Below are 54,652 nucleotides of genomic sequence, written 5' to 3'. Positions count from 1 at the left end.
GGCCTGCATGAACTGGCACCAGCCATTCGAGAACTGCGAGACACCCTGACCGCGTTGAAGGCAATCTCCCGGCGCCTGGAAGCCAACCCCAGTGGCTATCTGTTGGGCCGTGACAAAAACAAGGAGTTCGAGCCATGAAGCGTAACCGCCTGGTACTGGCATTAGCGCTAAGCCTGAGCAGTGCCTGCTCGATTCTGCCCCAGGCCGACCCATCAGATGTCTACCGCCTGCCGACCCACCAGGTCCAGCACGGCACCAGCGACGTTGCGCCACTAGACTGGTCGCTGCGTCTGAACAAACCGCTCACCAGTGAAGTGCTGAACAGCCCGCGTATTGCCGTGGTGCCTCAAGGTGATCTGATCAGCAGCTACAAGGGCGCCCGCTGGAGTGACCCGGCGCCCACGTTGCTGCGCAACCGCATGCTCGATGCCTTCCAGCGCGATGGTCGGGTACAGCGGCTCAGCGCCGACGATAGCAACCTGCAAGCCGACTACGAGCTGGCTGGCGAGCTGCAATCGTTCCAGAGCGAGTATGGCGCGCAGGGGCTCAACGTGGTGATCCGCTTTGATGCGCGCCTGGTACAAGGGCGCACCCAGCGAATTTTGGCCAGCCAACGCTTCGAGGTGCGTCAACCGCTAAGCGATAAACAGATACCCGCTGTCGTCGAAGGCTTTGGCCAGGCCAGCGACCGACTGATGGCGCAACTGGTTGATTGGACCGTGCGCCAAGCCGCACAAGCTCAGGCAAAGAACCAGTAGCAGACGCCAATGGCCGCCAGCACGCCGGCCAATTCGGCGAGCAGCGCACAGCCCACAGCATGTCGGGCCCGCTGGATACCCACTGCGCCAAAATACACGGCCAGTACATAGAATGTGGTTTCGGTGCTGCCCTGAACCGTGGCAGCCACCAACGCAGGGAAACTGTCTACCCCATGGCTTTGCATGGTCTCGATCAACATCGCGCGGGCAGCACTGCCAGAGAATGGCTTAACCAGCGCGGTCGGCAACGCATCGACAAAGCGGGTATCCCAGCCAAACCAGTCAACCGCATAGCGAATACCGTCCAGACCGAACTCAAGGGCTCCAGAGGCACGCAACACGCCAACGGCGCAGAGCATTGCCACCAGATAGGGCAACAGGCTCTTGGCGACGTCAAACCCTTCTTTGGCGCCCTCAACGAAGGTTTCATACACCTTGACCCGCTTGAACGCGCCAATCAGCAAAAAGAGCATGATCAGTCCGAACAGGGTCAAGTTGCCCATGATTGACGAGAGGGTCGCCAGGGCTGTAGCCGAAAGCCCAGCCAGCAGCGCCATGAACCCTCCGAGCAGCAGCGCGCCAGGCACCAGGTAGGCCAGGACCACCGGGTCCCATAGCCGCAGGCGTTGCATGACCGCCACAGAAAGCAGGCCGACCAGCGTTGATGCACTGGTCGCCAGCAGGATCGGCAGGAACACCAGCGTCGGGTCCAGCGCCCCCTGCTGTGCGCGGTACATGAAGATGGTGACGGGCAACAACGTCAGCGAAGAGGCGTTGAGTACCAAAAAGAGAATCTGCGCATTACTGGCGGTAGTTGAGCTGGGATTGAGCTCCTGTAGCGCCCGCATGGCCTTGAGCCCGATCGGCGTGGCTGCGTTATCCAGGCCCAAGCCGTTGGCGGCAAAGTTCAGGGTGATCAAACCCAATGCCGGGTGGCCGGGGGGAACCTCCGGCATCAGGCGCTGGAACAATGGGCCTAGTACTTTGGCCAGCCATTCGACCACACCGGCTTTCTCGGCAATTTTCAGAAAGCCCAGCCAGAGGGTGAGGGTACCAAACAGCAACACCATGACCTCGACCGACAATTTGGCCATGGCAAAGATGCTCTCGACCATGGCGGCAAAGATCCCGGCGTTGCCGCCCACTAACCATTGCGCCAGCGCCGACACGGCAGCGACCACGAAAAATCCAAGCCAGAGGCCGTTGAGCATCAGTTATTCCCCCACACAGTGGGCCGAATGATAGCGGGCCAGGCTGGGGGCACGCCAGAAAAGCAAAAGCCCCGACACGTCGGGGCTTTTAATCAGATCATGCAGCGGCTTACTTGGTCGCCACTTTACCGGCAGGTACTGCTTCCTTGCTGCGCCAGTGCGGCAGCGAGTTCCAGTAGCGCTGGCCTTTGGCATCGTCGTACATGCCTTCCCAGCGAGCGATAACCAGTACTGCCAGAGCGTTGCCGATCACGTTCAGCGCGGTACGGGCCATGTCCATGATGCGGTCTACACCGGCGATGAAAGCCAAGCCTTCCAGCGGAATACCGACACTGCCCAAGGTGGCCAGCAGTACCACGAAAGATACGCCCGGAACGCCAGCAATACCTTTGGAGGTGACCATCAAGGTCAGTACCAGCAGCAGCTGCTGGCTGATCGAAAGGTCGATGCCGTAGAGCTGAGCGATGAAAATCGCAGCAATGCTCTGGTACAAGGTCGAACCGTCGAGGTTGAACGAGTAGCCAGTCGGGACGACAAAGCTGCAGATGGCCTTCGGTGCACCGTAGGCTTCCATCTTCTCGATTACGCGTGGCAATACCGTTTCAGAGCTGGCAGTGGAGTACGCCAGAACCAGCTCATCCTTGAAAATGCGCATCAGCTTCAGGATCGAAAAGCCGAACAAGCGGGCGATCAGGCCCAGCACCATGAAGCCGAAGAAGGCAATCGCGAAGTAAACCAGCAGTACCAGCTTGGCCAGCGGCAGCAGCGAAGCAAAGCCGAAGTTCGCAACAGTGACCGCGATCAGCGCGAACACACCGATTGGCGCGTAGTTCATGATCATGTGAGTGACCTTGAACATGGCTTCGGACACGCCCTGGAAGGTTTTTACCAACGGGTCGCGGATATCCGCCTGCAAGCTCGAAAGGCCCAGGCCGAAGAGCACGGAGAAGAAAATGATCGGCAGCATTTCACCGCGCATCAGCGCTGCGAAAATGTTCGACGGAATCAGGTTGAGGATCGTCTCGATGAACGCGTGCTCATGCTGCACTTCAGCAGCGGTTGCCTGGTACTTGGAGATATCCACCGTACCCAGCGTGCTCATGTCGATGCCGGCGCCAGGGTGGAACAGGTTGGCCAACAGCAGGCCGACCACGATCGCGATGGTGGTGACCACCTCGAAGTAGATGATGGTTTTCAGGCCGATACTGCCCAGTTTTTTCGCATCGCCAACCCCGGCGATACCCACGACCAGTGAAGAGATCACGATCGGGATAACGATCATCTTGATCAGGCGAATGAAGATGTCACCAGCTGGCTGCAGAACGTTACTGATCCACCATGCCTTTTCTGCACTGAAATGATTCAGTACTGCACCGATTGCAATCCCGAGAATCAAACCGATGAGGATCTGCCAAGCGAGGCTTAGTTTTGCCTTCTTCATGTCGTTACCCTTTCTTCAAGTGGTCACGGGCATTGCGCTGAAAACCCCGACCTAGAGCTATTGAAAGCCTTCAAGAGTCGATTGTTCGCAGCAGGCAATAGCGCCGTAGAAGGTCACCGCAGGCGAGCGAAAGAACGCTCGGGTCAGCGAAAAAAGGCGCAACTATTCCGACGCGAGAGGGTAACGTCTAATGCCGTAAACGACTACCCTATGCCGATTCGGCATGATGATTAAGGCTAAAAACGAACGTCTGAAAGGGTTGAAATAGAGCCGTTCGGAATTCCGAAGATGGCCAAAGCGCCATATTTAGGCCAATTCAGCCATATCCGCCTGGATGATAAATGCCGTTGTTCGACAATCCGAATGCGTGAAACGCCCCAAATTTGTCGGAGGGGTCAGCTAAAAAAATATCGATGTACGGTCAACAAGACGCACACTTCGACATCCGCTGTAGGAAACAACCCAAAACAGCCGGCGTGATGCCCATTACCTCTACAGGCATTTCGGATATCCGCTCAGTACCCGGGCCAACACTGAAACGTCCAGTACCCTAAACAGAGCGCCTGACCGGCTTCGTCATCCACGTCGACCGAAAAACAGGGACGCCGCGAACAGCACAAGGAAAATGATGAAGAGGATCTTCGCGATGCCAGTCGCTGCGCCCGCGATACCACCGAAGCCCAGCACAGCAGCGACGATGGCGATAATCAGGAAAGTAATAGCCCAACTCAACATGATGATTCTCCGTCGTATATTGGAGTAGGTTCAGGCCTCATCATCGATCCGTCGCGGCCCCCTGCGCCGACCTCGGGTCACCAACTCGGCAAATTGCCTGGCGCTGAGGGGATGCGCAAACAACCAACCCTGTCCGTAGTTCACACCTTCGCTGTTCAGCAACAGCGCCTGATCCTCATACTCGATACCTTCGGCGATAACCCGCAACTGCAAGGCATGCGCCATGCGAATGATATGCGGCGCAACCCCGCTACTGGCGGCATCGTGGCCCAGAGCATCGATGAACGCCTTGTCGATCTTCAGGCAGTCGACCGGCAGTGTCTGCAGGTAGGCCAGGCTGCAGTAGCCCGTACCAAAGTCATCGATCAACACTTGGTGACCAACCGAGCGCAGTGCTTGCAGGTTATCCCGTGCGACCACCACATCAATCAGCCCGCGCTCAGTCACCTCGAAAGCGATCTGGCTGGCCGCGACGCGGTGCAGTGCCAGTAAACGAGCAGCCACACGACCAATGCGTGGCACCATCACATCGCACGCAGCCAGGTTAATCGAGATGTACAACTGAGGGTTGGCACGCAGCAACTGCCCCAACTGCTCCAGAACGCGCTGCAACACAAAGTCGGTGATCTGGCGAATTTGGCCGGTGTTTTCCGCCAACGGAATGAACAGGTCCGGACTGGTCAATGTGCCATCGGGATGGCGCCAACGTACCAGCGCCTCGGCCCCCACGCATCGTCGGCTGTTGAGCTCGAGAATTGGCTGATAGAGCACCTGCAACTCACCTCGCCGCAACGCCCCCTGCAGTTCCGAACTCATTGATTGGCGTTGACGTACCAACTGCAGTACCAACCAGCCGATGCACCAGGCCAGCAGCAGGCTGCCTGGGAACAGCAACCAGATGACGCCATTCATTTTCAGCGGCAGGCTGGTTTTGGGGGTAATCAGCACCAGTTGATAGTCCGGAGACTTAGTCGGCATCCGATAGACCAGATGATCGGGCAACTCCAGCATGGCGTTTGCAACGTCGAGTGCCCCATCAGAGGAGGGTGGCCATGCCTGCGCCGGCCCCAACACGGGTACTGCACGCATACCGTTGTCGAGCACCACCAACAGGCTGCCGCCTGGTGGCAGATCAACAACATCGCTCAGGTGCCCACGAGAAGTCGAGATACGGAAATGCCCACGCCCCAGCATCAATGCCGCCAGGTTGTCGTTCGGTTCGGCACTGGTGTTCAACCAATAGCTGTAGGTCGGCCCCTGAATATCCGGGGGCCGTACAGGTTCTGTGCTGTGCTCACCCAAGCGATTGGAGCAGCGGGTGTCTCCATCTATATAGGCGGCTTCAAAGACAAAGCGATTGTTGAAGCCCACCTGCTGCAAGGCTGCCAACATCTGCGGAGTGCACCCTCGCAGCGGTTGAGCCTGAAGATGATCCACACCTTCACGCAGCTGACTGAAGATCTGCTCCAGCCGCTCCAGAAACCGCTCCCCCTTCGCATTCATCTGCTCGCTTTCACTTTGCTGAATCTGGTGCATGGCCACACCAAGGCTGGCACTCAGCAACAGGATCGCACTGGCCGAGGCCGCGAGAGCGGCCAGTAGCCAGGGGCGAAGGAAAAGGCTGCGCAGCGCGGCGAAGGCAGATGACATCAGGCGATATCCCATTGAATACCACAAGGTATAGCAACTGCCTGACGAATCAGCCTGCCCGTTGGGCGGCGCCCATCAGCGGGAGCGGTTGAGCACCTGCAAGATTGCCGCCGTCTGCGCATCGGGCACGCCATCAAAACGTTGCGGGCGGAAGCGCATCTGAAAAGCGGCCAACACGTGCCGGGTATTGACATCATTGACCCCGGTTTGCTCGATGGCATAGCCGAAACGTGCCAGTTGCTGCTGGTACCAGGCAATACTCGGCGGGCTCACATCGAAACGGGCACGCTGCTGTGCAACGGCAGCGGCATCAGGCCACACACCAACACCGGCATCGGCCAGGCGCTTCCAGGGAAACAGAGGGCCTGGGTCGAGTTTGCGTGATGGCGCTATATCGCTATGCCCAATGATATGCCGTGGGTCGATGTTATTGCGTTTGACGATGTCCTTGAGCAACAGGATCAGCGCCTGTATTTGCGCCTCGGAGTAGGGGTGCCAGACACGTCCAGACGGTGTATCGGTAAAACCTGGGTTTACGATCTCAATGCCAATAGAGCTCGAGTTGAGCCAGGTACGCCCCTGCCATTGGCTGTCACCGGCGTGCCAGGCACGGCGGTTCTCGTCTACCAGTTGGTAGATGGTCGCTGGCTGATCACCAATCAGGTAGTGGCTGCTGACTTCACCATGGGTCAACAACGCCAGTGAACGCTCCAGCGAAGCGTTGGTGTAGTGCAGGACAACAAACTGGATACGACTGTCCTGGTTGACGGATGGGTGGCTTCGGTCAATCTGGAGGGTGTTCGCACAACCGGCCAGAGACAGAAGCAGCAGGGCGCAGAAGAAGGCTTTCATGGCAAGAGGGCACATCTATGGATATCAGTAATGCAATAGCATAACGTACCCTCTCTAGCGATGGCGCAAACGGTGATAACTATATAGTGCTCATCCTTGTTCGACGCGGTTACGGCCTTGGTGCTTGGCGCGATACAACGCCTCGTCGGCGCGCTTGAGGGCGATGTCGCTGCGCTCCCCATCACGTAGCGCAGTGACACCTATCGAGAGGGTGATCGTTACCCGCTCGCCCTTGAAGTGGAATGGGCAGGCCTCGACCGCCGCCCGCAGGATTTCGGCCTGCTGGCATCCACTGACCAGATTGCTCTGCGGCATCAACAACACAAACTCCTCACCACCAAACCGGGCGATAAAGTCACGGCCTCGCAAGCGCTTGCGCAGTTCGTTGGCAACGATCTTTAGCACCTTGTCGCCAGCGAGGTGCCCGTAGTTGTCATTGATCCTTTTGAAATGGTCCAGATCAAGCATCGCGACCAACAGGTGGCCACCCTGTGCCTGCCAAGCCTGCATCTCACGCTCCAGATGCTCGGACCAGGCCGCACGGTTTGGCAGGCCGGTCAGTGGGTCGATCAAGGCCTTCTGCCGCTGCTCTTCCAGATGCTCACGATAACCTTGGGCTTCCTGCTCCATATGCGTAACCCGCTCAGCCAAGCCACGCAAACGCTCGGCCATTTCCTGCTCACGCTGATCACGCTGCTGCTGGTGTATGTCAATCGTTCCCAGCAATCCTTCCAGGCGGTTATCCAGAATGTGTTTGAGGCTTTCCAGATCCGCAGCCCCCTGCACGCTGCTTTGCAGGCCATCAACCTGTTCACGCAACTGGCTATCCAGATCGCGGGCAGCTGTCCGGCTATCGGCATGCCCTTCACTGGCTTCCTGCAGATGACTCTGGAAAGACTCAAGGCGTTCATTGACCTGCTGCAGATAGGCTTCAAACTCATGCTGGCCGCTGCTGGTGATAGCCAGCATGAGCACGACCAGATCGTCCAGGACCGGCAACAGCTCATACCAGTTCAGGCCATGCTGCAGGCGCTCGCGCATGGATTGCGCCTGGGCCTTGTGCCGCTCGGGAAGCGTCAGATCATCCAGCAAGCCCAGCAGGGTCTCTTCAATATGACTGGCGACCGAACTGTAGCTAGGCTCGGTGTTTTCGGGCAGTGCGTACGCCTCTTCGGCGGGCGTGGCCTGATCCTCCGGGATATCGGCAGCGAGCGGTGGAACATCGGCCCCGGTCTCCGGTGCTTCAGGACGCTCAGGTTCAGATGCTGGCTCCGCTGCCAATGCCTCAAGCGGCGCAGCGACTGGAGGAGAGGGCACCTGCACAGGCTCGGCGGCCGCGGGTTCGACCTGCACGGACGTCACCGCCTCGCTGGCCGCTTCGACAACGGGCTCAGGCAGCGGATGCAGCTCATCTGCATCGACCTCGACTGGCGATGCAACAGGCGCTGATTCAACAGCAGCAGCAGCCTCAACCTCAACAGCCGCAGAGGCTGTGCTGGCAACCGTTGTCGGTACTGCGGGCGCATCTGATGCCGCTTCGCGGTTACCGAACAACCGCTGCAAAAAACCTGGGCGGCCGGCTTCTTCTGGCTTGTCCAGCGCAGCAATCGCCTGGCCTTGCAAGCTACTCAGCTCGCCCAGCAGCAAAGGCATCTCACGAGGCTGACTCGCGCGAGCATCCAGTTGTTTGGCAAATTTTTTCAGTGGCCGAGTGACCTCACTCGGCAACGGCAATGCTTGCAACTGGCTCACTAATGCCGCCAGCGCTGTGCCGATCTGTGCCGTTCGGGTTTCCCGACGCTGCTCGGAGTCCAATACGGCTTTTTCCAACCGCGGAATCAAGCCTGCCAGTGCAGCGTCCATATTGTCGGTGCGGATGACGTCGCGCATCTCTTTCATGCACTTATCAACAGCCAGATCGCTGCCTTCGGCCGCCAATGTGCTGCGTACCAAGCCTCGACGCAGAAGGTCAAGGCGAGCTTCCCAGCGGCGCTCGAGCTTTTCTTGTTGCTCAATACTCTTGAGGTATTTTTCTTTCCAGCGCTGGGCTTCTTCGGTCATGCCTGATTTCGCAAAGGAGTAGGGGCAGTTAGCTCACGGCCGGAAGCGTATCCATCGCAAGGGCATCAGGCAAACGAATCTCAACCGCGACCGGAAGATGATCGGAAATGGGCTGGGCAAGCACCTCGAAGCGCTCCAGCGTGAGGCTGGGGCTGAGCAAGATATGATCAAGACAACGCTGCGGCCGCCAACTGGGGAACGTGGCTTGCACCTGCGGGGCAACCAAACCGAGATCACGCAATGGCGAGTGTTCCAGCAGGTCGCTGGCATGGGTATTCATGTCGCCCATCAATACCTGATGACGATAACCACCAATCAGTTCACGAATGTAGGCGAGTTGACGCGCACGGGTCCGTGCACCCAGCGCCAGGTGCATCATCACCACGACCAACGCATCGTCCCCTTCACCAAAACGCACCAGAATCGCACCACGACCCGAAGGACCGGGCAGCGGATGGTCTTCCAGCAACTGCGGCTTCAAGCGACTGAGTACGCCATTGCTGTGCTGAGCGAAACGGCCAAGGTTGCGATTGAGCTGTTGATACCAGTAAGGGAAGGCACCCAGTTGCGCCAGGTACTCGACCTGATTGACGAAACCTGAACGCAAGCTGCCACCATCGGCCTCCTGCAGGGCGACGAGATCAAAGTCGCTGAGCAGGTCACCAATTTTCTGCAAGTTACCGGCACGGCCGGTGGTAGGCAAAAGGTGCTGCCAACTACGCGTCAGGTAGTGGCGGTAGCGCTCGGTACTGATCCCCACCTGGATATTGAAACTGAGCAGGCGCAGACGACCGTCCTTCGGGAGGCTACTGGTCTGCAAATGGTGTTCGTTGACCTGCGGATCATGCAGGCCAACACACCGTTCAGTTTTCCAACGCCGCATGGCAAGCGCCGCTTACTGGGCGGCGCGCTCCTTGGCAATCAACTGGTCAGCCACGTTGATGGTTTCCTCTGGACCGCCGGCAGAGCCCAGGTCAAAACGGTACTTACCGTTGACAACCATGGTCGGAACACCGCTGATTTCATATTTTTTGGCCAGATCGCGAGCTTTCTGAACCTGGCCCTTGATCGCAAAGGAATTGAATGTCGCCAGGAACTTGTCCTTGTCGACGCCCTGAGTCGCTAGGAAGTCGGCCATTTCCTCAGGCTTGGTCAGACGCTTGTGTTCCACTTGGATCGCGTTGAATACAGCACTGTGCACCTTGCCCTCGACACCCATGGCTTCCAGGGTCAGGAACATCTGGCCATGGGCATCCCAGGCGCCGCCAAACATGGCAGGTACACGCACAAAGTTGACGTCCTTTGGCAGCTTCTCGACCCATGGGTTGATGGTCGGCTCAAAGCTGTAGCAATGCGGGCAGCCGTACCAGAACAGCTCCACCACCTCGATCTTGCCAGGCACAGCAACCGGCACAGGATTGTTCAGCTCGACATACTTACCGTCTGCAGGCGGCTCGGCGGCCTGGACAGACATGCCAAAGACGCTGGCGGCGACCAACGCGGCGCTGAGAATCAGATTACGCATGCTTTACTCCTGAGCAGTGATGAGTCGCCACAACGCGACCTGCCTTCAGACAGATCGACACAGGCCTGAGTTCGATAGTGTAACGGTAGCAGGTACAAAAAAGGGCGGCCCTAGCCACCCTTTTCATGCTTTCGCAGCTGCATTAACGGCACGTTAACATTGCGAGAGATGTAGCCCCGCACAACGTTACGCCGCAAGGATCAGTGCAGACCCTGAATGTAGCTCGATACTGCCTCGATGTCCTTGTTGCTCAGCTTGGCAGCGATGGAACGCATGGTCATCGCGTCGCCGTCGTTGGTACGGTTGCCTTCACGGAAGTCGGTCAATTGCTTGGCGACGTACTGCGCATGCTGGCCACCCAGGTGCGGGAAACCGGCAGCAGCCAGGCCAGCGCCATTAGGCGAGTGGCAACCGGTGCAGGCTGGCATGCCTTTTTCAAGGTTGCCACCGCGGAACAGGGCTTCACCGGCCGCGACCAGTTTTGGATCGGCGGCGCCGACACTGCCTTTCTGGCTAGCGAAGTAGGCCGCGATATCTGCCATGTCCTGATCACTCAGGTTGGTCAGCAGACCCGTCATTTCCAGCACGGTGCGCTTACCCGACTTGATATCATGCAGCTGTTTCTCCAGGTATTTCTCACCCTGGCCAGCCAGTTTCGGGAAGTTCGGCGCCATGCTGTTACCGTCTGGACCGTGACAAGCGCCACATACAGCAGTTTTGCCCTGACCGGCAGCGGCATCGCCAACAAGATTGCCAGCGGCATTTGCAGCGCCGGTGACGCCCAAGGTCAACAGCAGACTCACGAGTAGTTTGTTCATCAGCTAATCCAACTACGGCTAAGGGTGAAAGAGTTATGTATCGATACTATCGGATCATCCACTGAATGATCGCCCGGTAGTCTTCGGCACTGCAGTCCATGCACAATCCACGCGGCGGCATAGCCTTGAAACCCTGGGTGACATGCACCACCAACGTCTCCATACCCTGCGCCAGTCTCGGTTCCCAGGCTGCACGATCACCTGGTTTCGGTGCCTGTGGCAGCTGACCGGCATGACACGCCGCGCATGCGCGGTTGTACAACGCCTCGGGATCCTGTGTAGCCTGAGCGCTGAAAAACGGTACCAAGACAACGGTAACCAACAGCCATTTCGTCATGCGAACGACCTTTCAGGGCTGGGGGCCTGCACTGCGTTCTAACGCGCAAGCTTGAATCGGGTCCCCCCGTGAACCTCATCCTACGCTGGGATAAAGCGCACACAAAATCTGCGGCATTATATACTCCCGTTATCGAAACGGAAACGACACCCCTTGCCGAGCCTGCCTCGGACAAGCCCCCAAGCGGATACCCCATGCACGTAAAAAACCCCATTCTCGGCCTCTGCCAACAGGCCAAATTCGCACTCAGCGCCGCCAAAGTCGACCAGTGCCCAGACGACCAGGGCTATGAAGTGGCCTTTGCCGGGCGCTCCAACGCCGGCAAGTCCAGCGCCCTAAACACGCTGACCCACGCCAGCCTGGCACGCACCTCGAAAACACCCGGTCGCACCCAGTTACTCAATTTTTTCAGTCTGGACGAAGAACGGCGTTTGGTCGACCTGCCAGGCTATGGCTATGCAAAGGTCCCGATCCCGCTCAAACAGCACTGGCAGCGCCACCTGGAGGCCTACCTGGGCAGCCGCGAAAGCCTGCGAGGCGTGATTTTGATGATGGATGTGCGTCACCCCATGACCGACTTCGACCAGATGATGCTCGACTGGTCAGTGGCCAGTAACATGCCGATGCATATTCTTCTGACCAAAGCCGACAAACTCACCTATGGCGCGGCAAAAAACACCCTGCTCAAGGTGCAAGCGGAAATCCGCAAGGGCTGGGGCGAAGGGGTGACCATTCAGCTGTTCTCCGCCCCTAAGCGCCAAGGGCTGGAAGAAGCCTACGGCGTTCTGGCGAACTGGATGGAGTTGGCCGACAAGCCCGCAGAATAAGGGCCAGGCGCCAAACGCAAGGCAAAAAAAACCCCGGACTTCGTATGGGGAGGGGGAAGTTCGGGGTTCAAGTTCCGGACCGCTAGGGCGGGGTCCAGATATCTGCCAACACTTAACACAACATAGGAGCATCGAAGGGCTTCACCACCCATTCAGTTACTCTGAGTCGTGGTTCCCCCGATTAGTTCCGAGCGTTTAGAAACTATTTGCGATAGCACATAGAATTTTCACGACTAACGGCGTGTACCCAGCCAAAAAGCCGCGACGATATGCCGCAGCTTTTTCAGGGTTATTTAGTGCGCTTCATCCCAATTCGAGCCCACACCTACCTCCACCAGCAGCGGAACATCCAACTGCGCGGCGCTGCTCATGTACGGACGGATCTGTTCACGCACCTGATCGACCAGGTCTTCACGTACTTCCAGCACCAATTCATCGTGAACCTGCAGGATCACCCGAGCATCCAGTCCGGAATCGTTCAGCCAGTTGTCTACCGCCACCATGGCCCGCTTGATGATGTCGGCTGCAGTACCCTGCATTGGTGCGTTGATCGCCGTGCGCTCCGCGCCTTTGCGCAGTGCCGGGTTCTTTGCATTGATGTCCGGCAGGTACAGGCGGCGACCGAACAGGGTTTCGACAAACCCTTGCTCGGCAGCCTGAGCACGCGTGCGCTCCATGTACGCCAGCACGCCTGGGTACTGGGCGAAATAACGGTCGATGTAGGCCTGGGACTGCTTGCGATCGACACCAATCTGCTTGGCCAGACCGAAAGCGCTCATACCGTAGATCAAGCCGAAGTTGATCGCCTTGGCACTGCGCCGCTGGTCGCTTGTAACCTCTTCCAAGGCAACGCCGAAGACCTCGGAGGCTGTGGCCCGGTGAACGTCCAGGTTGTGCCGGAACGCATGCAACAGCCCTTCGTCCTTGGCCAGGTGAGCCATGATGCGCAACTCGATCTGCGAATAGTCCGCAGCCAGCAGACGGTAGCCGGGCGCGGCAACAAACGCCTGGCGAATACGCCGCCCCTCAGGGGTGCGAATCGGGATGTTCTGCAGGTTCGGATCACTTGAGGACAAACGACCGGTGGCCGCCACGGCCTGATGATACGAGGTATGGATACGCCCAGTGCGCGGGTTGATCTGCTCGGGCAGACGGTCGGTGTAGGTGCTTTTCAGCTTGCTCAGCGAGCGGTACTGCATCAGCACCTTGGGCAGTGGGTAGTCCTGTTCGGCCAGTTCCGCCAGCACAGCCTCAGCCGTGGAAGCCTGGCCCTTGGCGGTCTTGCTGAGGATCGGCAGGCCGAGCTTTTCGTACAGAATCACCCCCAACTGCTTAGGCGAGCCCAGGTTGAACTCTTCACCCGCGATCGCGAAGGCTTCACGCTCCAGCGCGACCAGTTTCTCACCCAGCTCCAGGCTCTGGGCACCGAGCAGCTTGGCATCGACCAGTGCACCCTGACGCTCGATCTTCGCCAGCACCGGCACCAGCGGCATCTCGATCTCGTTCAACACCGGCAGCACGCTCGGTGTCTTGGCCAAGCGTGCCTGCAATGCCTGATGCAGACGCAACGTCACATCGGCATCTTCGGCCGCGTAGGGGCCGGCCGTTTCAAGCGAAATCTGGTCGAAGGTCAGTTGCTTGGCGCCTTTCCCGGCGATGTCCTCAAAGGAAATAGTGGTGTAGTCCAGGTACTTGAGCGCCAGGCTGTCCATGTCATGACGGGTCGCGGTGGAATCCAGCACGTAGGACTCCAGCATGGTGTCGAAGGCCACACCACGCAGCGCGATACCGTTTGCCTGATCACCGCCAATCGCGCAATTTGCCAGAATATTCATGTCATATTTGGCGTTTTGGCCGACTTTCAGCGTATTCGGGTCTTCCAGGATCGGCTTGAGCGCCAACAACATGGCGTCTCGATCAAGTTGCTCGGGCACGCCCATGTAGGAGTGAGTCAACGGCACATAGGCCGCCTCAAAGGGCTCCACAGCAAACGACACACCGACAATTTGCGCCTGCTGAGCATCAAGACCCGTGGTCTCGGTGTCGAAAGCAATCAGCGTGGCCTTCTTCAGTTTTTCCAGCCAGACGTCAAAGCGCGCCTGGTCAAGGATGGTTTCATACTTCACTTCGACCAATGGCTGCTCTGCCACCTCGGCAACCGCCACGCCTTCACGCTTGGCCTCACGCTGAATCTCCTCGACCCAGCTCTTGAACTCCAGCTCGGTGTACAGCGCCAGCAAGGCTTCGCGGTCGGGTTCACCGCACACCAGTGCGTCAACCTCGATATCCAGCGGGACGTCGAGCTTGATCGTCGCCAGTTCATACGAGAGGAACGCGGCGTCGCGGTGCTCCTCAAGCTTGGCCGGCAGGGTCTTGGCCCCCCGGATAGCCAGGCTGGGTACCTTGTCGAGGTTGTCGTAGAGATCGCGCAGACCGCCACCAACACCAGTCAGCAGGCCCAACGCGGTTTTCTCGCCCACCCCTGGCACGCCAGGAATGTTATCGACCTTGTCACCCATAAGAGCCAGGAAGTCGATGATGTGTTCGGGACCGACGCCGAATTTCTCCTTCACGCCAGCCACGTCCAGCACACTGCCGGTCATGGTGTTGACCAGCGTAATGTGGCCATCGACCAGTTGCGCCATGTCCTTGTCGCCTGTGGAGATGATCACCGGACGTCCGGCAGCCGCGCTGCTGCGGGCCAGGGTGCCAATCACGTCATCGGCTTCAACGCCCTCCACACAAAGCAGCGGATACCCCAGTGCACGCACGCTGGCATGCAGCGGTTCGATCTGCACCCGCAAGTCATCCGGCATACTGGGCCGATTGGCCTTGTACTCGGCGAACATTTCGTCGCGGAACGTGCCGCCTTTTGCATCGAAAACAACTGCAAACAGGCTGCCGGGATACTGCTTGCGCAGGCTCTTCAGCATGTTCAGCACGCCCTTGACCGCACCGGTTGGCAGGCCCTTGGAGGTGGTCAGTGGCGGCAGCGCATGGAAGGCGCGGTACAGGTAGGAAGAACCGTCCACCAGGACGAGGGGAGCTTGGCTCATGAGCAGAATCAACCTTTTCGGCGGGCCCGGCGCTAGAATGTCCGGATCATTGACGACAAAGGGACAAGGTTATCATGCGCACACTAAATCGCCTGTTGCTGCTAGGGCTCCTGGCTACTCCGTTCGCGGCGATGGCTGCGGATGATGCACCGTCGCCCGATCCGGACGTCACCATTCGCCAGGAAGGCGATAAAACCATTCAGGAGTACCGCCAGAATGGTTTTCTGTATGCCATCAAGATTACCCCCAAGCATGGCAAACCTTACTTTCTGGTTCGCGCCGACGGCACCGAAGCCAACTTTATCCGCTCAGATCAACCGGACATGCTGATTCCATCCTGGAAGATTTTCGAGTGGTAACGCGCGACCTCTAACATCAACCCGGCACTTCCTGGCCGAAGTGCCCGAACGAGCAGTTTTGACCATGTCTGTGTTCACCCCTTTGACCCGGCCTGAGCTGGAAACCTTTCTGGCCCCTTATGGCCTGGGCCGCCTTCGGGATTTCCAGGGCATTGCCGCCGGAACCGAAAACAGCAACTTCTTCGTCAGCCTCGAACAGGGTGAGTTTGTGCTGACGCTGGTCGAGCGCGGGCCAATCCAGGACCTGCCGTTCTTTATTGAACTGCTGGACGTCCTGCACGAAGCCAACCTGCCTGTGCCATACGCATTGCGGACCACGGACGGCGTGGCATTGCGCGAGTTGGCCGGCAAGCCGGCCTTGCTGCAACCGCGACTGCCAGGCAAGCACATCAAGGAGCCGAACAACCAGCATTGCCATCAGGTTGGCGAACTGCTTGGCCACCTGCATGTGGCGACCTGCGAGCATGTGCTGGAGCGTAAAACCGACCGCGGCCTGGACTGGATGCTGCAAACCGGTGCCGAGCTGATGCCGCGCCTGAACGCGGATCAACGCCAGCTGCTGCAAGCCTGCCTGGAGGAAATCAGAACGCATCACGCGCAGATCATGGCCTTGCCGCGCGCCAACCTGCACGCAGACCTGTTCCGTGACAATGCGCTGTTCGAAGGCACGCACCTGACGGGCCTGATCGACTTCTACAACGCCTGCTCCGGGCCGATGCTCTACGACCTGGCCATTACGCTGAACGACTGGTGCTGTGACGATGCCGGGCAGCTCGACGGTGCGCGCTCCAGGGCGCTGCTGGGTGCCTATGCGGCACTGCGCCCCTTCACGGCGGCAGAAGCGCAACTCTGGCCGGTCATGCTGCGGATAGCCTGTGTACGCTTCTGGCTGTCCCGGCTTATTGCGGCAGAGTCCTTCGCGGGCATGGATGTATTGATTCACGACCCTGCCGATTTCGAAGTGCGCCTGGCAGCGCGTCAGCAAGTCAGCGTGGCGTTGCCGTTCGCGCTCTAAGCCGGTTATTGCACGGAGGCGGCTGCCTAGAGCGCCTCCAGGCAACCCGCCAGGTCATTGCCAAGCTTCTCCAGCACCTGCTCATAGCCTTGGGCGGTCACCGGGGTATTGCCCCCTAGTGCGTCCAGTTCGGCCAGACGTACCGGCAACCCGGCCGTCAAGGTCTCGGCCAGCCGTGGGCGCAGCGGCGGCTCACTGAAGACGCATGTCTTGCCGACCTCCTGCAAGCGCTTGCGCATGGCAGCCACGTGCTGGGCACCGGGCTGCACTTCGGCGGCAACGCTGAATACGCCAGTATGCTGCAAGCCATACGCCGCCTCGAAGTAATCAAACGCTTCGTGGAAAACAAAGTACGGCCTGCCGGAAACACCCGCCAATCGAGCCTTCAAGCGCAGGTCGAGGGCATCCAGGCGCTGCTCGAATGCGCTCAGGTTGCTCTGATAGCGGGCAGCATTGGCCGGATCAGCAGCCACAAGGTCAGCCGCCATTTTCGCGGCGATCACCCGGGCATTGGCCGGTGCCAACCACAGGTGCGCATCCAGGCTACCCGGACGATGATCGTGATCATGCTCGTCCGTCGACTCGTGGGAGTGGCTGTCTTCGCCAAAGTGGCGCAACTGCAACCCCGGCACAGCCTGCAAGGCCACGCTGGGCTTGTTGCGGCCGCTCAGCACGCGCGGTAGAAAACCTTCCATATCGGGGCCAATCCAGTAAAGCAGGTCGACCTCGGCAACCCGCCGCACGTCCGAGGGACGAAGGGCGTAATGGTGAGGCGAAGCGCCCGGTGGAAGCAGCACCTCGGGCGTACCAACACCGTCCTGGACCGCAGCCGCAATCAACTGCAGTGGCTTGATGCTGGTCAATACACGGACTTCAGCCTGCGCTGGCGCCAAGACGACAAGACTGGAGACAAAAGCGACAAAAAGGGCAAAAAATCGGGACACGATAGCCACTCAACGGTTCAGGAACAGGTAACATAATAACGTCTCTCACAAGAACCGTCGCTGCTCATGCCTACTACACCGCTGGCCAATCGCCCCCACGACCACTCCCACTGCGTCCACAGCGCCCTGGCCGAGGCCGACGCGCTGTGTGTCCGCCAGGGCCTGCGCCTGACCGCCTTGCGTCGACGCGTGCTGGAGTTGGTCTGGCAGAGCCATAAACCCTTGGGCGCCTACGACATCCTGGCCGTGCTGAGTGAGCAAGACGGTCGCCGCGCCGCGCCACCGACGGTGTACCGGGCACTGGATTTCCTCCTGGAAAACGGCCTGGTTCACCGAATTGCGTCGCTCAATGCCTTCATGGGCTGCAGCCATCCAGAGCATGTCCATCAAGGGCAGTTCCTGATTTGCCGCGAATGCCATGTCGCGCTCGAACTGGAACAGTCGTCGATCAGCGATGCCATCGTTGCCAGCGCCAAGGACGTCGGTTTCACAGTTGAAACGCAGACCGTCGAAGTGGTTGGGCTCTGCGCCAGTTGCCGGAGCGCGTGATGAGCAATGCCCTGATTCGCCTGGAGCAGGTGAGCGTCGGCTTCGCTAGCCAGTCGGTGCTCGACAACATTGACCTGAGTGTCGAGCCTGGCCAGATCGTCACCCTGATCGGCCCCAACGGCGCAGGCAAAACGACCCTCGTACGCGCGGTGCTCGGGCTGCTCAAGCCCGACAGCGGCAAAGTCTGGCGCAAACCCAAACTGCGTATTGGCTACATGCCACAGAAGCTGCACGTCGATGCGACCTTGCCGCTTTCGGTTCTACGGTTTCTGCGCCTGGTGCCCGGCGTAGACCGCAATACAGCCTTGGCAGCCCTCAAGGAAGTGGGTGCCGAGCAGGTGATCGACAGCCCTGTCCAGGGCATTTCCGGCGGTGAAATGCAGCGCGTGCTGCTGGCCCGGGCGCTGCTGCGCGAGCCCGAGCTGCTGGTGCTCGATGAACCGGTACAGGGCGTCGACGTGGCGGGCCAGGCCGAGCTGTACAGCCTGATCACCCGGCTGCGCGACCGCCACGGTTGCGGTGTACTGATGGTCTCCCATGACCTGCACCTGGTAATGAGCACCACCGATCAGGTTGTCTGCCTGAACCGACATGTCTGCTGCTCCGGGCATCCCGAGCAAGTCAGCGGCGACCCGGCCTTTGTCGAGCTGTTCGGCAACAACGCGCCAAGCCTGGCGATCTACCACCATCACCACGACCACGCCCACGACCTGCACGGTTCCGTGGTTGCCCCGGCCAAAGCCGGTCATGTACACGGAGACCACTGCAAGCATGGCTGATTTTCTGCTCTACGCCCTGCTTGCAGGTTTGGCGCTGGCGCTGGTTGCAGGCCCCTTGGGATCGTTCGTGGTCTGGCGGCGCATGGCCTACTTTGGCGACACGCTGTCCCACGCAGCACTGCTGGGTGTGGCGCTGGGCTTCGTACTCGACATCAGCCCCGCCCTGGCGGTGACGGTGGGTTGTCTGCTGTTGGCGTTGCTGCTGGTCACCCTGCAACAGCGCCAGCCGCTAGCGTCCGACACCCTGTTGGGGATTCTCGCACCCAGCACCCTGTCCCTTGGCCTGGTCGTGCTCAGCTTCATGCACGATGTGCGAATCGACCTGATGGCCTACCTGTTCGGTGATCTGCTGGCGATCAGCCCGGGCGATCTTGCCTGGATACTCGGCGGCAGCAGCGTGGCCTTGCTGCTGATCGTGGCCCTGTGGCGGCCCTTGCTGGCCGTGACCGTCCACGAGGAGCTGGCCATGGTCGAAGGCTTGCCGGTGGCCGCGTTGCGCCTGGCCCTGATGCTGCTGATCGCGGTAGTCATTGCCGTGGCCATGAAGATCGTCGGCGTGCTGTTGATCACATCACTGCTGATCATCCCGGCAGCCGCTGCCCAGCGTCACGCCCGCTCACCCGAGCAGATGGCCCTGGGTGCCAGCCTGCTAGGCGTGGTGGCGGTATGCAGCGGGCTCGCCCTGTCCTGGTTCAAGGACACGCCGGCCGGGCCGTCAATCGTGGTCTGCGCTGCAGTGCTATTCTTGATTAGCCTGGCGCTTCCCCGGCGCTGAACGGCGGCGCAGTCGCGCAGGGTACAACCACACAGGTTGCACCCTGCGACATTTTAATCGCGCATACACTCTGAAGAGTTATTTTCGAGTCAGCGAGCTGGGTGTAGACTTGCTCGTTTTTTGCGCAAATAGAGAGTCGCAGGAATGAAGCCGTTCGCCTCCCGTTATCTGCTCCTTGCCGCGTTTTCCCTGGCCTTGGCCGCATGCTCAAGCAACCCGGCGCAGAGCACCGCCGTGCCTGCGGCGCCAGACGCCTGGCAGCAGCTGGAACAAAGCATCGCCAGCAGCGAACTGGCCACCGCCGAAGATCAACTCGCTGCGCTACAAACTCAAGCACCGGGCGACAGTCGCCTGGAGCAATATCAGCGGCAACTGGCCGAAGCCTACCTGCAACGCAGCCAGATCGTACTGCAGAAAGGTGATGTGAATGCTGCCGCCACAGCCCTTAGCCGCGCCCGTGCGCTGATGCCCAAGGCGCCAGCCCTAACCGGCGGCGTCAACGGTGCCATTACCCAGGCGCGAAGAGCTGAGCTCGACAAGGCCGAAGCCGCCCTCAAGGCCGCAGAAGCACGCCCTGCGGCCAAGCTCATCGACCCGTCTGCAGCCAGCACGGTCATCGCCCTGAAGATTGGCAAGATGAGCGAACTTCGCCGCCAACTCGATGATATTGCCAGCGATACCGTCAACTATGACTGCGACGTGCTGTTTCAGGTACCGCGCAAGCAGGACTATCCGTGGCTTGCCACCCTGCTCAGCAAACGCGTGCACAAGCTTGCACCTGACTTCGCGCTGCAGCAGCGCCATGAGATACACCGCAATCAGCCGGCCCAGGTCGTACTGACACCGCGCCGCCCCTAAGACCAGCTGCCGGGCCGCTCCTCGGGTATCCCGGCCGGCTCCGGGCCCGCCCAGGCTCACGGACCGTCTTGGCAAGCATTTCGCTCAACTGACCACTGATCGCGTTATTCCCGTATCGTTGGTTGTTTACGAAATAAATGCTAAGAACCTCTATGTGAACAGGCTAAAATGCGCGCCCGGCCATCCGCTGACCCTAATTCATGCGCCCCACAAGGTTCGCTACGTGATCGAGTTTCAAAACGTCCATAAAACCTACCGCGTTGCCGGTAAGGATATCCCCGCCCTGCATTCGACCGACCTGCGAGTCGAGAACGGGCAGGTATTCGGCCTGATCGGCCATTCCGGTGCAGGCAAAAGTACCTTGCTGCGCCTGATCAACCGCCTGGAAGCCCCTAGCGGCGGGAAAATCATCGTCGACGGTGAAGATGTCACCGCGTTCAATGCCAACGAGCTGCGCCGCTTCCGGCAACAGGTCGGGATGATCTTCCAGCACTTCAACCTGCTGGCGTCCAAGACGGTTGCTGACAACGTTGCCCTGCCATTGACCTTGGCCGGTGAGCTGTCGCGCAGTGAAATCGACACCCGCGTCAGCGAGCTGCTGGCCCGTGTCGGCCTGAGCGAACACGCCAGGAAATACCCGGCGCAACTGTCTGGCGGGCAAAAGCAGCGCGTTGGCATTGCCCGCGCCCTGGCGACCAAGCCGAAGATCCTGCTGTGCGACGAAGCCACCAGTGCCCTTGACCCGCAGACCACCGCCTCGGTGCTGCAACTGCTGGCCGAGATCAACCGTGAGCTGAACCTGACCATCGTCCTGATTACCCATGAAATGGATGTAATCCGTCGCGTCTGCGATCAGGTGGCCGTGATGGACGCCGGGCAGATCGTCGAGCATGGCCCGGTGGCAGACGTGTTCCTGCACCCCAAGCACCCGACCACAAAGCGTTTCGTTCAAGAAGACGAACAGATCGACGAAAACGAACAGCGCGACGACTTTGCCCATGTACCGGGCCGGATCGTGCGATTGACCTTCCAGGGCGATGCCACCTATGCGCCGCTGCTGGGTACCGTCGCCCGTGAAACCGGGGTGGACTACAGCATCCTGGCCGGACGCATCGACCGCATCAAGGACACTCCCTATGGGCAACTGACCCTGGCCATCACCGGTGGTGACATGGACGCGGCGTTTGCCCGCTTCCACGCGGCTGACGTTCATATGGAGGTACTGCGTTAATGGACGCCCTGAATTTCTTTGCCAACGTCGACTGGAGTGAAATCTGGTTGGCCACCGTCGACACCATGATCATGCTCGGCGGTTCGCTGTTCTTCACCGTGCTGCTCGGCCTGCCGCTGGGCGTGCTGCTGTTTCTCTGCGGCCCGCGCCAGCTGTTTGAAGAAAAGCGCGTGTATGCGCTGTTGTCGCTGATCGTCAACATCCTGCGTTCGCTGCCGTTCATCATTCTGCTGATCGTGATGATCCCGATCACCGTACTGATTACCGGCACCTCGCTGGGCGTCGCCGGGGCCATTCCACCGCTGGTGGTCGGAGCCACACCGTTCTTCGCGCGCCTGGTGGAAACCGCCTTGCGTGAAGTCGACCGGGGCATTATCGAAGCCACGCAAGCCATGGGTGCCACCACGCGACAGATCATCGTCAACGCGCTGCTGCCAGAAGCTCGGCCAGGTATTTTCGCGGCAATCACCGTCACCGCCATCACCCTGGTGTCGTACACCGCCATGGCCGGCGTCGTCGGCGCTGGTGGGCTGGGTGACCTGGCTATCCGCTTTGGCTATCAGCGGTTCCAGACTGATGTCATGGTGGTCACCGTGGTCCTGTTGCTGGTACTGGTTCAAGTACTGCAGAGCGTCGGCGACAAAATGGTTGTGCATTTTTCCCGTAAATAACCCCATGGGTCGGCCATGCCGACACCCGGGGGCCGTAACGGCCCTCACAAGGAGTGATGAATGAAAAAACTGCTTGCTGTTGTCGCCGCCGTTGCGGCCTTCTCCGCCCAGGCGGCCGAAACCCTGACCGTCGCTGCGACCGCCGTGCCGCACGCCGAGATCCTTGAGTTCGTCAAACCGAGCCTGGCCAAAGACGGCGTGGACCTGAAAGTGAAGGTCTTCACCGACTACATCCAGCCTAACGTACAGGTTGCCGAGAAGCGTCTGGACGCCAACTTCTTCCAGCATCAGCCGTACCTGGATGAATTCAACAAGGGCAAGGGCACCAACCTGGTCAGCGTTGCCGGCGTGCACCTGGAGCCACTGGGCGCCTACTCGAGCAAGTACAAGAAGCTGGACGAGATCCCGTCGGGCGCCAACGTGGTGATCCCTAACGACGCCACTAACGGCGGCCGTGCATTGCTGCTGCTGGAGAAAGCGGGCCTGATCAAGCTCAAGGATGCCAAGAACATCCTGTCCACGCCGAAAGACATCGCCGAGAACCCGAAAGGCCTGAAGATCCGCGAACTGGAAGCCGCGACCCTGCCGCGCGTCCTGACCCAGGTCGACCTGGCGCTGATCAACACCAACTACGCGCTGGAAGCCAAGCTGGACCCAGCCAAGGATGCGCTGATCATCGAAGGCAGCGACTCGCCTTACGTCAACATTCTGGTTGCCCGCCCGGACAACAAGGACTCCGACGCCATGAAGAAACTGGTTGGCGCACTGCATAGCCCAGCGGTGAAGCAGTTCATCCTTGATAAGTACAAAGGCGCTGTCGTTCCAGCGTTCTAAGTCCTACCTGCTGGAGCCGGTTTGACCGGCTCCAGCACATCCCCCCTCAATCACGCTTGACCAACCCCGGCAACTGGACAATCAGTTTCTGGTTGTTGAAGGGCGCGCGAATGAAACCACGTTGCTTCCCGTCCGGCCCCAGCAGGGCCAGGTTGCCGCTGTGGTCAACCGTGTAGTTCGGCTTGCTGGTGTCGGCCGGAATGAACGGAATGCTCAGCGCATTGGCCAGCTTCTGGGTCGTCTCCAATGAGCCTGTCACGCCACGAAACTCCGTATCGAAGTACCCCAGGTACTGCTTGAGCTGAGTTGGCGTGTCGCGGTTCGGATCAACACTGACCAGAACCACCTGCAAGCGCTCGGCCGCTTCTTTTGGCAATTCGCTCTTTACCTGACGCAGTTGCGCCAAGGTGGTCGGGCAAACGTCCGGGCAGAAGGTGTAGCCGAAGAACAGCAATGACCATTTGCCTTTCAACTGGTCCATCGTCACAGGCTGGCCATTCTGGTCGGTCATTTCCAGCGCAGGCACACTGCGACTTTGCGGCAACAGAATGATCCCGGCATCAATCAGCTCGGCGGGGTTGGCCTGGCCTTTGGTAGTGATCACTTTGTTGATGGTAAGCCCCAGTACGATGGCGACCAGGGCAACGAGGATAAAAACTGTTTTCTGGGTTCGGGTCATAGGTTCAACAGTAGGTAATGGTCTACAAGCAGCGCGATGAACAACAGGAACAAGTAGTAGATAGAGTACTTGAAGGTCTTGATCGCCGCGTGCGGCCGACTGCCACGGTACAACACCCACGCCCACTGCAGGAAGCGCGCGCCCAACAGCAGGGCACAACCGAGATAGAGCGGCCCACTCATATGGATGGCATAGGGCAGCAGGCTGACCGCCAGTAGCATCAAGGTGTAGAGCACGATGTGAACCTTGGTGTAGTGCTCGCCATGGGTCACGGGCAGCATGGGAATATCTGCCAAGGCGTACTCGTGCTTGCGGTGAATGGCCAAGGCCCAGAAATGCGGCGGGGTCCAGGCGAAGATGATCAGTACCAGCAGCAGGGGTTCAGCACTGAGGTGCCCACTGACGGCCACCCAGCCCAGCAACGGTGGCGCCGCACCGGCCAGGCCGCCGATAACAATGTTCTGCGGTGTTGCGCGCTTCAGAAAGCCGGTATAGATCACGGCATACCCCAACAATGAGGCCAGGGTGAGCCAAGCGGTGAGGGCATTGGTAAAGGTCAACAGCAGGACCATGCCCAGCACGCCGAGCAAGAGGGCAAATGCCAGTGCGGCGGTGGGCGCCACGCGTCCCGCAACCAGCGGACGCTTATGGGTGCGGGCCATCAATGCATCAATACGCCGGTCCAGCACATGATTGACCGCTGCCGCTGCACCCGCACAAAACGCAATTCCGAGATTGCCAAAGATCAGCACCGTCCACGGTACGCCTGCCCGGGTGGCCAGAAACATGCCGACCAGCGAGGTGATCAGCATCAGCAGCACAACCTTGGGTTTGGTCAACTCAAGGTAGTCACGCCAACCTGCCTGGCTACGACCCTCAGTCAGAAGCGTTGCCATGGATTATCCCCCAGATAGTGCACAACGCCCCCGGCACTGAGAGGCCGCAGCCGCCATTCGCGGCCCACACGACGCACTTTCGGTTGAGCCACACGGCGGGTGCAGTAGTTGACCAGAACCAGGGTCAGAAGCAGGGCTGCCCCCCCGGCGTTATGGGCCACGGCCACGGCCAATGGCAGGTGGAGCAGCACGTTACTGATACCCAGGCTGATCTGTACCGCCAGCACCGCCAGCACCAGAGCCGCCAACCGCGTGAGGCCAAACCGGCGCAATTGCCAGGCCAGTGCCAGCAGGGTAGCGGTCACCAACAAGGCGCCGAGGCGGTGAGTGATATGGATGGCCGTACGCGCATCGCTGTCCAACTGCCCACCCAGGTAATTCGGACCGATATGCTGGGTCAGGTGGAAACCATTGGCGAAGTCGGCCGTCGGCCACCACTGGCCATGACAGGTAGGCACATCGATACAGGCCATGGCCGCATAGTTGGCACTGACCCAGCCACCCAGGGCAATCTGGCCTATCACCATCACTAACGACAAGGCCGCAAGACGGCGTAAACGCACGGGCAAAAGCGGTAGCGGAGCAAACGCGTGTGACAGGCGCAGGCTCAACAGAAACAACAGGCCAAGGGTGGTGAAACCGCCCAGCAGATGCGCCGTCACGACCTGCGGCCACAATTTGAGGGTGACGGTCCACATGCCAAACGCCGCCTGTGCCACCACCACCCCCAGCAGCACCAAGGGCAGTTTGAAAGGCTGGCCATCGCGCCCATGACGACGGATCGCCTGCACAGCAAGCATCGAAATCACCAGCGCCAGGGTCCCGGCAAAATAGCGGTGGATCATTTCGTTCCAGCCCTTATGGGCCTCCACCGGCACATCGGGATAATGCAACTCGGCATGCGCCAACTGCGCTTCGGTCTTCGGCACGCTGAGGAAACCGTAACAGCCCGGCCAGTCAGGGCAGCCAAGCCCGGCATGGGTCAGGCGGGTATAGGCACCGAGCAAGATGACCACCAGTGCCAACAACGTAGCAAACACTGCAAGGCGATAACCGGGTCTGGCCATGACCATCTCCTAACCAATGTTAGAAAGCTTCAACAACTGGCGCAGGTCGTTGAGCACGTCCTTGCCGTTGGCCCTGGCGTCGTAACGCAGCACCAGGTTGCCGTGAGGATCGATAATCCACAGTTGAGCGTCCGGTTTGCCCTGGCTCATCCGACCATACTGAGCAAGGTCCAGCGGGTAGCGCTGCAGTTGCGGGTATTCACGTGCAAGCTTGGCCTGATAGTCCGATGCCAACGCTTGTCCGACGGCCAAGGCATGGCTTGCGCGGCTGGCATCGCGCCCCAGGCCAATTTGAATCTGCCGGGCCAGATAGACCAGTTGCTGGCAGTCCATGGCGCAATCATTCGGCGCGCTGACCAATAGCTGCCAGCGTTGCTCGTCAGCCTGCACGCCAAGGTCGGCGCGGCTCTGACCATTGCCGATCAGCTCCCCGTGGTAGATACGGCTGTCGGGCACCCAAAACTGAAACTTGTACATGCCGGTAGCGAGAATCATCGGCCCGATCGTCAGCAACAGGATCAACAGCAGTTGCAACCGACCACGACCACGCCCTTGCGGAGCCTTGAGGTCAGAGGTGCTGGATGGATTCATGACGGTCCCCATGGCGTTTCTCCTTGTTGTTATGCCAGCCGAAGTAGAGGTAGAGCGCGATCAAGGCCAGCGCCAGGGCAAACCACTGCACGGCGTAGCCCAGGTGTTTTTCCGGGCCCATGACAACCACCGGCCAGTCCAGCCTGAAGGCTGCAGGACCAGGCTCAAGGCGTAATTCGTGGGCAAAACCTTCGCGTTGCAGTTGTGACCAGAACTGCGTGGCGTCTACGGCGGTCACCAAATGCGGCCAGGCACCGCCCTGTGGATCGACCTGCAGTTGAAATGCCGCACCGGGCGACACATAGACCCAAGCCTCCAGACTCAAGGGTTGATCCGGCGTGCTGAAGGACACGGGCGTACGTCGATCAGGCCACGGCAACCAGCCACGGTTGACCAGCAGCCACAGCCCACTGGGCTGGTCATGGAACGGTTGCAGCACCTCGACGCCCGGGCGGCCATCACGCATCCGGTTATCCAGCAACAGGCTGTACTGCGCGTCGAAACGGCCATAGAGCCTGACCCGCCGATAGGCTGCATCCTCAATCAGCGGCAACTGCGCAGCGGCCACCGGATCGGCGCTGCGGCGCTCGGCATACGTGGCCAGCAACTGACGCTTCTGCTCGGCACGGCTCAATTGCCAACAGCCAAGCGCCACCAGACCGGGCAGTAGCAAAAGCACTACCAGGGTCGGCAGTACACCGGGCCGGAACGGCTTCACCCGGCCACCCCACGGTCAGTCGCTATACTGAAAGTCATCGCATCCCCCCGGAGTTTCGCCATGCTAAAAGCCGCGATTGTCCTGATGCTGCTGGCGACCATCGCCAGCCTGTTCAGCGGCCTGGTCTTTCTGGTCAAGGACGAAGGACACTCGACCCGCCTGCTCAAAGCACTCACCATTCGGGTGAGCCTGGCCGCCGCCACCCTGCTACTCATCACATGGGGCCTCTACAGCGGCCAACTGGTTTCCCACGCCCCTTGGTAAGCCCGACTAAAGCACGTACACGAAGATAAACAGACCCACCCAGACCACATCGACGAAGTGCCAGTACCAGCTGGCGGCCTCGAACCCGAAGTGCTTGTCGGCATTGAAGTGCCCACGCAGGATGCGGATGAACATCACCAGCAGGATCACCGTGCCCAGTGTCACGTGGGCACCATGGAAACCGGTGAGCATGAAAAAGGTTGCGCCGTAGATCCCCGACCCCAGTGTCAAACCGAGCTCGGTGTAGGCCTCGTGATACTCGTAGGCCTGCAGTATCAGGAAAGAGATCCCCAACAGGATGGTCAGGCCAAGCCACAGTTTGAGCGGTCCACGATGGTCCTTCCTCAACGCGTGGTGAGCGATGGTGACAGTGACACTCGAGCTGACCAGCAAGATGGTGTTGATCAGCGGCAGATGCCAAGGGTCGATGACCTCCCTGGGCGGCGGAAACAATTTCGGATCAGGGGTCTGCAACAGCGGCCAGGCAAACTCGAAGTTTGGCCACAGCATGTGTGTCACGCCCTTGGCGCCATCACCGCCCAACCATGGCCCGGCCAGCGTGCGCACGTAGAACAATGCGCCGAAGAAGGCGAGGAAAAACATCACTTCAGAGAAGATGAACCAGGACATTCCCCAGCGGAATGAGCGGTCCAGTTGTGGGCTGTATAGCCCCGCTCGACTTTCCCTGACCACCGAACCGAACCAGCCAAACAACATGTAAGCCAGAAACAGCGCCCCGACGAAGAAGATCAGCGGCCCATGGGAATCGGGACGACCAGCCTTCATGTCGTTGAACCAGGTACCCAGGCCGAACACAGTGATCAACATCCCGATCGTGGCAATGATCGGCCACTTGCTCTGCGCCGGTACGTAGTAGTGCTGATGTGAAGCCATGGGGTGTTCTCCTTATCGAGCGCCCTGGTAAGCCTGGCCGGCCACCTGAGCCACCGGCGGCTGACGAGCGGTGATATCGAACAGCGTGTACGCCAGTGTCAGGTGCTTCACATCCTTGGGCAGGTCACGGTCAACAATGAACCGCACCGGCATTTCGATGCGCTCACCCGGTTGCAACACCTGCTGGCTGAAACAAAAGCATTCGGTCTTGTGGAAATACGCCGCCGCCTCAGCCGGCGAAATACTCGGAATCGCCTGGGCCGTCATCGGCCGGTTGCTGGGGTTGCGGGCCACGAAAATCATCTGGTTCACCGCGCCAGGATGCACATCCAGCTGATCGGCCTTGGAGTAGAAGTCCCAGACCATGTCGCTGGCATTGGTCGACATGAACTGCACCTTCACCGTACGGCTCGGATCACTGACCTGGCTGCCCTCGTACTGCCCGCCGGTCTTGCCGTTGATGCCGAAGGCCTTGCACATGACGTCGTAGATCGGCACCAGGGCAAAACCAAAGACGAACATCACCACCGCCAGCAGCATCAGCCGGACGATCAGTGTCCGCATGGCGAGTTGCCCGCTCATGGCTCGCTCCCTGAACCGCTCAAAGCGCTGTTCATTTGACCTCCGGCGGGGTCACGAACGTGTGGTAAGGCGCAGGCGAAGGGATCGTCCACTCCAGGCCGTCCGCTCCGTCCCAGGGTTTGGCCGGGGCCGGTTTGCCGCCCCGAATGCACTTGATGACGATGAACAGGAAGAAGAGCTGCGTGGCGCCGAAGGTGAACGCACCAATCGAGGAGATCATGTTGAAGTCGGCGAACTGCAGGTTGTAGTCCGGAATCCGCCGGGGCATGCCCGCCAGGCCAACAAAATGCATCGGGAAGAAGGCCATGTTCATGCCAATGAACGACAGCCAGAAGTGCAGCTTGCCCAGCGTCTCGTCATACATGTGCCCGGTCCACTTCGGCAGCCAGTAGTAGGCCGAGGCGAAGATCCCGAAGATCGCCCCTGGCACCAGCACGTAGTGGAAATGCGCGACCACAAAGTACGTGTCGTGGTATTGGAAGTCCGCCGGGGCGATGGCCAGCATCAGCCCGGAGAAACCACCGATGGTGAACAGAATCACGAAGGCCACGGCAAACAGCATGGGCGTCTCGAAGGTCAGCGAGCCCTGCCACATGGTGCTCACCCAGTTGAACACCTTCACCCCGGTAGGCACTGCGATCAACATGGTGGCGTACATGAAGAACAGCTCGCCGACCACCGGAATACCGACCACGAACATGTGGTGCGCCCAGACAATGAAAGACAGGAAGGCGATTGCACCGGTGGCGTAGACCATCGAGGTGTACCCGAACAGCGGCTTGCGCGAAAACGCCGGAATGATCGAACTGACCGCGCCGAAAGCCGGCAGGATCATGATGTACACCTCGGGATGGCCGAAGAACCAGAACACGTGCTGGAACAGCACCGGATCGCCACCGCCAGCGGCGCTGAAGAAGCTGGTGCCAAAATGGATGTCCATCAGCATCATCGTCACCACCCCGGCCAGCACCGGCATCACGGCGATCAGCAAGAACGCGGTAATCAGCCAGGTCCAGACGAACAACGGCATTTTCATCAGGGTCATGCCGGGTGCGCGCAAGTTGAGAATGGTCGCGATGACGTTGATCGCCCCCATGATCGAGCTGATACCCATCAGGTGGATGGCGAAGATGAAGAAGGTCACACTCTCTGGCGCATAGGTGGTCGACAGCGGCGCGTAGAAGGTCCAACCGAAGTTCGGTCCGCCACCCGGCATGAACAGGGTCGAGACCAGCAGCAGAAAGGCAGCGGGCAACAGCCAGAAGCTGAAGTTGTTCATCCGCGGCAGCGCCATGTCCGGCGCACCGATCATCAGCGGAATCATCCAGTTGGCCAACCCGACGAAGGCCGGCATCACGGCACCGAAGACCATCACCAGGCCGTGCATGGTGGTCATCTGGTTGAAGAACTCCGGCTGGACGATCTGCAGACCCGGCTGGAACAGTTCGGCGCGGATCACCATGGCAAACGAGCCGCCCAACAGGAATGCGCAGAAGCTGAACCACAGGTACATCGTGCCGATGTCTTTATGGTTGGTAGTCAGCACCCAACGCATCAGGCCCTTGGCCGGGCCGTGGGCGTGGTCAGCGCCGGCATGACCGTGGTCGTCGATCACTGCACTCATGTCCTGTCTCCTGCAATCCGCTGTACGTGGCTGGCCACGCGGCCAACGCGAGTTCCGACGAAGGGCCGGTTCATTGGCTTTCTGCCTGCTTGAGCGCCAGTACATCCTTGGGTGTGACCATGTCGCCCTTGTTGTTGCCCCAGGCGTTGCGCTCGTAGGTCACCACCGCAGCAATATCCACTTCCGACAGCTGCTTGCCGAACGCAGCCATCGCCGTGCCGGGCTTGCCGTGGAACACGATATTCAAGTGCCCCTCCTTAGGCCCGGTGGCGATTTTCGAGCCCTTGAGCGCCGGGAACATCGGCGGCAGGCCTTGCCCCTCGGCCTGGTGACAGGCCACGCAGGTGGTGTGGTAAACCTTGTCGCCGCGCTCCACCAGTTCCTGCAACGTCCATTCCTTACTGGTCAGCTCCTTAAGCTTGGCGCTCTCAGCCTTGCGTTCGGCCAGCCAGGCATCGAAGTCGGGCTTGGACTTGACCTCGACCACGATCGGCATGAAGCCATGGTCCTTGCCGCACAGCTCCGTGCATTGGCCCCGATAGATTCCGGGCTTCTTGACCCGGGTCCAGGCCTCGTTGACGAAGCCCGGAATCGCATCACGCTTCACGGCGAAAGCCGGCATCCACCAGGAGTGAATGACATCGGCTGCGGTCACCAGAAAGCGCACCTTGGCGTCGACCGGCAGCACCAGCGGCTGATCCACTTCGAGCAGGTAGTGCTCGTCCTTGGGTGACTTGTTATGGATTTGATCGGCGGGCGTAGCCAGGTTGCTGAAGAACTCGACATCCTGGCCCAGGTACTTGTAATGCCATTTCCACTGGTAGCCGGTGACCTGAACATCCAGGTCTGACTCACTGGCATCGTAGATATCGATCAGCGTTTTCGTGGCCGGAATGGCCATGGCCACGAGAATCAGAAAGGGCACTACGGTCCAGAGGATCTCCACCCAGGTGTGCTCATGGAAATGAGCCGGCTCCTGCCCGGTGGAACGACGGTGGATGATCATCGACCAGAACATCGCGCCGAAGACCACCAGGCCGATGATCACGCAGATCCAGAAGATGGTCATGTGCAGGTCGAAGACTGCGTTGCTGACCTCAGTCGCACCCGGCGCCATATTCACAGTCCAGGCGGCGTGTGCCTGACCGAATACCGACCACAACAGGAGGCCCATCCAGACATGTGGATGTCGCATCATTGCGGGTTCCCCTTATCGTTCTTGTTATCCCGGAGGCATGGACCTACGGCTAAGGGTACGGCGGCCAAGACTGCACACTTTGGGGCCGAGCCCCTGCTGCAATGCAGTCGGGCCTCGTCAGCCAATCACTTTCAACCGGAGTATAGACAGCGACCCTGACCGCGCAATCGACAGGAAAAATTCAGCACAAGGGGCAAATGATCGGCGTGTCGTCCACAACCAACGACCAATACCAGCGTGTTGGCAGGTCAATATAACCTCAGACTATAAGTGTCCTTTGATTATGAAAAATGCGTCTTAATCGCTCGCAGAACCGAGCTACCTTATGTCTTCCGTTTGTAATCCTTTGTCCCTGGAGTTGTCATGAACATCGCCGCATTGCGCGAGCAGATCACCCGTGCCCATCAACATGAAGCCGAAACCGGCCAGCTGAAACAGCAACTCGCACAGCAATTGCCACACCTGCACCCGGCGATCCAACTGCCGGAACAGGATGCTCAGGGCGTACTGACACGTTTCGTCAGCGCCTACATCGATCAGGTGCCAGAGGTATTGGAAGCCGCCCACGACGTTGCTCGTGAAGCGGGCATCGAATCGCAGATCAAACCGGTGTTGATGATTGCCGAGGCGTATTTCGTCACGCCGCCAACGATCCTGGAGGGCCATGTCGGCCTCGACAGCCTGCTCGATGAAGCCTACCTGGCCCATCGCCTGGTCGAGGAAGTGAACGACGTCTACATCAAGCACTTCCAGCAGCCACTGATTCCGCTGGACACCACGGTCGCCAACCTGATCGCCCACCAACTGATCGGCGAAAGCTTCGCCAACCAATTGGACGAAGTGGTACACCACTCTGTGGATAACCTGCTCAATGAGGAAAGCTTCGCCCTGGAGTCGGTGGAAGCCTACCGAGAGAAACTCAGCAGCCCGGATACCGGTGCCGCCTGGAAGCGCTGGCCGTGCCTGTCTCGCCAATTGGGCGTGGGCCTGGACCTCGACCAATCAGCCTGAACACACGCCTGAGCTGCCGGACTTGCCGGCAGGGTCAGGCGCACGTAGCTAGAAACGCCCCTTGGGCGTCGCGCAGGGAATAGGTTGCCCGACGGTCAACGGCAGGAACGCGTCGTGCTCAGCATCGTAAGCACTGATCTCGCTGGTCTCGATGTTGTAAATCCAACCATGGATGAACAACTGGCCGGCCGCCATGCGCGAGGCTACCGAAGGATGTGTGCGCAAATGCTGCAATTGCGCAATCACGTTTTCCTTGGTCAGCACCTGCATGCTTTCATGCTCAGTGCTGCAATGGCAGTTGTCCTCGACAACCGTCCTGGCGACCTCGGCATGGCGCAACCAGGCCTTTACGGTCGGCATTTTCTCCAGGCTCTGCGGGTTCAGTACCGCACGCATCGCACCACAATCAGAGTGGCCACAGACGATGATGTGATGCACACCAAGCGCCATGACAGCGTATTCGATCGCGGTGGAAACACCGCCGTTCATTTGCCCGTAGGGCGGCACCACGTTACCGACATTACGGGTTACGAACAGGTCGCCCGGCGAGCTCTGAGTGATCAGTTCAGGGACAATCCGCGAGTCTGCACAGGTGATGAACATCGCTCGTGGTTTCTGCGCGGTGGCGAGCTTCTTGAACAGCTCTTCCTGTTGCGGAAAGACGTCGTGATGAAAACGCAGAAAGCCGTCGACGATATGCTTGAGTGCAGCGTCGGCATCGTTGGCATCAACCACCGGGCCGGACGGAGAGGGTTCCTTGTCTTGCATGATTTATCCTCTGTGACGGTTTGAACGTTAATGCCATATTAACGGGATATTGATTCAGGCAAAGCGTGACGATTAGATGACGTCACTGACTCACCCATCACAACCGCAAGCCTCATTCACAGCAAAGACAATTGCCCCCCCGGTGGGCAAAACGCGCTGCAATCCAGCCCAGGCCCTTCGCGCCGGTTCAGCCCCAGACGACGGATCGCCGTGCTGAAGCGTTGCGCCAACAGTTCGGCAAACACCCCCTCACCACGCATCCGCGCACCGAATCGGCTGTCGTACAAGTCACCGCCTCGACTCTGACGAATCAGGCTGAGCACATGGGCAGCCCGTTGCGGGTAGTGGTCGTGCAGCCACTGCTCGAACAGCGGCGCGACCTCCAAGGGCAAGCGCAACAGCATGTACGCAGCGCTCAAGGCCCCCGCACCCTTGGCCGCTTCCAGCAGCCGTTCAAGCTCACTGTCATTGATCATCGGAATCATTGGCGAGCACAGCACGCCCACCGGAACACCTGCCTCGCGCATGACCCGAATGGCCCGCAAGCGGGCCTTCGGTGCCGCCGCCCGGGGTTCCAGAACACGCTTGAGCTCATCGTCGAGCGTGGTGAGGCTGATCATTACCCTCACCAATCGCTGCTGGGCCAGCTCGGCCAACAGGTCCAGGTCACGCAGGATCAGCGAACCCTTGGTCACTATCGTGACCGGATGGCGGTAGCGCAACAGCACCTCCAGCAGGCGACGGGTCAGCTTCTGCTCGCGTTCGATCGGCTGATAGGGGTCGGTATTGGAACCCAGGTTGATCGGTGCACAGACGTAACCCGGCTTGGAGAGTTGCTGTTCCAGCACAGCAGCCGCATTGGTCTTGGCGATCAGCTTGGTCTCGAAGTCCAGCCCTGGCGACAGGTCCCAATACGCATGACTGGGCCTTGCATAGCAGTAGATGCAACCATGTTCACAGCCCCGGTAAGGGTTGATAGAGCGGTCGAAGGGCAGGTCTGGCGAGCTGTTGCGGGTGATGATGGTCTTGGCTGTTTCGATGCGGACTTCAGTACCCTGCGTGAGCGGGACTTCCTGATACCAGCCGTCATCCTCGACCACCGAGCGGTTCGGCGCGAAGCGGTTGTGCGGATTGCTCGCAGTACCGCGGCCACGCACGGGGAGTGGAGTGGACATAAAAACGCCCTCTATACTGTTTTTATATACAGTATAGAGGGCGATAACCAATTACCAGAGCCGCCTGGCGCCTGGCACTGCCGAACCGATTACTCGGCTGGCTTCTTCAGCTTCGGGTTCGGAAAGAACTGAACCGTCTGCACCGCAGGCCTGGCCGGCTTGAGCTCGACATGATTGACCCGCGTGCCGAGCTCCTTCGGTACCGACAAGCCCTGTTCATTGAGGGTATCGGTGAAACCGCAGGCTACGCACTCACGGTGTGGGACGCTGTCTTCGCTCCACATCATCAACTTGTCCGGCTCACTGCATGCCGGGCAAACAGCACCGGCGATAAAGCGTCGTTTCGTTACATTCACATTCACATGCGCTTCGCTCATGCCGCCACATCCTCACTCAGACCACTGTGACGCAAGAGTGCATCGATTGACGGCTCACGGCCACGGAAGTCGACGAACAGCAGCATCGGCTCCTGCGAACCACCACGCGCCAGCACCGCCTCACGGAAAGCACGTCCGGTTTCAGCGTTCAGTACACCTTCCTCTTCAAAACGCGAAAACGCGTCCGCCGAGAGCACTTCGGCCCACTTATAGCTGTAGTAACCCGCGGCATAGCCGCCAGCAAAGATGTGCGCAAAGCTGTTTGGGAAGCGGTTATACGCAGGGGGACGCATGACCGAGACTTCGTCACGGATGCTCTCAAGCACCTCCATCACGCTGCGACCATCGCCATGGTGAGCATGCAGTTCAAAGTCGAACAGCGAGAACTCCAGTTGGCGCAGCATCATCAGACCGGACTGGAAGTTCTTCGCCGCCAGCATTTTCTCCAGCAGGTCCTTGGGCAGTGCTTCGCCGGTTTCGTAATGCCCGGAAATCAGCGCCAGGCTTTCAGGATCCCAGCACCAGTTTTCCATGAACTGGCTCGGCAACTCGACCGCGTCCCACGCCACACCATTGATACCGGAAACACCTGCATGCTCGATGCGCGTCAGCAGGTGGTGCAGGCCGTGGCCGAACTCGTGGAACAGCGTGGTAACTTCATCGTGGGTCAGCAGCGCTGGCTTGCCGGGCGCTGCCGGGGTGAAGTTGCACACCAGGTTGGCGACCGGGTTCTGCAGCTCACCCGTCGCGGTGCGCCGACGGTCGCGAGCGCCGTCCATCCAGGCACCACCGCGCTTGTTGGCGCGTGCATACAGGTCGAAGAAGAAGCGCCCGACGTGCTGGCCGTGCTCCTTGATTTCGAAAAGACGCACGTCCGGGTGCCAGCTGTCGAAACCTTTGAGTTCGGTAATTTCGATGCCGTACAAACGCTGAACGATGGCGAACAGGCCGGTCAGCACCTTATCGATCGGGAAGTAGGCACGCAGGGTTTCCTGGGAAACGCTGTAGCGCTGCTCACGCAGCTTCTCGCCAAAGTAACCGCTGTCCCAGCTCTGCAGATCGGCACACCCTTGCTCGGCCGCGTAGGCCTTGAGCTGAGCCAGATCCTGAGCCGCGAACGGCTTGCTGCGTTTGGCCAGATCACGCAGGAAACTCAACACCTGATCGCTGGACTCGGCCATCTTGGTCGCCAGGCTCAACTCGGCGAAGTTGGCGAAACCAAGCAGGCCGGCCAACTCCTGACGCAAATCGAGGATTTCGCTCATCACCGGGCCATTGTCGAACTGGCCAGCATTCGGGCCTTGGTCGGACGCACGGGTGCAGTACGCGGCGTAGACTTCTTCACGCAGGGAGCGATCCTGGGCGTAGGTCATCACCGCGTAATAGCTTGGGAACTCCAGGCTGATCAGCCAACCATCGAGGCCCTTGGCCTGGGCTGCTGCGGCCATTTGTGCCTTGGCCGAATCGGTCAGGCCAGCCAGAGCCGCTTCGTCAGTAACGTGCTTGGTCCAGGCCTGGGTCGCGTCCAACAGTTGGTTGGAGAATCGGCTACCCAGTTCCGACAACTTGCTCTGGACCTCGGCATAACGCTGTTGCTTGTCTGCAGGCAGGTCGATACCCGACAGACGGAAGTCACGCAGGGCATGTTCGATAATGGTTTTCTGCGCCACATCGAAGTGTGCCGCCGCCGGGCTGGCGGCCAGGGCCTGATAAGCCTGGAACAGCTCGCGGTTCTGCCCAAGCTCGGTAGCGTAGGCGCTAAGTGCGGGCAAGCAAGACTCGTAGGCCTCGCGCAGTTCGGCACTGTTGCACACTGCATTGAGGTGGCTGACCGGGCTCCAGGCCGCGCCCAGACGGTCATTGAGTTCATCCATGGCCAAGACCAGGCCTTCCCAGGTGGGGTTCTCACCCTGGGATTTCAGAATGGCGGCGATGGCACTACGGTTGTCGGCCAGGATCTGTTCAATCGCCGGCAGCACATGCTCGGCACGGATCGCCGAGAAGGGCGGCAGGTCGTAGGACTGCAGAAGCGGGTTGTTCGCACTCACGGTTAAACACCTTGGCAGAAGAAACACAGGCCCATCTTAATTACAATCAGCGCTCCCCGCAGCTATCCAAAGTTATACATGCCATACAAGGAAACGATCATGGCCATCCGCAGTTTCCAGAACCACACGCCACGCCTGGGCGAACGGGCCTTTGTCGACCGCTCGGCGGTCGTGCTGGGTGATGTCGAGATCGGCGACGACAGCTCTGTCTGGCCACTGACCGTGATTCGTGGCGACATGCACCGTATCCGCATCGGTGCGCGCACCAGCGTGCAGGATGCCAGCGTGTTGCATATCACCCACGCCGGCCCCTTCAACCCGGACGGCTTCCCGCTGCTGATCGGCGACGACGTGACCATCGGCCACAAGGTCATGCTGCACGGCTGCACACTTGGCAACCGGATCCTGGTGGGCATGGGCAGCACGATCATGGACGGTGCGGTGGTCGAGGATGAGGTGATCATCGGGGCAGGCAGCCTGGTGCCCCCGGGCAAGCGCCTGGAAAGCGGCTTCCTCTATGTTGGCAGCCCGGTCAAGCAGGCACGCCCGCTGACCGACAAGGAGCGCGCCTTCTTCCCTTACAGCGCCGCCAACTACGTCAAGCTCAAGGACCAGCACCTGGCTGAAGGCTACGATCGCCCGGAATGACGTTATCCACAGCCCAACAGAGATTGCCATGCACTATCAGAACATTCTCTTCGACCTGGACGGCACCCTGACCGATCCGCGCGAAGGCATCACCCGCTCGATCCAGTATGCGTTGAGCAAACTGGGCATCGACGAACCAGACTTGAGCCGCCTGGAGCACTTCATCGGCCCGCCATTGCTGCAGGCCTTCATGCAGTTCTATGACTTTGACGAAGCGCGCGCCTGGGATGCGGTGAATTTCTACCGCGAGCGTTTCAAAGTCACCGGGCTTTACGAGAACCGCGTCTTCGAGGGTGTGGGCGAACTGTTGCAGGCGCTGGAAGGGCAGGGCAGGACGCTGTACATCGCGACCTCAAAGCCTTGGATATACGCCCGCGAAATCGCCAGGCACTTCGAGTTCGATCGCCACTTCAAGGTGATCTACGGCAGTGAACTGGACGGCACCCGCACCGACAAGATCGAACTGATCGCCCACCTGCTTGAGCAAGAGCAACTGGAGCCGGCGCAAACCCTGATGATCGGTGACCGCAAACACGACCTGATCGGCGCCCGTCGCAACGGCCTGGACGCAGCAGCCGTGGGGTATGGCTTTGGCAGCTTCGAGGAACTCAGCGCCGAACAACCGGCCTACCACTTCGCCACGCTGAGCGAACTGCATCGAGCCTTTCTGTAACGCGCGCAGATGGCAAGGCCGTGTCCGTCAGTGCAGGGCATTCACCAGCGCCTGCTTGCGTTGCACTGGCGGCAACCGCCCCCACGCCTCCGCAGCGGCGTAAAAGGCCGTCCAATCGCCATTCACCTGCTTGAACAACGCGGCAAACGCCGGCACCCACTGGTCATACAGGCCGAAGGGCAACAGCTTGGCGTTGTTCAGCGGTGATTCAACCCAGGCATCAAACCGGCCAACACCGCCCCACGCAGTATCGCGCAACGCCCGGTACTCCCGACGCAAGCGCTCGAATTCGGCCGCTTTCGCCGCTCGTTTGGCCGGTACTGCCAGTGGTGCGGCGTACAGCGCCTTCAAGCGCTCACGACTGGCCAACACCAGGCCCGTGAACTGGTCGCGCTGTTGGCTGGCACTGTCCTGCAGCGGTGGCAGGTTGCGCGCCTTGCGCCATTGGCGCGTGCCTTCCTGCTCGACGAAGGTGGCAAAGGATTCGTTGAACTCGGTGTCATCCTTCACATACACCCGCTGGTGGGCCAGTTCATGAAAGATCAACGTGGCCAAACGCTCATCACCCCAACCCATCATCGAACTGAGGATAGGGTCATCGAACCAACCCAGTGTCGAATAGGCTTGTACGCCGCCAATGTAGACATCCTGCCCTTGCTGCCGGGCCAGTGCCGCAGCACCGCGCGCCGCGCTCTGGCTGTAGTAGCCGCGATAGGCCACACAACCGGCAACAGGAAAACAATGGGTGAGGGGTTCGAGGTCAAACTCGGGGGTTGCGAACACGTTCCACACCACAAACGGCCGACCGATATCGGCATACACCCGATAACTGCGGTTGTCCGGCAGCTTCAGTTGCGTACTGGCGAAGGCCCGGGCCTGCTCTGCCTGCGCCAGATGCTTGCGCAAGGTCGCATCGCGCGTGGGGTCGGCGATGATCTCGGCCACAGGCTCGCGGGCTTGCAGCAGGTGCCACTGGCCGCTGGCCAACTGGCTGTAGTAGCCGAGGCTGGAGCAACCGCTGAGCAGCAATAAGCGCTGACAGGGGAACCAACAGTCGGCTGCTGCGGTCGAGTACCCGGAGACCTGAGCGCAGCAAAAAAATCAGTCGAATCATGACGCCAGGCGTCCCGCTCAAGTCCTTGTCGCCCCAAGACTATCCTGCCAACCCGGAGTTTTGCCATGCGTACGATGTTTGTTGCCTGCAGCCTGCTGATTCTGTCCGGTTGCGCAGGCCTTCCCGCACCCGACCCCAACCAGGCCTGGATCGACCTGACACCCCATCCGGACGAGTCACTGCATGCGGTAGAAGTGGACGAGCGTAGCTGGGCCGACAAACGCTACTTTGAAGTCTCCCCCGGCAGCCATGAGCTGACGGTGCGTTATCAGTTCCCGGTCGCGCCCGGTAACATCGGCCCGGTCAGCGAGCCGCTGTGGCGCGATTGCGAGCTGAATGTGAAATACAAGGACTTCAATGCCGGTCAGCGCTACCAGCTAAAGGCGGGGAGTACCGGCTTGAACCCCTGGGTGAAACTCTATGATGAGCAACGTCGGGTGGTTGGCAAGGGGCTACCGGCAGGCTGTCAACGCACCTGAAGTGCCTAATGGCGCTATGCTTGAACTTTGAAACCTGCCATTGGAGACCATCATGCGCCAGCCGCTGATGTTGCTCACCGTCAGTACCTTGGCCGCCTGCAGCAATCCCTTGCCCCCCATCGATACCAAGCAGGCCTGGGTCGACCTCTACACCATTACCCCTGGCCGACTGGTCATGGCTGATCGTCTGGACGGCACGCGCCTGAACGATGGTCGCTACTTCCAGGTAACGCCAGGGCCCCACGAGTTGATCGTGCGCTTCGACTACGAGGTTTATGCCGGCGGTTTCACCAGCGAACCGGTCGAAAGAACCTGCTACCTCACCGTTCGCTACGATAATTTTCAAGCAGGCCAACGTTACCGCCTGGAAGCCCGCGCACTGAGCATGACCCCCAATGCGTGGCTGTACGACGCCGACCGCAAGATACTCGCGGAGGAGCGAGACGTGCACTGCATTCCTTGAGACCTAGCGATCATTCTTCTGGTAAATGATCTTTCGGGTTCCGCCATCGCAGCTACCCACCACCATGTTCTGGTCGTGGACTTCGTTATTGGGGACGATTTCCAGGGTATAGGAGGTGACGCCACGCGCCTGGATCTTGGCCTCGATTTCGGCCTTGAGTTCCTCACAAGGCTTGGGCGCAGCCAGCACTGCCGATGCCATCAGCATGCCCAGTACAGTAAATGCAAAACGAATCATGGGACTACTCCTGGGTGGTGGCACGAAGGTTCGCGCCTTGTCTGCTTTCAGAGGCCGATACGGCAAGCAAGTTCAGCTCGATTTCATAGGCGGGCATTGAATCTCTGGAATATGCCCATACAGAGCCAGCAGGGTCGTCGCTCGACGCCGGCCAAACGACTGCCCAGGAGCCCCAGCAGCCCATGAAGCGACTTGCCGATATCAAGATTTCCACACTCGACCTGGTGCCAGTACGCCAGGACGGTGGCCCGGCACAAGCCCTGAGAAACTCCCTCGATCTTGCGCGTAACGTCGAGAGATTCGGCTATAACCGCTTTTGGGTCGCCGAACACCACAATATGGACGGCATTGCCAGTTCGGCCACGGCGGTACTGCTCAGTTACCTGGCGGGAGGCACCTCGACGATCCGCGTCGGTGCCGGTGGCGTCATGCTGCCAAACCACGCGCCACTGGTGATTGCCGAACAGTTCGGCACCCTGGCCAGCCTCTATCCAGGCCGGATCGACCTGGGCCTGGGGCGTGCGCCAGGCTCCGATCAACTGACCGCCCGTGCCCTGCGCCGTGAGCGCTCCGGCAGTGCCGACGACTTCCCAGAGGATGTCGCCGAACTGGTGCGCTACCTGGGCCCACGTACGGCTGATCAAAAAGTGATCGCCGTGCCTGGCTATGGCACCGAGGTGCCGATCTGGCTGCTCGGATCAAGCCTGTTCAGCGCCCAGCTCGCCGGTCAGCGTGGCTTGCCCTACGCCTTCGCCTCGCATTTCGCCCCCCGCTACATGCACGAGGCGATTCGCGTGTATCGCAACCATTTCCAGCCCTCTGCGGTGCTCGACAAACCTTACGTGATGCTCGGCGTACCGCTGGTCGCCGCCGATACCGACGAGCAGGCCGACTACCTGGCCACCTCGGTGTACCAGCGCATCCTGGCGTTGATGCGCGGGCAAAGCCTGATGCAACGCCCACCGGTAACGTCAATGGACGGCCTATGGTTGCCCCACGAGCGCGAGGCGGTGGGCAGTTTCCTTGGGCTGGCAATGGTCGGTGGGCCGGAGAAAATCCGCGCCAAACTGGAGGTATTGCTGGAGCAGACCCAGGCCGATGAGCTGATCTTCACCTGCGACCTGTATGAGCATGCCGACCGGATACGGTCTTACGAGTTGTTGGCGCAGACGGTGCTGGGCGACCGATAACGGTATCCAGACATTCGCGTGGCAACGTCGGCTCCTGCGCAGGTATAAACCGCGGGAGCCGACGCTTACTGGCTTAACCGCGTTTGTAGACGATTTCCTTGGTACCGCCCTCGCAGGTACCTACGACTTTTCCACCCGCAGCGGCGCCTTTGGCAACGATCTCCAGCGAATAACCGGAAACACCTTTCGCCTTGAGCTTCGCGTCGATCTCGCTTTTCAACGCTTCGCACGGTTTGCCGGCTGCCAACGCCGTTCCGGCGAGCATCATCAAACCGAAAGCCATCACCACCTTCTTCATCGATCGCATTCCTTGTTCAGATCAAAAAGAAACGGGTACCGGACGCTGCCCGGCATCTTTACCTATGTACCCCAAGCTGCGCGTTCAAGCCAGCACTGTGGCATCAGGACGCATCAACTGTTGGCAATCCGAAAGCCCACCTTGAGGGTCACCTGAAAGTGCGCGGCCTTGTTGTCCTTGATATGCCCACGGGTGTCGACCACCTCGAACCACTCCAGGTGCTGAATACTCTTGCCAGCCTCGGCCAGCGCATTGTTGATGGCCTCTTCGATGCTGTTGGGGGATGAGCCGACAAGCTCTATTTTCTTGTAGGTGTGATGATCGGACATGGCGTTTCTCCTGACGAGCCTGACTCCAGAGCCTAGCAGCGCCACACGGATTTACCTGCCGAACAGGCCCGGCTATCACACGACCTGCTGTGCCAGTTCAGCACGCAGCCAACCGGCAAGCTGTTCGGCACGCCCATCGGCGGCGCGGCGTGGCACCCATAGCACCAACGCGGCCTGGGTCTGACAAAAACCCCACGGCGCAGCCAGACGCCCGGCACGCAGGTCATCGGCTACCAGGGGTTGTGGCGCAATGGCAACGCCAAGGCCCGCGACAGCCGCCTCCAGCAAGTAATACAGGTGCTCGAAGTCCTGCCCATACCTCAACGCCTGCGGGTCGAGCCCCTGTTGCCGAGCCCAACTGGGCCACGCCTGTGGGCGCGAGGTGGTTTGCAGCAACGCTTCACCCAACAAGGCGCTGGCCGGCGCCTGCTGCAAACGCGCAAAGCCGCTGCAATGCGGGCTAAGCACCGGGCCGATACGCTCCTCGGCCAAAACATGTACCTGCATGTCGGCTGGCCATGGCGGTTCCGCGAACACCAGAAGGGCATCCAGGCCCGGGCGACGCGGATCAAGGTCACCTTCGCCCGCAGACAGGTGCAGCCGCAATTCCGGCAGGTCGGCCTTCAAGCGGCCCAACCGCGGTATGAACCAACGCGCCAACAGGCTGCCCGAACAGCCCAGAACGAAGGGCGCCTCGGCACTGTCGCGGCTTAATTCGGCGCACACCACACGCAGGCGCTCGAACGCATCGCTACTGGCATCCCGTAGCCGCACCCCAGCATCTGTGAGTTTAATGCCACGCCCATCCTTGACGAACAGGCTCACCCCCAAGTGCTCCTCCAACACCTTGAGCTGACGGCTAACCGCGCCATGGGTAACGTGCAGCTGCTCGGCAGCCTGGCTGACGCTGTTCAGCCGGGCGGTCGCTTCGAACGCCCGCAAGGCGTTCAACGGAGGCAAGTCGTGGGCCATTTGATTTGTGAGTTTTCCTGACAGGTTATGGCGATCTTATCGGTTTTCAGATGCGTGTGTCGTGGTTAGAGTAGAGCCAATCCCAGTCTAGATAACGCCTTGGAGCGACTCATGACCCAGACCCACTACCGCAGCGGCCCTGATGCCAACGGCCTGTTTGGCGATTTCGGCGGCCGTTACGTCGCTGAAACCCTGATGCCACTGGTGCTTGACCTGGCCAAAGAATATGAAGCTGCCAAGGCCGACCCGGCGTTCATCGAAGAACTGGCCTACTTCCAACGCGATTACATCGGTCGCCCGAACCCGCTGTACTTCGCAGAACGCCTGACCGAGCACTGCGGCGGCGCGAAGATCTACTTCAAGCGCGAAGAGCTCAACCACACCGGCGCGCACAAGATCAACAACTGCATCGGCCAGGTACTGCTGGCCAAGCGCATGGGCAAAAAGCGCCTGATCGCTGAAACCGGCGCCGGCATGCACGGCGTGGCCACCGCCACCGTAGCGGCACGCTTTGGCCTGCCTTGCGTGATCTACATGGGCGCCACCGACATCGACCGCCAGCAAGCCAACGTGTTCCGCATGAAGCTGCTGGGCGCCGAAATCGTCCCGGTCACCGCCGGTACCGGTACGCTCAAGGACGCGATGAACGAAGCCCTGCGTGACTGGGTGACCAACGTTGATGAAACCTTCTACCTGATTGGTACTGTTGCAGGTCCGCACCCGTATCCCGCCATGGTCCGTGACTTCCAGTCGATCATCGGCAAGGAAACCCGTGAACAGATGAACGCCAAGGAAGGTCGCCTGCCAGACAGCCTGATCGCCTGTGTTGGCGGTGGCTCGAACGCCATGGGCCTGTTCCACGACTTCCTCGATGACGCCAGCGTACAGATCATCGGCGTCGAAGCCGGTGGCCATGGCGTCGACACCGACAAACACGCGGCCAGCCTCAACGGTGGTGTACCGGGCGTATTGCACGGTAACCGTACCTACCTGCTGCAGGACGCGGACGGCCAGATCACCGACGCCCACTCGATTTCTGCGGGCCTCGACTACCCGGGCATCGGTCCGGAACACGCTTACCTGCACGAAGTGAAGCGTGTCGAGTACGTCAGCATCACCGATGACGAAGCCCTGGCGGCGTTCCACACCACCTGCCGCCTGGAAGGCATCATCCCGGCGCTGGAGACCGCCCACGCCCTGGCTGAAGCGATCAAACGCGCACCGACCCTGCCCAAGGATCACCTGATGGTGGTGTGCCTGTCCGGGCGCGGCGACAAAGACATGCAAACCGTAATGAGCCATATGGCCGCGACCGCACAGCAGGAGAAGCAGGCATGAGCCGTCTTGAACAACGTTTTGCCACGCTCAAGGCCGAAGGCCGTGCGGCACTGGTCACATTCGTCACCGCAGGCGACCCGGGCTACGATGCCTCGCTGGCGATCCTCAAGGGCCTGCCCGCCGCTGGCGCCGACGTGATCGAACTGGGCATGCCCTTCACCGACCCGATGGCCGATGGTGTGGCGATCCAGCTGGCCACCCTGCGTGCCCTGGACGCCGGTCAGACCCTGGCGAAAACCCTGCAGATGGTGCGCGAGTTCCGCGTCGACGACAGCACCACGCCCATCGTCCTGATGGGCTACTACAACCCGATCCACCGTTTTGGTGTCGAAGCCTTTGTCGCAGACGCCAAGGAAGCCGGCGTCGATGGCCTGATCATCGTTGACCTGCCGCCAGAGCATGATGCCGAACTGGCGACCCCGGCCCAAACCGCCGGGATCGACTTCATTCGCCTGACCACTCCGACCACCGACGATGCGCGTTTGCCACGCGTGCTCGAGCGCAGCTCGGGCTTTGTCTACTACGTCTCGGTTGCCGGTGTGACCGGTGCCGGCTCTGCCACCACCGATCAGGTCAGCAGCGCCATCGAGCGCCTGCGTCGGCATACCGACCTGCCAATCAGTGTTGGCTTCGGTATCCGTACACCCGAGCAGGCGGCGGCCATTGCCCGTCTCGCAGACGGCGTGGTGGTTGGCTCGGCACTGGTAGACAAGATTGCCCACGCAACCAGCGCTGAACAAGCCGTAGGCGATGTGCTGGAGCTGTGCTCGGCACTGGCCGAAGGTGTGCGGGCGGCGCGCAAGGCCTAAGTCTCAATCGCAGGCAAGCCTGCTCCTGCACCTTGTGTGGGGGCTTGCTTGCGACACCTTAGGCTTGGCTGAAGATCGACAGGTCGAGCGGTCGCACCGCCCCCATCCAGATGCCATGATCACGATGATCGGCCAATTCGTCACCGGTTAGCGGGTGCAGGAACACCACCAGCCCGTTGCGGTACAACGCTAGCCAAGGCAGCACTACGCCAACCACTTCCGGACCAAACGCCAACTGGCAACTCCAGTCCGGGTGCGGCCCCACCGGTTGCTGATGCATCCGCCCCATCGTCACCGGAAACAGCTGCGAAGCTTCCTCGCACAGCGCCCGGGCCTGCGCCATGGTGCTGGCATCGTAATAGACATGGGCGTGATAGCCCTTGATTCTTTGCACACGAGCTCCTGACCCCAAAGAACGTTCACAACTATAACCCGCCCGCTCAGGGACGGCTTGCACCACCGCGCAGGAAATCGCACCCTGTGTACTGCTCAGCCGACCGAGAACCCCATGGCCTGGCCCGACCGCCACACACTCCTGCCTTTTCTTTCCTGGCTACCTCGGCAGACCCGTGCCAGCGTCGGTCGCGACCTGCACGTGGGCCTGAGCGGGGCAATCCTCGCCCTGCCGCAATCCATTGCGTATGCCCTGATCGCTGGACTGCCCGCCGAGTACGGCCTGTACGCAGCCATCGTACCCGTACTTATTGCGTGCCTGTGGGGTTCATCCTGGCACCTGATCTGTGGGCCCACCGCGGCGATATCGGTCGTGCTGTATGCCAGTGTCAACCCTTTGGCCAGTGCGGGCAGCAGCGATTACATCACGCTTATCCTGCTACTGACGTTCCTCGCCGGCGTGTTTCAGTGGTTGCTGGGCATGCTCAGGTTCGGTGCGCTGGTCAATTTTGTCTCCCTGCCTGTGGTACTCGGCTTTACCATCGGTGCCGCCGTGGTCATTGCCTTGGGGCAACTGCCAAGTCTTCTGGGGCTGGACCTGCCCAGCCAGACAACGGCCTTGAAAGCCCTGCAGGGCCTGCTTGAACATGCAAAAAACGCCGACCTGCGTTCACTCGCCCTAGGCCTGGGTACGCTGCTGCTGGGCATTGCCCTGAGGCAGCTGCGACCGCGCTGGCCGGGCCTGCTGATCAGCCTGACCAGCGCCAGTCTGCTGTGCGCGTTGTGGCCTTCCGTCTTCGGGCATGTGGCGCGGGTACAGGGTTTCGTCGGCCAACTACCGCCCATAAGCCCACTGCCGCTATGGGACCTGGAACTGCTGCTGCGGCTGCTGCCCGGTGCCGTGGCGGTGGGGATGCTCGGCCTGGTGACGAGCCTGTCGATTGCCCGTGCCTTGTCAGCACGCTCGGAGCAACTGATCGACGTCAATCAGGAAATCCGTGCTCAGGGCCTGTCGAACATGGGCGGGGCGTTCTTCTCCGGTTACCTGTCCTCAGGCTCTTTCACCCGCTCGGGATTGAGCCTGGAAGCAGGTGCCCGCTCGCCGTTGGCCGGGGTGTTTTCCGCGCTGTGGGTCGCGCTGTTCGCCGTGACCGGTGCCACGCTGATCGCCCACATTCCGCTACCGGCCATGGCCGGCAGTATTCTGCTGATTTGCTGGGGACTGATTGACCACCGGGCGATTCGGGCGCTGTTCCGCGTCAGCCGGGCGGAATTCCTGGTGATGGCAGTGACCTGCGCCGCCACGCTGCTGCTGGAGTTGCAGACCGCTATCTATGCCGGCGTACTGGTATCGCTGTTCTTCTACCTCAAGCGCACATCGCAGCCTAGTGTCCAGCACAGCCGGGAAGGTGATGTGGATATCCTGCGGGTCGGCGGGTCGATTTTCTTCGGCGCCAGCCATTACCTGCAGGTGCGCCTGCAACGCTGCCAAGGCCCGAGGGTGGTGATCGATGCCCGACAGATCAACTTCATCGACTATTCCGGAGTGGAGATGCTGCACCGCGAAGCCCGCCGCCTGCGTCGGCAGGGCGGCAGCCTGACCCTGCGTCGCGCGCGACCGCAAGTGGTTGAAGAGTTGTACAAGCTGGAAGGGGCAGCGCACTGCCCCATTCGTTTCGAGGATTAGCCGCGCGCCAGCTGACGGCGCAACTCGTCGAGGACAGGCGCAGTATCAGGGTGCACACCACGCCAGATGAAAAACGCTTCGGCGGCCTGCTCAACGAGCATACCCAAGCCGTCCAGCACCTGCGCCGCGCCCTGTTCGCTGGCCCAGCGGCAGAACGGGGTCGGTTCCTTGCCATACATCATGTCGTAGCACACGGTATGCCCCGGCTGGATCAGGCTGGCGTCAATCGGCGGAACCTCACCGGCCAGGCTGGCCGAGGTGGCATTGATTATCAGGTCGACCGGCTCTTTCAGCCAAGTAAACCCACTGGCAGCCACCGGGCCCAGGTCAGCGAACTCACGCGCCAGTTGTTCGGCCTTTTCCACCGTACGGTTGGCAATCACCAGCGACGCCGGGTTGTGCGCCAACAACGGTTCCAGCACACCACGCACGGCGCCACCGGCGCCGAGCAGCAAAATGCGCTTGCCCGTCAGTTGTACACCGGCATTCACGGTCAGGTCACGGACCAGCCCGGCACCGTCGGTGTTGTCACCCTGCAGGCTGTCATCAGCCAGTTTGCTCAAGGTGTTCACCGCACCAGCCCGGCGTGCCCGCGGGGTCAGGCTATCGACCATTCGGAAGGCTTCTTCCTTGAACGGCACGGTGACATTGGCCCCACGCCCCTGCTTGAAGAAGCCCAGAGCACAGTTACTGAAGTCGTCCAGCGGCGCAAGCAAGGTGCTGTATTCCAAGTGCTCGCCGGTCTGGTCGGCAAACAGCCGGTGGATCAAAGGCGACTTGCTGTGGCCAATCGGGTTGCCGAAGACGACATACTGGTCCATTCACGCGATTCCTGAGTCAGGCCCGAGGCTCGGGCAAGTTATCCACTGCGAGTTATCCACAACGCGGCTCAATGACCAGCTTTGGCAGCCTCGCCAAGCCAGTCGCGATCCTGCAGGAAGTACTCGGTCAAGCGCGCTTCCTCGCTGCCAGGTTCAGGCTTCCAGTCGTAGCCCCAGCGAACCTGCGGCGGCAGCGACATCAGGATCGACTCGGTACGCCCACCCGACTGCAAGCCGAACAGGGTGCCACGGTCATAGACCAGGTTGAACTCCACATAACGGCCACGGCGGAACTCCTGGAATTCACGCTGCTGTGCCGTGTATGGCTGAGCCTTGCGGCGCTGCACGATGGGCAGATAAGCCTCGACGTAGGCATCGCCGATAGCCCGCATGAAGGCGAAGCAGGTGTCGAAGTCCCATGCATTCAGGTCGTCGAAGAACAGGCCGCCGATGCCGCGAGGCTCATTACGATGCTTGAGGTGGAAATAGCGATCACACCAGGCTTTGTAACGCGGGTAAACGTCAGCGCCAAACGGCGCGCAGGCTTGCTCGGCGACCCGGTGCCAATGCACGCAATCTTCTTCGTTGGCGTAGTACGGCGTCAGGTCAAAACCACCACCGAACCACCAGACCGCTTCCTCGCCTTCTTTCTCGGCGATGAAAAAGCGCACGTTGGCGTGAGACGTCGGTACATGCGGGTTGTGCGGGTGGATCACCAGCGACACACCCAGCGCTTCAAAGCCACGCCCCGCCAGCTCTGGCCGATGGGCACTGGCCGAAGGCGGCAAACCGCTGCCGAACACATGGGAGAAGTTCACCCCACCTTTCTCGATCACCTTGCCATCACTGATGACCCGGGTTCGCCCGCCACCGCCCGCTTCACGCGTCCAGCTGTCCTCGATGAACCGTGTACCGCCGTCTTCGTTCTCAAGGGCAGTGCAAATCCGGTCTTGCAGGTCAAGCAGGTAGGCTTTCACGGCCTCGGTGCGGCTAGTCATCAGGTCACCTGGAAACGGGCTAAGGCAAATTCGGCGCGTAGCATACCACCGGCCATGGGCCTGCCGCAGTTGACGGCGATCAAGCAACGGAGTCCGATAGCAGCTTTCCCCAGGATCAATACAGGAGAGAGCAGATGGCCAAGCGTATCCAGTTCAGCCAGCATGGAGGTCCAGAGGTCCTGCAGTGGGTCGATTACGAGCCACAGGCACCCGGGCCACAGCAGGTCAGCGTGCGCAACCAGGCCGTTGGCCTGAACTTCATCGATACCTACTTCCGCAGCGGCCTCTATGCACCGCCCTCACTGCCTTCGGGCCTGGGCACGGAAGGGGCGGGCGTGGTTGAAGCCGTTGGCGAGGGTGTCGAGCATTTCAAGGTCGGCGACCGCGTGGCCTATGCTGTCGGCCCGCTGGGCGCCTACAGCGAGGTGCATGTGCTGCCAGCGGCCAACCTGGTGAAACTGCCAGACGCCATCAGCTTTGAGCAGGCCGCAGCCGTGATGCTCAAGGGCCTGACCGTGCAGTACCTGCTACGCCAGACCTATGCCGTGCAACCGGGCCAGACCATTCTGTTCCACGCCGCCGCCGGCGGTGTTGGATCGCTCGCCTGCCAATGGGCCAAGGCCCTTGGGGTCAAGCTGATCGGTACCGTTAGTTCGGCGGAAAAAGCCGAACGGGCCAAGGCGCTGGGTGCCTGGGCGACCATCGACTACAGCCATGAAGACGTCGTGCAACGGGTTCTGGAGCTGACCGATGGCAAGAAATGCCCGGTGGTTTATGACGGCGTTGGTCAGGATACCTGGCTGACGTCTCTCGACTGCCTGGCCCCCCGTGGCCTGATGGTCAGCTTCGGCAATGCCTCCGGGGCGGTCAGCGGCGTGAACCTGGGCATTCTGGCGCAGAAAGGCTCGCTGTATGTCACCCGACCAACGCTGGCAGGCTACGCCAACACCCCAGCCAACACGCAAGCAATGGCCGATGAACTGTTCGGGATGATCGCCAGTGGCAAACTGACGGTAGATATCCAGCAACGCTACCCGTTGAGCGAAGCGGCCAAGGCCCAAACCGAGCTGTCGGCACGCCGGACAGTGGGGTCCACGGTGCTGTTGCCTTGACACCCACCCGGTAGGCACCCGCCTTGCCGGCGATAACCGCAGCGCCGTGCCTGTTCCTGCACGGCGCGCGAATCGCTGGCAAGGGCGGTTTAGCGCTCCTCAGCCCGGTCGGACAACATCGCCGGTCATCAGGTCGCGAATCACACTCGGGTTCTTGCGACCGCCCAAGGCACCACCAAGCACCAGATCCAACTGGCCATGGAAGTACTGCTCAACCCGCAGCCGCGTGCGGGCTGCAGGCCGCCCCTGAGGGTTGGCCGAAGTCGACACCAGCGGCCCGACCAGCGCACACAGGTCACGCACCACCGGGTGATCGCTGACACGCAGGGCGACGGTGTCGTGCATGCCGGTGATCCACTCCGGGAGCATTCCCTGATGCGGCACCAACCAGGTGTTCGGACCCGGCCAGGTACTGCCCATGCGGTCGAGCCAGGTTTCCGGAAAATCCTCGAACAAAAAATCGAACTGGCGAATATTGTCGGCGATCAGGATCAACCCCTTGTCTACCGAACGCGACTTGATCGCCAGTAACCGATCAACCGCTTCCTCGTTCCAGGGATCACAGCCCAGACCCCAGACGGCTTCGGTGGGATAGGCAATCACCGCACCCGCCCGAATCTCGCGTGCAGCTTGTTGCACGCGCCAATTGCTCACCATTGCTGTCACTCCGCTAAAAGGCTGACGAGCAGTGTACTTAGCCCGGCCGAGCAAACCAACGGCCTGCTTCATTACAAACCTGCCCGGCCAGCTCAAGCTCGGTCAGTGCCGCCAAGACACGCGACAACGGCCAACCACTGGCGTGCGCCAGGCTTTCGCTGCTTTGCGGCGCGGCCAGGAGCAGCACCAGCAACGGGTTGGAGGGTACCTGCAACACTGGCTGGGTCACCGGCAGGTTCTGCCACCCACTCAGGGTTTCCAGTATGTGCTCAATCCGCTCGACCAGCAGCGCGCCATCGCGGATCAATTGATGGCAGCCCTTGGCGCCCGGATGATGGATAGACCCCGGGATGGCGTAGACCTCTCGCCCTTGCTCGGCCGCCAGGCGCGCTGTGATCAACGAACCACTGGCCAGGCTGGCCTCAACCACCAGCACACCCAGCGACAAGCCGCTGATGATGCGGTTGCGCCGGGGGAAATTTCCGGCGACGGGTCCGGCGTCCAGCGGAAACTCTGACACCACCGCGCTGCCGCGCTCCGCCATTGCCGCTGCCAGCGCCCGATGGCGCTGTGGATAACATTTTTGCAGCCCGGTTCCGACCACCCCGATTGTCTGTCCACCGACGTCCAGCGCGGCCTGGTGAGCCACACCATCAATGCCCGCCGCCAAACCACTGGTGACGACAAAACCGGCCTGTGCCAGGCAGCGGGAAAACGCCGCCGCTGTCGCCAGGGCGGGGGGCGATGCACGCCGACTGCCGACGATGGCCAACTGTGGTTTCTCCAGAATGGCCGGGTCACCGGCCACGAACAGCAGCGGCGGGGCATCGTCCAGTTCGGCCAGCAAGGCCGGGTAGGTGGCGGCGTCCCACATCAGCAAATGCTGGCCTGGGCGCTCTAGCCAGGCCATTGCGGCCGCCGCACCATCACGGATCTCTGGGCTGCGCCGCGCCTCCACTGCGGTGGCTGGCACGCCCAGCGGACGCCAGGCGGCAGCCGGTGCGCTGAGCGCTGCCGAAGCACTACCGAAGGCTTCGATCAGTTTACGGAAACGCCGAGGCCCGAGCTCCGGCAGCCGATGCAAGCGCAGCCGCGCCTCCAGTTCGGCGGGTGGGCAGGTCGAAAAATCATTGCACATCATCTGATCATCCTTGATTCAGAGGCCCGGCGAAGCCAACAACAAGCTGTGGATAACTCTGTTGATAATCGATTGACAACATGTGCGTCAGTCAACACCGCTCCGCTCACCGGGCCGATGCATGGGGGTGGCTGCTAAACGTTAGCTGACCTTTTCACAGGTGCCGAACGCGTCGAATCCCTTTATTATGTGCATTCATGTTTGTATTACTTCGCACAGTGCAGCTCATACGCTTATGGCCATTCTGAACATCCTCGAATTCCCTGACCCGCGTCTTCGCACCATCGCCAAACCGGTAGTGGAAGTTGACGACGCCGTACGCCAGCTGGTCGACGACATGTTTGAAACCATGTACGAAGCGCCGGGTATCGGCTTGGCCGCAACCCAGGTCAACGTGCACAAGCGCATCGTGGTCATGGACCTGAGCGAAGACCGCAGCGAACCACGGGTGTTCATCAACCCCGAGCTGGAAATGCTCACCGACGACATGGGCCAGTATCAGGAAGGCTGTTTGTCGGTGCCGGGCTTCTACGAGAACGTCGACCGCCCACTGCGCGTCCGGGTCAAGGCCCTGGACCGTGATGGCCAACCGTTTGAACTGATCGCCGAAGACCTCCTGGCCGTGTGCATTCAACATGAGTGCGATCACCTCAACGGCAAGCTGTTCGTCGATTACCTGTCGACCCTGAAACGCGACCGGATCAAGAAAAAACTGGAAAAACTTCACCGCCAGCAAGCTTGATCCCCTCATCCAGAAGGCTTGCTCCGGCAAGCCTTTTTCTTTTTTAAGCGAGAACTCCATGCGCATCGTCTTCGCGGGCACTCCTGAGTTTGCCGCCGAACACCTCAAAGCCCTGCTCGACAGCCCCTACGACATCGTCGCGGTCTACACCCAGCCGGACCGTCCCGCCGGGCGCGGACAAAAACTGATGCCCAGCCCGGTCAAACAATTGGCCGCGCAGCACGGTATCCCTGTGTTGCAACCGCCGACCCTGCGCGATGCCGACGCCCAGGCCGAACTGGCCGCGCTGCAACCAGACCTGATGGTGGTGGTGGCGTACGGTTTGATCCTGCCGCAGGTCGTGCTGGATATTCCGCGCCTGGGTTGCATCAACAGCCACGCCTCCTTGCTGCCGCGCTGGCGCGGTGCGGCGCCGATCCAACGGGCCGTGGAAGCAGGCGACCCGGAAAGCGGCGTGACCGTCATGCGCATGGAGGCAGGCCTGGACACCGGGCCGATGCTGCTCAAGGTCAGCACGCCGATCAGTGCCACCGATACCGGTGGCAGCCTGCACGACCGCCTCGCCGAAATGGGCCCGCCCGCCGTCCTGCAAGCCATTGCCGGCCTCGCCGACGGCACGCTACAGGGCGAAGTGCAGGACGATGCACTGGCCACCTATGCGCACAAGCTGAACAAGGACGAAGCGCGCCTGGACTGGAACCGGCCTGCGGTTGAGCTGGAGCGCCTGATCCGTGCCTTCAACCCCTGGCCCGTGTGCCACAGCACCCTGAGCGGCGAAGCCGTGAAAGTGCTCGCGGCAAGCCTGGCTGAAGGCCATGGTCAACCCGGTGAGATCATCAGCGCGAGCAAGGACGGCCTGGTGGTCGCCTGTGCTGATCAGGCGCTGTGCCTGACCCGTCTGCAGTTGCCCGGGGGCAAAGCGCTAAACTTCAGCGACCTGTTCAATAGCCGTCGCGAGAAATTCGCCGTCGGCACGGTGCTGGGCCAATGAACCCGCGTCTGGCCGCTGCCCGCGCCCTGGCCGCCGTTCTCAGCGGCAAGGCATCGTTGAACAGCTCGCTCCCGGCACAACTGGATAAAGTCGAGGCGCGTGATCGCGGCCTGACCCAGGACCTGGCCTTCGGTACAGCCCGCTGGCAGCCGCGCTTGTCGGCGCTGGCCGAACAGTTGCTGCAAAAGCCTTTCAAGAGTGCCGATGCCGATGTACAGGCATTGTTGCTGGTTGGTCTGTATCAACTGCTCTACACCCGTACTCCCGCGCATGCGGCCATCGGCGAGACCGTTGGCTGTGCCGACAAACTGAAAAAGCCCTGGGCCAAGGCCCTGCTCAACGCTGTACTGCGCCGGGCCCAGCGTGAAGGCAATGAGTTGCTAAG

The 54,652-nt window shown here is 60.5% G+C and carries 61 protein-coding genes (2 of these 61 only partly in view); 26 read left to right on the top strand and 35 right to left on the bottom strand.

Annotated elements, in window-relative coordinates:
• On the top strand, positions 1-138 hold the final stretch of the coding sequence (locus ACZ9H3_RS15960) for an MlaD family protein (RefSeq protein WP_476221475.1). 801 nt of this gene lie to the left of the window's left edge; 138 of the gene's 939 nt are visible here — the last part of the coding sequence; its start codon lies off the left edge, out of view; its stop codon occupies positions 136-138.
• Positions 135-758: an ABC-type transport auxiliary lipoprotein family protein gene (locus tag ACZ9H3_RS15955; RefSeq protein WP_476221473.1), complete on the top strand. Its 624-nt coding sequence runs from the start codon at positions 135-137 to the stop codon at positions 756-758. Before ACZ9H3_RS15960 ends, ACZ9H3_RS15955 begins: the two co-directional genes overlap by 4 nt.
• On the opposite strand, the gene ACZ9H3_RS15950 is transcribed toward ACZ9H3_RS15955, so the two are convergent.
• The 10 genes from ACZ9H3_RS15950 to ACZ9H3_RS15905 all read right to left on the bottom strand — a co-directional run bounded on the left by ACZ9H3_RS15950 (position 740) and on the right by ACZ9H3_RS15905 (position 11,388).
• On the bottom strand, positions 740-1,969 hold the full coding sequence (locus ACZ9H3_RS15950; protein ID WP_330522517.1) for a nucleoside recognition domain-containing protein: 1,230 nt from the start codon (positions 1,967-1,969) through the stop codon (positions 740-742). The genes ACZ9H3_RS15955 and ACZ9H3_RS15950 overlap by 19 nt on opposite strands.
• Before the next feature lie 109 nt (positions 1,970-2,078).
• Positions 2,079-3,410, bottom strand: a complete 1,332-nt coding sequence (gltP, locus tag ACZ9H3_RS15945) for a glutamate/aspartate:proton symporter GltP (protein ID WP_102052980.1) — start codon at positions 3,408-3,410, stop codon at positions 2,079-2,081.
• 576 nt (positions 3,411-3,986) lie between these two features.
• Positions 3,987-4,145 (bottom strand): DUF1328 domain-containing protein, encoded by a 159-nt coding sequence (locus ACZ9H3_RS15940; RefSeq protein ID WP_102052981.1) that lies wholly within the window; start codon positions 4,143-4,145, stop codon positions 3,987-3,989.
• Between the two features lie 30 nt (positions 4,146-4,175).
• The gene (locus ACZ9H3_RS15935; RefSeq protein WP_476221469.1) at positions 4,176-5,795 is read right to left on the bottom strand and encodes an EAL domain-containing protein; all 1,620 of its coding nucleotides are present in this window, start codon (positions 5,793-5,795) and stop codon (positions 4,176-4,178) included.
• Positions 5,796-5,870: 75 nt separating this feature from the next.
• Complete coding sequence (locus ACZ9H3_RS15930; protein WP_476221467.1) at positions 5,871-6,647, bottom strand: N-acetylmuramoyl-L-alanine amidase; 777 nt, start codon at positions 6,645-6,647, stop codon at positions 5,871-5,873.
• A gap of 90 nt (positions 6,648-6,737) precedes the next feature.
• Positions 6,738-8,708, bottom strand: a complete 1,971-nt coding sequence (locus tag ACZ9H3_RS15925; RefSeq protein ID WP_476221465.1) for a GGDEF domain-containing protein — start codon at positions 8,706-8,708, stop codon at positions 6,738-6,740.
• Positions 8,709-8,736: 28 nt separating this feature from the next.
• Positions 8,737-9,591, bottom strand: coding sequence for an endonuclease/exonuclease/phosphatase family protein (locus tag ACZ9H3_RS15920; protein WP_065759056.1), 855 nt, complete (start codon positions 9,589-9,591; stop codon positions 8,737-8,739).
• Between the two features lie 12 nt (positions 9,592-9,603).
• Positions 9,604-10,233 (bottom strand): thiol:disulfide interchange protein DsbA, encoded by a 630-nt coding sequence (dsbA, locus tag ACZ9H3_RS15915; RefSeq protein WP_065759057.1) that lies wholly within the window; start codon positions 10,231-10,233, stop codon positions 9,604-9,606.
• Positions 10,234-10,433: 200 nt separating this feature from the next.
• Positions 10,434-11,051, bottom strand: a complete 618-nt coding sequence (locus ACZ9H3_RS15910; RefSeq protein WP_065759058.1) for a c-type cytochrome — start codon at positions 11,049-11,051, stop codon at positions 10,434-10,436.
• Positions 11,052-11,097: 46 nt separating this feature from the next.
• Positions 11,098-11,388, bottom strand: a complete 291-nt coding sequence (locus tag ACZ9H3_RS15905) for a c-type cytochrome (RefSeq protein ID WP_065759059.1) — start codon at positions 11,386-11,388, stop codon at positions 11,098-11,100.
• 194 nt (positions 11,389-11,582) lie between these two features.
• On the opposite strand from ACZ9H3_RS15905, the gene yihA reads away from it, so the two are divergent.
• Positions 11,583-12,215, top strand: a complete 633-nt coding sequence (gene yihA / locus ACZ9H3_RS15900) for a ribosome biogenesis GTP-binding protein YihA/YsxC (protein ID WP_065759060.1) — start codon at positions 11,583-11,585, stop codon at positions 12,213-12,215.
• A 293-nt stretch (positions 12,216-12,508) separates the two neighbouring features.
• On the opposite strand, the gene polA is transcribed toward yihA, so the two are convergent.
• The gene (polA, locus tag ACZ9H3_RS15895) at positions 12,509-15,271 is read right to left on the bottom strand and encodes a DNA polymerase I (RefSeq protein ID WP_476221461.1); all 2,763 of its coding nucleotides are present in this window, start codon (positions 15,269-15,271) and stop codon (positions 12,509-12,511) included.
• A gap of 74 nt (positions 15,272-15,345) precedes the next feature.
• On the opposite strand from polA, the gene ACZ9H3_RS15890 reads away from it, so the two are divergent.
• Both ACZ9H3_RS15890 and ACZ9H3_RS15885 read left to right on the top strand, forming a co-directional pair.
• Complete coding sequence (locus tag ACZ9H3_RS15890) at positions 15,346-15,630, top strand: DUF2782 domain-containing protein (protein WP_102052985.1); 285 nt, start codon at positions 15,346-15,348, stop codon at positions 15,628-15,630.
• A 64-nt stretch (positions 15,631-15,694) separates the two neighbouring features.
• Positions 15,695-16,645 (top strand): homoserine kinase, encoded by a 951-nt coding sequence (locus tag ACZ9H3_RS15885; RefSeq protein WP_065759063.1) that lies wholly within the window; start codon positions 15,695-15,697, stop codon positions 16,643-16,645.
• 26 nt (positions 16,646-16,671) lie between these two features.
• Here the strand turns inward: ACZ9H3_RS15885 and ACZ9H3_RS15880 are convergent, their stop codons facing one another.
• Positions 16,672-17,589, bottom strand: coding sequence for a zinc ABC transporter substrate-binding protein (locus tag ACZ9H3_RS15880; protein ID WP_330522513.1), 918 nt, complete (start codon positions 17,587-17,589; stop codon positions 16,672-16,674).
• Positions 17,590-17,655: 66 nt separating this feature from the next.
• Between ACZ9H3_RS15880 and zur the strand changes: the two genes are divergently transcribed.
• From zur to ACZ9H3_RS15845, 7 genes are all read left to right on the top strand, one after another.
• Positions 17,656-18,138, top strand: coding sequence for a zinc uptake transcriptional repressor Zur (gene zur, locus ACZ9H3_RS15875; protein ID WP_102052988.1), 483 nt, complete (start codon positions 17,656-17,658; stop codon positions 18,136-18,138).
• Positions 18,138-18,917: a zinc ABC transporter ATP-binding protein ZnuC gene (znuC, locus tag ACZ9H3_RS15870; protein ID WP_102052989.1), complete on the top strand. Its 780-nt coding sequence runs from the start codon at positions 18,138-18,140 to the stop codon at positions 18,915-18,917. Before zur ends, znuC begins: the two co-directional genes overlap by 1 nt.
• Positions 18,910-19,692 (top strand): zinc ABC transporter permease subunit ZnuB, encoded by a 783-nt coding sequence (znuB, locus tag ACZ9H3_RS15865; RefSeq protein ID WP_065759066.1) that lies wholly within the window; start codon positions 18,910-18,912, stop codon positions 19,690-19,692. Before znuC ends, znuB begins: the two co-directional genes overlap by 8 nt.
• A 144-nt stretch (positions 19,693-19,836) precedes the next feature.
• A complete protein-coding gene (locus ACZ9H3_RS15860) occupies positions 19,837-20,550 on the top strand; it encodes a PA5502 family lipoprotein (RefSeq protein WP_065759067.1) in 714 nt (237 codons plus the stop codon).
• 223 nt (positions 20,551-20,773) lie between these two features.
• On the top strand, positions 20,774-21,781 hold the full coding sequence (locus ACZ9H3_RS15855; RefSeq protein WP_065759068.1) for a methionine ABC transporter ATP-binding protein: 1,008 nt from the start codon (positions 20,774-20,776) through the stop codon (positions 21,779-21,781).
• A complete protein-coding gene (locus tag ACZ9H3_RS15850) occupies positions 21,781-22,452 on the top strand; it encodes a methionine ABC transporter permease (protein ID WP_476221455.1) in 672 nt (223 codons plus the stop codon). Before ACZ9H3_RS15855 ends, ACZ9H3_RS15850 begins: the two co-directional genes overlap by 1 nt.
• 60 nt (positions 22,453-22,512) lie before the next feature.
• The gene (locus tag ACZ9H3_RS15845; protein WP_102052990.1) at positions 22,513-23,286 is read left to right on the top strand and encodes a MetQ/NlpA family ABC transporter substrate-binding protein; all 774 of its coding nucleotides are present in this window, start codon (positions 22,513-22,515) and stop codon (positions 23,284-23,286) included.
• A gap of 46 nt (positions 23,287-23,332) precedes the next feature.
• On the opposite strand, the gene ACZ9H3_RS15840 is transcribed toward ACZ9H3_RS15845, so the two are convergent.
• Genes ACZ9H3_RS15840 through ACZ9H3_RS15820 form a run of 5 tightly spaced genes read right to left on the bottom strand, consistent with a single transcriptional unit; the run spans position 23,333 to position 27,237 of the window.
• Complete coding sequence (locus ACZ9H3_RS15840; RefSeq protein ID WP_102052991.1) at positions 23,333-23,965, bottom strand: SCO family protein; 633 nt, start codon at positions 23,963-23,965, stop codon at positions 23,333-23,335.
• Positions 23,962-24,861, bottom strand: a complete 900-nt coding sequence (cyoE, locus tag ACZ9H3_RS15835) for a heme o synthase (protein ID WP_065759072.1) — start codon at positions 24,859-24,861, stop codon at positions 23,962-23,964. Before cyoE ends, ACZ9H3_RS15840 begins: the two co-directional genes overlap by 4 nt.
• Complete coding sequence (locus ACZ9H3_RS15830; RefSeq protein ID WP_476221451.1) at positions 24,846-25,928, bottom strand: COX15/CtaA family protein; 1,083 nt, start codon at positions 25,926-25,928, stop codon at positions 24,846-24,848. Before ACZ9H3_RS15830 ends, cyoE begins: the two co-directional genes overlap by 16 nt.
• 9 nt (positions 25,929-25,937) lie before the next feature.
• Positions 25,938-26,531, bottom strand: coding sequence for a hypothetical protein (locus tag ACZ9H3_RS15825; RefSeq protein WP_065759074.1), 594 nt, complete (start codon positions 26,529-26,531; stop codon positions 25,938-25,940).
• Entirely contained in the window at positions 26,497-27,237 is a 741-nt protein-coding gene (locus ACZ9H3_RS15820; protein WP_476221449.1) for an SURF1 family protein, read from the bottom strand. The genes ACZ9H3_RS15825 and ACZ9H3_RS15820 overlap by 35 nt, the downstream gene beginning before the upstream one ends.
• A gap of 60 nt (positions 27,238-27,297) precedes the next feature.
• Here ACZ9H3_RS15820 and ACZ9H3_RS15815 point away from each other — a divergent pair, with 60 nt between their 5' ends.
• A complete protein-coding gene (locus ACZ9H3_RS15815) occupies positions 27,298-27,501 on the top strand; it encodes a twin transmembrane helix small protein (RefSeq protein WP_065759076.1) in 204 nt (67 codons plus the stop codon).
• 6 nt (positions 27,502-27,507) lie between these two features.
• On the opposite strand, the gene ACZ9H3_RS15810 is transcribed toward ACZ9H3_RS15815, so the two are convergent.
• The 4 genes from ACZ9H3_RS15810 to coxB form a co-directional block, all read right to left on the bottom strand.
• Positions 27,508-28,395 (bottom strand): cytochrome c oxidase subunit 3, encoded by an 888-nt coding sequence (locus ACZ9H3_RS15810; RefSeq protein WP_065759077.1) that lies wholly within the window; start codon positions 28,393-28,395, stop codon positions 27,508-27,510.
• Between the two features lie 12 nt (positions 28,396-28,407).
• Complete coding sequence (locus ACZ9H3_RS15805; protein ID WP_065759078.1) at positions 28,408-28,977, bottom strand: cytochrome c oxidase assembly protein; 570 nt, start codon at positions 28,975-28,977, stop codon at positions 28,408-28,410.
• A 31-nt stretch (positions 28,978-29,008) separates the two neighbouring features.
• Positions 29,009-30,601, bottom strand: a complete 1,593-nt coding sequence (gene ctaD, locus ACZ9H3_RS15800) for a cytochrome c oxidase subunit I (RefSeq protein WP_065759079.1) — start codon at positions 30,599-30,601, stop codon at positions 29,009-29,011.
• 70 nt (positions 30,602-30,671) lie between these two features.
• Positions 30,672-31,799, bottom strand: coding sequence for a cytochrome c oxidase subunit II (coxB, locus tag ACZ9H3_RS15795; RefSeq protein WP_065759080.1), 1,128 nt, complete (start codon positions 31,797-31,799; stop codon positions 30,672-30,674).
• 363 nt (positions 31,800-32,162) lie between these two features.
• On the opposite strand from coxB, the gene ACZ9H3_RS15790 reads away from it, so the two are divergent.
• Positions 32,163-32,810, top strand: coding sequence for a hypothetical protein (locus ACZ9H3_RS15790; protein WP_065759081.1), 648 nt, complete (start codon positions 32,163-32,165; stop codon positions 32,808-32,810).
• A 48-nt stretch (positions 32,811-32,858) separates the two neighbouring features.
• On the opposite strand, the gene ACZ9H3_RS15785 is transcribed toward ACZ9H3_RS15790, so the two are convergent.
• The 4 genes from ACZ9H3_RS15785 to prlC form a co-directional block, all read right to left on the bottom strand.
• Positions 32,859-33,578, bottom strand: a complete 720-nt coding sequence (locus tag ACZ9H3_RS15785; protein WP_454240456.1) for a carbonic anhydrase — start codon at positions 33,576-33,578, stop codon at positions 32,859-32,861.
• 116 nt (positions 33,579-33,694) lie between these two features.
• Complete coding sequence (locus tag ACZ9H3_RS15780; RefSeq protein WP_102052995.1) at positions 33,695-34,753, bottom strand: PA0069 family radical SAM protein; 1,059 nt, start codon at positions 34,751-34,753, stop codon at positions 33,695-33,697.
• Positions 34,754-34,842: 89 nt separating this feature from the next.
• Positions 34,843-35,130 carry a YheV family putative zinc ribbon protein gene (locus tag ACZ9H3_RS15775; RefSeq protein WP_065759084.1) on the bottom strand — a complete coding sequence of 96 codons (288 nt, stop codon included), beginning with the start codon at positions 35,128-35,130 and terminating at the stop codon, positions 34,843-34,845.
• Positions 35,127-37,178 carry an oligopeptidase A gene (gene prlC / locus ACZ9H3_RS15770; RefSeq protein WP_476221442.1) on the bottom strand — a complete coding sequence of 684 codons (2,052 nt, stop codon included), beginning with the start codon at positions 37,176-37,178 and terminating at the stop codon, positions 35,127-35,129. The genes ACZ9H3_RS15775 and prlC overlap by 4 nt, the downstream gene beginning before the upstream one ends.
• Positions 37,179-37,277: 99 nt before the next feature.
• Between prlC and ACZ9H3_RS15765 the strand changes: the two genes are divergently transcribed.
• Complete coding sequence (locus ACZ9H3_RS15765) at positions 37,278-37,826, top strand: gamma carbonic anhydrase family protein (RefSeq protein WP_065759086.1); 549 nt, start codon at positions 37,278-37,280, stop codon at positions 37,824-37,826.
• Between the two features lie 28 nt (positions 37,827-37,854).
• On the top strand, positions 37,855-38,499 hold the full coding sequence (locus tag ACZ9H3_RS15760) for an HAD family hydrolase (RefSeq protein ID WP_476221440.1): 645 nt from the start codon (positions 37,855-37,857) through the stop codon (positions 38,497-38,499).
• 27 nt (positions 38,500-38,526) lie between these two features.
• Here ACZ9H3_RS15760 and ACZ9H3_RS15755 read toward each other — a convergent pair whose 3' ends face one another.
• Complete coding sequence (locus ACZ9H3_RS15755; RefSeq protein WP_476221439.1) at positions 38,527-39,528, bottom strand: aminopeptidase; 1,002 nt, start codon at positions 39,526-39,528, stop codon at positions 38,527-38,529.
• Between the two features lie 150 nt (positions 39,529-39,678).
• Between ACZ9H3_RS15755 and ACZ9H3_RS15750 the strand changes: the two genes are divergently transcribed.
• The gene (locus tag ACZ9H3_RS15750; protein WP_476221437.1) at positions 39,679-40,092 is read left to right on the top strand and encodes a PA0061/PA0062 family lipoprotein; all 414 of its coding nucleotides are present in this window, start codon (positions 39,679-39,681) and stop codon (positions 40,090-40,092) included.
• A gap of 52 nt (positions 40,093-40,144) precedes the next feature.
• Positions 40,145-40,555 (top strand): PA0061/PA0062 family lipoprotein, encoded by a 411-nt coding sequence (locus ACZ9H3_RS15745; RefSeq protein ID WP_102052998.1) that lies wholly within the window; start codon positions 40,145-40,147, stop codon positions 40,553-40,555.
• Positions 40,556-40,558: 3 nt separating this feature from the next.
• Here ACZ9H3_RS15745 and ACZ9H3_RS15740 read toward each other — a convergent pair whose 3' ends face one another.
• Positions 40,559-40,792, bottom strand: a complete 234-nt coding sequence (locus tag ACZ9H3_RS15740; protein ID WP_065759090.1) for a DUF1161 domain-containing protein — start codon at positions 40,790-40,792, stop codon at positions 40,559-40,561.
• Between the two features lie 182 nt (positions 40,793-40,974).
• Here ACZ9H3_RS15740 and ACZ9H3_RS15735 point away from each other — a divergent pair, with 182 nt between their 5' ends.
• Positions 40,975-41,982, top strand: a complete 1,008-nt coding sequence (locus ACZ9H3_RS15735; protein ID WP_476221435.1) for an LLM class flavin-dependent oxidoreductase — start codon at positions 40,975-40,977, stop codon at positions 41,980-41,982.
• 73 nt (positions 41,983-42,055) lie between these two features.
• On the opposite strand, the gene ACZ9H3_RS15730 is transcribed toward ACZ9H3_RS15735, so the two are convergent.
• The 3 genes from ACZ9H3_RS15730 to ACZ9H3_RS15720 all read right to left on the bottom strand — a co-directional run bounded on the left by ACZ9H3_RS15730 (position 42,056) and on the right by ACZ9H3_RS15720 (position 43,581).
• Entirely contained in the window at positions 42,056-42,280 is a 225-nt protein-coding gene (locus ACZ9H3_RS15730; protein WP_065759092.1) for a DUF1161 domain-containing protein, read from the bottom strand.
• 113 nt (positions 42,281-42,393) lie between these two features.
• Complete coding sequence (locus tag ACZ9H3_RS15725) at positions 42,394-42,609, bottom strand: dodecin (protein ID WP_065759093.1); 216 nt, start codon at positions 42,607-42,609, stop codon at positions 42,394-42,396.
• 75 nt (positions 42,610-42,684) lie between these two features.
• On the bottom strand, positions 42,685-43,581 hold the full coding sequence (locus ACZ9H3_RS15720) for a LysR family transcriptional regulator (protein ID WP_454240450.1): 897 nt from the start codon (positions 43,579-43,581) through the stop codon (positions 42,685-42,687).
• A gap of 111 nt (positions 43,582-43,692) precedes the next feature.
• Between ACZ9H3_RS15720 and trpB the strand changes: the two genes are divergently transcribed.
• Both trpB and trpA read left to right on the top strand, forming a co-directional pair.
• Entirely contained in the window at positions 43,693-44,919 is a 1,227-nt protein-coding gene (trpB, locus tag ACZ9H3_RS15715) for a tryptophan synthase subunit beta (RefSeq protein ID WP_476221431.1), read from the top strand.
• Positions 44,916-45,728 (top strand): tryptophan synthase subunit alpha, encoded by an 813-nt coding sequence (gene trpA / locus ACZ9H3_RS15710; protein WP_099773228.1) that lies wholly within the window; start codon positions 44,916-44,918, stop codon positions 45,726-45,728. Before trpB ends, trpA begins: the two co-directional genes overlap by 4 nt.
• A 58-nt stretch (positions 45,729-45,786) precedes the next feature.
• Here trpA and ACZ9H3_RS15705 read toward each other — a convergent pair whose 3' ends face one another.
• Complete coding sequence (locus ACZ9H3_RS15705; RefSeq protein ID WP_065759097.1) at positions 45,787-46,122, bottom strand: DOPA 4,5-dioxygenase family protein; 336 nt, start codon at positions 46,120-46,122, stop codon at positions 45,787-45,789.
• A 114-nt stretch (positions 46,123-46,236) separates the two neighbouring features.
• On the opposite strand from ACZ9H3_RS15705, the gene ACZ9H3_RS15700 reads away from it, so the two are divergent.
• Positions 46,237-47,808, top strand: coding sequence for a SulP family inorganic anion transporter (locus ACZ9H3_RS15700; protein WP_476221428.1), 1,572 nt, complete (start codon positions 46,237-46,239; stop codon positions 47,806-47,808).
• Here ACZ9H3_RS15700 and aroE read toward each other — a convergent pair.
• Positions 47,805-48,629 (bottom strand): shikimate dehydrogenase, encoded by an 825-nt coding sequence (gene aroE, locus ACZ9H3_RS15695; RefSeq protein WP_065759099.1) that lies wholly within the window; start codon positions 48,627-48,629, stop codon positions 47,805-47,807. The two genes, ACZ9H3_RS15700 and aroE, sit on opposite strands and share 4 nt — an antisense overlap.
• A gap of 68 nt (positions 48,630-48,697) precedes the next feature.
• The gene (gene hemF / locus ACZ9H3_RS15690; RefSeq protein ID WP_476221426.1) at positions 48,698-49,627 is read right to left on the bottom strand and encodes an oxygen-dependent coproporphyrinogen oxidase; all 930 of its coding nucleotides are present in this window, start codon (positions 49,625-49,627) and stop codon (positions 48,698-48,700) included.
• A gap of 134 nt (positions 49,628-49,761) precedes the next feature.
• Between hemF and ACZ9H3_RS15685 the strand changes: the two genes are divergently transcribed.
• A complete protein-coding gene (locus tag ACZ9H3_RS15685) occupies positions 49,762-50,739 on the top strand; it encodes an NADPH:quinone reductase (protein ID WP_065759101.1) in 978 nt (325 codons plus the stop codon).
• A gap of 99 nt (positions 50,740-50,838) precedes the next feature.
• Here the strand turns inward: ACZ9H3_RS15685 and tsaC are convergent, their stop codons facing one another.
• Together tsaC and dprA are read right to left on the bottom strand one after the other, a co-directional pair.
• Positions 50,839-51,396, bottom strand: coding sequence for an L-threonylcarbamoyladenylate synthase type 1 TsaC (gene tsaC / locus ACZ9H3_RS15680; protein ID WP_065759102.1), 558 nt, complete (start codon positions 51,394-51,396; stop codon positions 50,839-50,841).
• Between the two features lie 37 nt (positions 51,397-51,433).
• Complete coding sequence (dprA, locus tag ACZ9H3_RS15675) at positions 51,434-52,537, bottom strand: DNA-processing protein DprA (RefSeq protein WP_330522504.1); 1,104 nt, start codon at positions 52,535-52,537, stop codon at positions 51,434-51,436.
• Between the two features lie 232 nt (positions 52,538-52,769).
• Here dprA and def point away from each other — a divergent pair, with 232 nt between their 5' ends.
• The 3 genes in view from def to rsmB are tightly spaced (at most 58 nt apart) and all read left to right on the top strand, a layout consistent with a single transcriptional unit that may run on beyond the window.
• Positions 52,770-53,276: a peptide deformylase gene (def, locus tag ACZ9H3_RS15670; RefSeq protein ID WP_102053005.1), complete on the top strand. Its 507-nt coding sequence runs from the start codon at positions 52,770-52,772 to the stop codon at positions 53,274-53,276.
• Between the two features lie 58 nt (positions 53,277-53,334).
• Complete coding sequence (gene fmt, locus ACZ9H3_RS15665) at positions 53,335-54,267, top strand: methionyl-tRNA formyltransferase (RefSeq protein WP_099773225.1); 933 nt, start codon at positions 53,335-53,337, stop codon at positions 54,265-54,267.
• Positions 54,264-54,652, top strand: the beginning of a protein-coding gene (gene rsmB, locus ACZ9H3_RS15660) for a 16S rRNA (cytosine(967)-C(5))-methyltransferase RsmB (protein ID WP_102053007.1). Its footprint extends 922 nt past the window's final position; only the first 389 of its 1,311 coding nucleotides appear in the window; its start codon is at positions 54,264-54,266; its stop codon lies beyond the right edge, outside the window. Before fmt ends, rsmB begins: the two co-directional genes overlap by 4 nt.

This window comes from Pseudomonas sp. TE3910 (genome assembly GCF_056279025.1).
Note: the sequence above shows the minus strand (reverse complement) of the source record. Positions and strands in the feature narration are given on the sequence as shown.

Bases quoted from the DNA above. Each gene is read 5' to 3' on its own strand.
- ACZ9H3_RS15955 (WP_476221473.1), top strand. From the start codon at position 135: ATGAAGCGTAACCGCCTGGTACTGGCATTAGCGCTAAGCCTGAGCAGT.
- ACZ9H3_RS15950 (WP_330522517.1), bottom strand. From the start codon at position 1,969: ATGCTCAACGGCCTCTGGCTTGGATTTTTCGTGGTCGCTGCCGTGTCG.
- gltP (WP_102052980.1), bottom strand. From the start codon at position 3,410: ATGAAGAAGGCAAAACTAAGCCTCGCTTGGCAGATCCTCATCGGTTTG.
- ACZ9H3_RS15940 (WP_102052981.1), bottom strand. From the start codon at position 4,145: ATGTTGAGTTGGGCTATTACTTTCCTGATTATCGCCATCGTCGCTGCT.
- ACZ9H3_RS15935 (WP_476221469.1), bottom strand. From the start codon at position 5,795: ATGTCATCTGCCTTCGCCGCGCTGCGCAGCCTTTTCCTTCGCCCCTGG.
- ACZ9H3_RS15930 (WP_476221467.1), bottom strand. From the start codon at position 6,647: ATGAAAGCCTTCTTCTGCGCCCTGCTGCTTCTGTCTCTGGCCGGTTGT.
- ACZ9H3_RS15925 (WP_476221465.1), bottom strand. From the start codon at position 8,708: ATGACCGAAGAAGCCCAGCGCTGGAAAGAAAAATACCTCAAGAGTATT.
- ACZ9H3_RS15920 (WP_065759056.1), bottom strand. From the start codon at position 9,591: ATGCGGCGTTGGAAAACTGAACGGTGTGTTGGCCTGCATGATCCGCAG.
- dsbA (WP_065759057.1), bottom strand. From the start codon at position 10,233: ATGCGTAATCTGATTCTCAGCGCCGCGTTGGTCGCCGCCAGCGTCTTT.
- ACZ9H3_RS15910 (WP_065759058.1), bottom strand. From the start codon at position 11,051: ATGAACAAACTACTCGTGAGTCTGCTGTTGACCTTGGGCGTCACCGGC.
- ACZ9H3_RS15905 (WP_065759059.1), bottom strand. From the start codon at position 11,388: ATGACGAAATGGCTGTTGGTTACCGTTGTCTTGGTACCGTTTTTCAGC.
- yihA (WP_065759060.1), top strand. From the start codon at position 11,583: ATGCACGTAAAAAACCCCATTCTCGGCCTCTGCCAACAGGCCAAATTC.
- polA (WP_476221461.1), bottom strand. From the start codon at position 15,271: ATGAGCCAAGCTCCCCTCGTCCTGGTGGACGGTTCTTCCTACCTGTAC.
- ACZ9H3_RS15890 (WP_102052985.1), top strand. From the start codon at position 15,346: ATGCGCACACTAAATCGCCTGTTGCTGCTAGGGCTCCTGGCTACTCCG.
- ACZ9H3_RS15885 (WP_065759063.1), top strand. From the start codon at position 15,695: ATGTCTGTGTTCACCCCTTTGACCCGGCCTGAGCTGGAAACCTTTCTG.
- zur (WP_102052988.1), top strand. From the start codon at position 17,656: ATGCCTACTACACCGCTGGCCAATCGCCCCCACGACCACTCCCACTGC.
- znuC (WP_102052989.1), top strand. From the start codon at position 18,138: ATGAGCAATGCCCTGATTCGCCTGGAGCAGGTGAGCGTCGGCTTCGCT.
- znuB (WP_065759066.1), top strand. From the start codon at position 18,910: ATGGCTGATTTTCTGCTCTACGCCCTGCTTGCAGGTTTGGCGCTGGCG.
- ACZ9H3_RS15860 (WP_065759067.1), top strand. From the start codon at position 19,837: ATGAAGCCGTTCGCCTCCCGTTATCTGCTCCTTGCCGCGTTTTCCCTG.
- ACZ9H3_RS15850 (WP_476221455.1), top strand. From the start codon at position 21,781: ATGGACGCCCTGAATTTCTTTGCCAACGTCGACTGGAGTGAAATCTGG.
- ACZ9H3_RS15845 (WP_102052990.1), top strand. From the start codon at position 22,513: ATGAAAAAACTGCTTGCTGTTGTCGCCGCCGTTGCGGCCTTCTCCGCC.
- ACZ9H3_RS15840 (WP_102052991.1), bottom strand. From the start codon at position 23,965: ATGACCCGAACCCAGAAAACAGTTTTTATCCTCGTTGCCCTGGTCGCC.
- cyoE (WP_065759072.1), bottom strand. From the start codon at position 24,861: ATGGCAACGCTTCTGACTGAGGGTCGTAGCCAGGCAGGTTGGCGTGAC.
- ACZ9H3_RS15830 (WP_476221451.1), bottom strand. From the start codon at position 25,928: ATGGCCAGACCCGGTTATCGCCTTGCAGTGTTTGCTACGTTGTTGGCA.
- ACZ9H3_RS15825 (WP_065759074.1), bottom strand. From the start codon at position 26,531: ATGGGGACCGTCATGAATCCATCCAGCACCTCTGACCTCAAGGCTCCG.
- ACZ9H3_RS15815 (WP_065759076.1), top strand. From the start codon at position 27,298: ATGCTAAAAGCCGCGATTGTCCTGATGCTGCTGGCGACCATCGCCAGC.
- ACZ9H3_RS15810 (WP_065759077.1), bottom strand. From the start codon at position 28,395: ATGGCTTCACATCAGCACTACTACGTACCGGCGCAGAGCAAGTGGCCG.
- ACZ9H3_RS15805 (WP_065759078.1), bottom strand. From the start codon at position 28,977: ATGAGCGGGCAACTCGCCATGCGGACACTGATCGTCCGGCTGATGCTG.
- ctaD (WP_065759079.1), bottom strand. From the start codon at position 30,601: ATGAGTGCAGTGATCGACGACCACGGTCATGCCGGCGCTGACCACGCC.
- coxB (WP_065759080.1), bottom strand. From the start codon at position 31,799: ATGATGCGACATCCACATGTCTGGATGGGCCTCCTGTTGTGGTCGGTA.
- ACZ9H3_RS15790 (WP_065759081.1), top strand. From the start codon at position 32,163: ATGAACATCGCCGCATTGCGCGAGCAGATCACCCGTGCCCATCAACAT.
- ACZ9H3_RS15785 (WP_454240456.1), bottom strand. From the start codon at position 33,578: ATGCAAGACAAGGAACCCTCTCCGTCCGGCCCGGTGGTTGATGCCAAC.
- ACZ9H3_RS15780 (WP_102052995.1), bottom strand. From the start codon at position 34,753: ATGTCCACTCCACTCCCCGTGCGTGGCCGCGGTACTGCGAGCAATCCG.
- ACZ9H3_RS15775 (WP_065759084.1), bottom strand. From the start codon at position 35,130: ATGAGCGAAGCGCATGTGAATGTGAATGTAACGAAACGACGCTTTATC.
- ACZ9H3_RS15765 (WP_065759086.1), top strand. From the start codon at position 37,278: ATGGCCATCCGCAGTTTCCAGAACCACACGCCACGCCTGGGCGAACGG.
- ACZ9H3_RS15760 (WP_476221440.1), top strand. From the start codon at position 37,855: ATGCACTATCAGAACATTCTCTTCGACCTGGACGGCACCCTGACCGAT.
- ACZ9H3_RS15750 (WP_476221437.1), top strand. From the start codon at position 39,679: ATGCGTACGATGTTTGTTGCCTGCAGCCTGCTGATTCTGTCCGGTTGC.
- ACZ9H3_RS15745 (WP_102052998.1), top strand. From the start codon at position 40,145: ATGCGCCAGCCGCTGATGTTGCTCACCGTCAGTACCTTGGCCGCCTGC.
- ACZ9H3_RS15740 (WP_065759090.1), bottom strand. From the start codon at position 40,792: ATGATTCGTTTTGCATTTACTGTACTGGGCATGCTGATGGCATCGGCA.
- ACZ9H3_RS15735 (WP_476221435.1), top strand. From the start codon at position 40,975: ATGAAGCGACTTGCCGATATCAAGATTTCCACACTCGACCTGGTGCCA.
- ACZ9H3_RS15730 (WP_065759092.1), bottom strand. From the start codon at position 42,280: ATGAAGAAGGTGGTGATGGCTTTCGGTTTGATGATGCTCGCCGGAACG.
- ACZ9H3_RS15725 (WP_065759093.1), bottom strand. From the start codon at position 42,609: ATGTCCGATCATCACACCTACAAGAAAATAGAGCTTGTCGGCTCATCC.
- ACZ9H3_RS15720 (WP_454240450.1), bottom strand. From the start codon at position 43,581: ATGGCCCACGACTTGCCTCCGTTGAACGCCTTGCGGGCGTTCGAAGCG.
- trpB (WP_476221431.1), top strand. From the start codon at position 43,693: ATGACCCAGACCCACTACCGCAGCGGCCCTGATGCCAACGGCCTGTTT.
- trpA (WP_099773228.1), top strand. From the start codon at position 44,916: ATGAGCCGTCTTGAACAACGTTTTGCCACGCTCAAGGCCGAAGGCCGT.
- ACZ9H3_RS15700 (WP_476221428.1), top strand. From the start codon at position 46,237: ATGGCCTGGCCCGACCGCCACACACTCCTGCCTTTTCTTTCCTGGCTA.
- aroE (WP_065759099.1), bottom strand. From the start codon at position 48,629: ATGGACCAGTATGTCGTCTTCGGCAACCCGATTGGCCACAGCAAGTCG.
- hemF (WP_476221426.1), bottom strand. From the start codon at position 49,627: ATGACTAGCCGCACCGAGGCCGTGAAAGCCTACCTGCTTGACCTGCAA.
- ACZ9H3_RS15685 (WP_065759101.1), top strand. From the start codon at position 49,762: ATGGCCAAGCGTATCCAGTTCAGCCAGCATGGAGGTCCAGAGGTCCTG.
- tsaC (WP_065759102.1), bottom strand. From the start codon at position 51,396: ATGGTGAGCAATTGGCGCGTGCAACAAGCTGCACGCGAGATTCGGGCG.
- dprA (WP_330522504.1), bottom strand. From the start codon at position 52,537: ATGATGTGCAATGATTTTTCGACCTGCCCACCCGCCGAACTGGAGGCG.
- def (WP_102053005.1), top strand. From the start codon at position 52,770: ATGGCCATTCTGAACATCCTCGAATTCCCTGACCCGCGTCTTCGCACC.
- fmt (WP_099773225.1), top strand. From the start codon at position 53,335: ATGCGCATCGTCTTCGCGGGCACTCCTGAGTTTGCCGCCGAACACCTC.